Source organism: Herbaspirillum sp. GCM10030257, assembly GCF_042666555.1.
Lineage (GTDB): Bacteria > Pseudomonadota > Gammaproteobacteria > Burkholderiales > Burkholderiaceae_D > Noviherbaspirillum.
Genome location: NZ_JBHTDH010000033.1, coordinates 1 through 40,605, shown reverse-complemented (window position 1 = coordinate 40,605; position 40,605 = coordinate 1). Strand labels below are relative to the sequence as shown.

Annotated in this window: 35 protein-coding genes; 27 read left to right on the top strand and 8 right to left on the bottom strand. The window is 58.1% G+C overall.

The features are described 5' to 3' along the window. Positions 1-205 (top strand): hypothetical protein (locus tag ACFQUU_RS25850; RefSeq protein WP_382251012.1); only part of this gene is annotated, 205 nt, incomplete at its 5' end. A gap of 91 nt (positions 206-296) precedes the next feature. Here ACFQUU_RS25850 and ACFQUU_RS25845 read toward each other — a convergent pair. Continuing rightward, entirely contained in the window at positions 297-980 is a 684-nt protein-coding gene (locus tag ACFQUU_RS25845) for a glutathione S-transferase family protein (RefSeq protein WP_382251010.1), read from the bottom strand. Between the two features lie 865 nt (positions 981-1,845). Between ACFQUU_RS25845 and ACFQUU_RS25840 the strand changes: the two genes are divergently transcribed. Further along, entirely contained in the window at positions 1,846-4,506 is a 2,661-nt protein-coding gene (locus ACFQUU_RS25840; protein WP_382251008.1) for an EAL domain-containing protein, read from the top strand. Between the two features lie 463 nt (positions 4,507-4,969). Then, positions 4,970-6,205, top strand: coding sequence for a branched-chain amino acid ABC transporter substrate-binding protein (locus tag ACFQUU_RS25835; protein WP_382251006.1), 1,236 nt, complete (start codon positions 4,970-4,972; stop codon positions 6,203-6,205). Positions 6,206-6,218: 13 nt separating this feature from the next. Here ACFQUU_RS25835 and ACFQUU_RS25830 read toward each other — a convergent pair whose 3' ends face one another. Beyond that, positions 6,219-6,380, bottom strand: coding sequence for a hypothetical protein (locus tag ACFQUU_RS25830; protein ID WP_382251005.1), 162 nt, complete (start codon positions 6,378-6,380; stop codon positions 6,219-6,221). A 42-nt stretch (positions 6,381-6,422) separates the two neighbouring features. Here ACFQUU_RS25830 and ACFQUU_RS25825 point away from each other — a divergent pair, with 42 nt between their 5' ends. Next, positions 6,423-7,571, top strand: coding sequence for an acyl-CoA dehydrogenase family protein (locus ACFQUU_RS25825; RefSeq protein WP_382251004.1), 1,149 nt, complete (start codon positions 6,423-6,425; stop codon positions 7,569-7,571). 118 nt (positions 7,572-7,689) lie between these two features. Here the strand turns inward: ACFQUU_RS25825 and ACFQUU_RS25820 are convergent, their stop codons facing one another. Further along, a complete protein-coding gene (locus ACFQUU_RS25820) occupies positions 7,690-10,413 on the bottom strand; it encodes a LuxR C-terminal-related transcriptional regulator (protein WP_382251003.1) in 2,724 nt (907 codons plus the stop codon). Between the two features lie 506 nt (positions 10,414-10,919). Here ACFQUU_RS25820 and fadB point away from each other — a divergent pair. From fadB to ACFQUU_RS25800, 4 genes are read left to right on the top strand one after another with little or no spacing between them, the layout of a single operon-like run. Continuing rightward, the gene (gene fadB / locus ACFQUU_RS25815; RefSeq protein WP_382251002.1) at positions 10,920-13,082 is read left to right on the top strand and encodes a fatty acid oxidation complex subunit alpha FadB; all 2,163 of its coding nucleotides are present in this window, start codon (positions 10,920-10,922) and stop codon (positions 13,080-13,082) included. Between the two features lie 28 nt (positions 13,083-13,110). Continuing rightward, positions 13,111-13,893, top strand: a complete 783-nt coding sequence (locus tag ACFQUU_RS25810) for an SDR family NAD(P)-dependent oxidoreductase (protein ID WP_382251001.1) — start codon at positions 13,111-13,113, stop codon at positions 13,891-13,893. Positions 13,894-13,902: 9 nt separating this feature from the next. Beyond that, positions 13,903-14,697: an enoyl-CoA hydratase-related protein gene (locus ACFQUU_RS25805; protein ID WP_382250999.1), complete on the top strand. Its 795-nt coding sequence runs from the start codon at positions 13,903-13,905 to the stop codon at positions 14,695-14,697. Positions 14,698-14,741: 44 nt separating this feature from the next. Next, positions 14,742-15,797: a phosphotransferase family protein gene (locus ACFQUU_RS25800; RefSeq protein ID WP_382250998.1), complete on the top strand. Its 1,056-nt coding sequence runs from the start codon at positions 14,742-14,744 to the stop codon at positions 15,795-15,797. 13 nt (positions 15,798-15,810) lie between these two features. Here the strand turns inward: ACFQUU_RS25800 and ACFQUU_RS25795 are convergent, their stop codons facing one another. Next, positions 15,811-15,978 carry a hypothetical protein gene (locus ACFQUU_RS25795; protein WP_382250997.1) on the bottom strand — a complete coding sequence of 56 codons (168 nt, stop codon included), beginning with the start codon at positions 15,976-15,978 and terminating at the stop codon, positions 15,811-15,813. A gap of 22 nt (positions 15,979-16,000) precedes the next feature. On the opposite strand from ACFQUU_RS25795, the gene ACFQUU_RS25790 reads away from it, so the two are divergent. The 14 genes from ACFQUU_RS25790 (at position 16,001) to ACFQUU_RS25725 (ending at position 30,022) form a co-directional block, all read left to right on the top strand. Then, complete coding sequence (locus tag ACFQUU_RS25790) at positions 16,001-17,146, top strand: CaiB/BaiF CoA transferase family protein (RefSeq protein WP_382250996.1); 1,146 nt, start codon at positions 16,001-16,003, stop codon at positions 17,144-17,146. 127 nt (positions 17,147-17,273) lie between these two features. Then, the gene (locus ACFQUU_RS25785) at positions 17,274-18,455 is read left to right on the top strand and encodes an acetyl-CoA C-acetyltransferase (protein WP_382250995.1); all 1,182 of its coding nucleotides are present in this window, start codon (positions 17,274-17,276) and stop codon (positions 18,453-18,455) included. A gap of 232 nt (positions 18,456-18,687) precedes the next feature. Beyond that, positions 18,688-20,325, top strand: coding sequence for a 3-(methylthio)propionyl-CoA ligase (locus tag ACFQUU_RS25780; RefSeq protein WP_382250994.1), 1,638 nt, complete (start codon positions 18,688-18,690; stop codon positions 20,323-20,325). Between the two features lie 20 nt (positions 20,326-20,345). Next, positions 20,346-20,783 carry a MaoC family dehydratase N-terminal domain-containing protein gene (locus ACFQUU_RS25775; protein ID WP_382250993.1) on the top strand — a complete coding sequence of 146 codons (438 nt, stop codon included), beginning with the start codon at positions 20,346-20,348 and terminating at the stop codon, positions 20,781-20,783. Beyond that, on the top strand, positions 20,776-21,198 hold the full coding sequence (locus tag ACFQUU_RS25770; RefSeq protein WP_382250992.1) for a MaoC/PaaZ C-terminal domain-containing protein: 423 nt from the start codon (positions 20,776-20,778) through the stop codon (positions 21,196-21,198). Before ACFQUU_RS25775 ends, ACFQUU_RS25770 begins: the two co-directional genes overlap by 8 nt. 493 nt (positions 21,199-21,691) lie before the next feature. Further along, on the top strand, positions 21,692-23,029 hold the full coding sequence (locus ACFQUU_RS25765; RefSeq protein WP_382250991.1) for an ABC transporter substrate-binding protein: 1,338 nt from the start codon (positions 21,692-21,694) through the stop codon (positions 23,027-23,029). A gap of 97 nt (positions 23,030-23,126) precedes the next feature. Further along, positions 23,127-24,023, top strand: a complete 897-nt coding sequence (locus tag ACFQUU_RS25760; RefSeq protein ID WP_382250990.1) for a branched-chain amino acid ABC transporter permease — start codon at positions 23,127-23,129, stop codon at positions 24,021-24,023. 1 nt (position 24,024) lies between these two features. Then, positions 24,025-25,035 (top strand): branched-chain amino acid ABC transporter permease, encoded by a 1,011-nt coding sequence (locus tag ACFQUU_RS25755; RefSeq protein WP_382250989.1) that lies wholly within the window; start codon positions 24,025-24,027, stop codon positions 25,033-25,035. Continuing rightward, positions 25,032-25,781: an ABC transporter ATP-binding protein gene (locus ACFQUU_RS25750; protein ID WP_382250988.1), complete on the top strand. Its 750-nt coding sequence runs from the start codon at positions 25,032-25,034 to the stop codon at positions 25,779-25,781. The genes ACFQUU_RS25755 and ACFQUU_RS25750 overlap by 4 nt, the downstream gene beginning before the upstream one ends. Continuing rightward, positions 25,778-26,443, top strand: coding sequence for an ABC transporter ATP-binding protein (locus ACFQUU_RS25745; RefSeq protein ID WP_382250987.1), 666 nt, complete (start codon positions 25,778-25,780; stop codon positions 26,441-26,443). Before ACFQUU_RS25750 ends, ACFQUU_RS25745 begins: the two co-directional genes overlap by 4 nt. A gap of 30 nt (positions 26,444-26,473) precedes the next feature. Then, complete coding sequence (locus ACFQUU_RS25740; protein ID WP_382250986.1) at positions 26,474-26,614, top strand: hypothetical protein; 141 nt, start codon at positions 26,474-26,476, stop codon at positions 26,612-26,614. Next, positions 26,611-27,402, top strand: a complete 792-nt coding sequence (locus tag ACFQUU_RS25735) for an enoyl-CoA hydratase/isomerase family protein (RefSeq protein ID WP_382250985.1) — start codon at positions 26,611-26,613, stop codon at positions 27,400-27,402. Before ACFQUU_RS25740 ends, ACFQUU_RS25735 begins: the two co-directional genes overlap by 4 nt. A 71-nt stretch (positions 27,403-27,473) precedes the next feature. Further along, on the top strand, positions 27,474-29,084 hold the full coding sequence (locus ACFQUU_RS25730) for a class I adenylate-forming enzyme family protein (RefSeq protein WP_382250984.1): 1,611 nt from the start codon (positions 27,474-27,476) through the stop codon (positions 29,082-29,084). After that, a complete protein-coding gene (locus tag ACFQUU_RS25725; RefSeq protein WP_382250983.1) occupies positions 29,081-30,022 on the top strand; it encodes a DMT family transporter in 942 nt (313 codons plus the stop codon). The genes ACFQUU_RS25730 and ACFQUU_RS25725 overlap by 4 nt, the downstream gene beginning before the upstream one ends. A gap of 78 nt (positions 30,023-30,100) precedes the next feature. Here the strand turns inward: ACFQUU_RS25725 and ACFQUU_RS25720 are convergent, their stop codons facing one another. Next, positions 30,101-31,219: a PepSY-associated TM helix domain-containing protein gene (locus ACFQUU_RS25720; RefSeq protein WP_382250982.1), complete on the bottom strand. Its 1,119-nt coding sequence runs from the start codon at positions 31,217-31,219 to the stop codon at positions 30,101-30,103. Positions 31,220-31,345: 126 nt separating this feature from the next. Between ACFQUU_RS25720 and ACFQUU_RS25715 the strand changes: the two genes are divergently transcribed. From ACFQUU_RS25715 to ACFQUU_RS25695, 5 genes are read left to right on the top strand one after another with little or no spacing between them, the layout of a single operon-like run. After that, positions 31,346-33,439: a TonB-dependent siderophore receptor gene (locus tag ACFQUU_RS25715; RefSeq protein WP_382250981.1), complete on the top strand. Its 2,094-nt coding sequence runs from the start codon at positions 31,346-31,348 to the stop codon at positions 33,437-33,439. A gap of 24 nt (positions 33,440-33,463) precedes the next feature. Beyond that, complete coding sequence (locus ACFQUU_RS25710; RefSeq protein WP_382250979.1) at positions 33,464-34,627, top strand: imelysin family protein; 1,164 nt, start codon at positions 33,464-33,466, stop codon at positions 34,625-34,627. A gap of 53 nt (positions 34,628-34,680) precedes the next feature. Beyond that, positions 34,681-36,060, top strand: coding sequence for a di-heme oxidoredictase family protein (locus ACFQUU_RS25705; RefSeq protein ID WP_382251013.1), 1,380 nt, complete (start codon positions 34,681-34,683; stop codon positions 36,058-36,060). Continuing rightward, positions 36,057-37,139 (top strand): imelysin family protein, encoded by a 1,083-nt coding sequence (locus tag ACFQUU_RS25700; RefSeq protein ID WP_382250977.1) that lies wholly within the window; start codon positions 36,057-36,059, stop codon positions 37,137-37,139. The genes ACFQUU_RS25705 and ACFQUU_RS25700 overlap by 4 nt, the downstream gene beginning before the upstream one ends. Beyond that, a complete protein-coding gene (locus ACFQUU_RS25695) occupies positions 37,129-38,214 on the top strand; it encodes a DUF1513 domain-containing protein (RefSeq protein ID WP_382250976.1) in 1,086 nt (361 codons plus the stop codon). Before ACFQUU_RS25700 ends, ACFQUU_RS25695 begins: the two co-directional genes overlap by 11 nt. A 221-nt stretch (positions 38,215-38,435) precedes the next feature. Here the strand turns inward: ACFQUU_RS25695 and rnk are convergent, their stop codons facing one another. The 3 genes from rnk to grpE all read right to left on the bottom strand — a co-directional run bounded on the left by rnk (position 38,436) and on the right by grpE (position 40,513). After that, positions 38,436-38,843 (bottom strand): nucleoside diphosphate kinase regulator, encoded by a 408-nt coding sequence (rnk, locus tag ACFQUU_RS25690; RefSeq protein ID WP_382250975.1) that lies wholly within the window; start codon positions 38,841-38,843, stop codon positions 38,436-38,438. Positions 38,844-38,957: 114 nt separating this feature from the next. Beyond that, positions 38,958-39,881, bottom strand: coding sequence for a universal stress protein (locus tag ACFQUU_RS25685; protein WP_382250974.1), 924 nt, complete (start codon positions 39,879-39,881; stop codon positions 38,958-38,960). A 53-nt stretch (positions 39,882-39,934) separates the two neighbouring features. Then, entirely contained in the window at positions 39,935-40,513 is a 579-nt protein-coding gene (gene grpE / locus ACFQUU_RS25680) for a nucleotide exchange factor GrpE (RefSeq protein WP_382250973.1), read from the bottom strand. Between the last annotated feature and the right edge of the window lie 92 nt (positions 40,514-40,605).

The window sequence follows — 40,605 nt, the reverse complement described above, 5'->3', positions numbered from 1 at the left end:
GAACAGGACCGTGAAACGACTTCGCGCCGATGATAGTGCTGCAACCAGTGTGAAAGTAGGTAATCGTCAGGCTTGTGTTACCCAAAGCCCCAGCTCCAACGAGCTGGGGCTTTTTGCATTGCGCTTCGGCTTTTGCACTGCACCTTCGCAACTAGCATCCCTTTATTGCTTCCCCAGCTTTTTTAATAGCATGCGTGCGGTGTGAACCGCATTGATAGCATCGAAGGGTTTAACGTATGGATTGGCCTGCGTCGCAAAACGATGCCGGCATAATTCAACTGTTAGAACACTCCACCCTACCGTCCGGACGACTTCCCAGTGAAAACCGCAAGCTGAGCGTCGAAAGCACGCTTAAAGGCCGGCCGTGCTTCGCCGCGAGCGACATAGGCAGACAGGTTTTGATAATCCGTGAGCAAACTCGAGCCATTTAGCCTTCGAAGCACCTGCACCATCAGAAGGTCACCGGCGCTGAACGCATCGCCATCGAGCCAGTCAGCGCCTCCAAGCCGATTCGACAGCTCGTCCAGTCGGGTACGGATGCGGTCCTCAACGATAGGTAGGCGTTGCTCATACCAGGTCTTGTCGTGCTCCAAGTATGTCGCGACTTCAAGCTGAACGATCGGCGGCTCCACTGTGCTGAGAGCGGCAAACATCCACATGATTGCGCGTGCCCTCGCATTTCCATCATGTGGCAGGAGGCCAACATGGCGCTCGGCGATATGGAACACGATCGCCCCTGACTCGAACAAGGCGAGATCGCCTTCTTCATAAGTCGGTATTTGTCCGAAAGGATGAAGCGCACGATGCGCCGCCTCCTTCATCGCCATGAATGAAACAAGACGAACGTCATAAGACTGGCCTACTTCCTCCAATGCCCAGCGCACAGGCATGTCACGCGCCAGTCCCTGGCCGCGATCCGGCGACTGTTCAAAGGCCGTTATGACTGGAAGCGGTCGAAGGACTTTTTCCTCACAAGACATATATATCTCTCCACATTGAGGTAAGTTGATATCCATAAGTCGGAAAAAGAAGCCTGAACTCGACACTGTGAGCAGAGGCCTCATAGATCTCGCATCCAAATGACGAACAGGACTCTCAAAAATCGACATTTATCGGAAAAAAGTTTTCTCGGCAGCCGACTCCCGCATCGGGGAGGGTTGCCGGGTCTGTAGGCGGTGCTGATCGTTCTGCCTAATACGAGTTTGAGAGCCGGCGGGGTTTTTAGTGCGATCCCCTTCAAACTGGTGCCGCTTCCCTCAAACCAAGGGTTAGTGCCGTTCAAAACCGCAAACCGTTCAGCCGCGACGGTGTAACTTCCATACGAGGCGAGACGATCTGTGAAGACGCCATTCGATCCGGTGGAGCAAGGGGATTTGTACTTGCCGAAGAGGAACCAATCTCAGCGGTAAGCATACCGGTATTGAATACTGCCCAAGACATCCTGAGATGTGCTTCCTTATTGAGTGTGGGCCATCTAAAGAGTTGACTGACATCCGTTTCTTTATCGTGGGCAATGCAATCCATCAAGGCCAAAGTTAAATGGGATTGATTAATCAAGGCGCATTTCGATGCTTCAGAAGGACGACGTCGCGTATGAATTGAGCCGGATATAACTGGCCAGATAACATGACCACGTTTGATTTTGTGGACAACCGGACAGGTAGTACGCTACTCGCCTTCAACAGAACCGCTTACCTGGGTAGACGGCTATCACCAAACGCGTCCGGCTAGAAGTTGCAGGTAAATACGGGACGTAGCCACGATGGTGATTGTGCTAATTTGGTGCTACGCTTTGTCATAGGCCGAACATATATGGGTTGAGGCCTTGACTGCTTGGGAAGTGTATTGACTGCACCAAGGGCATTCAGCCTAGAAGTTAACTCTGTCGGCTTTACATTAGAAATGCTTACCTCAAATCAAGAAATTGAACAGCAAGTTCTGGCGTTAAAGCAGGAGCTTGCGGAAAAAAATAAGGCACTCCTGGCTGCTCAACGAGAATTATCAGTTAGGAAAGCGTCAGAGGAATGTACTCAACTAAAACTCAACGATGCAATAGCCATGCATCGTGCCACCTTTGACCTTGCCGCAATCGGTATTGCCCACCTTACTCCAGAAGGAAACTGGATCCGGATCAACCCTTTTCTCTGTGAAATGCTTGGCTACAGCGTCGAGGAATTGCAAACCAAGACGTTCCAGGATGTAACTTACCCCGATGATTTGCCAACTGACCTATCGCTCGTCCAAGCCTTGATCGACGGGAAGATACCGTCCTATGGAATGGAAAAGCGCTACATCCGAAAAGACGGAAGCGTGGTATGGGGCCACTTGAGCGTTTCTCTTGTGCGCGACGAAGTAGGAAATCCAAAATATTTCATTTCCATTGTTAAGAATATCGATAGACGAGTACGTGCACACGTTGAGATAGAGCGTGGACGTGCGCGGTTCAAGGCTATCCTTGATAGCCTGAGCGAAGGAGTGATCGTGTTTTCGCCGAAAGGCGAAGTACTGGAAGCCAATCCAGCGGCAATGAAGCTGTTCGGATACCGTAACAGGGACGAAATTAATTCCGACTATTCCGCCTTGGATTCAACGTTCGAGGTATTTCAACTGGATGGTTCGCCAGTATTTTCCGAACAGTGGCCAGTATCGAAGTTGCTACGCGGCGAAACTGTCTCAGGAGAAGAATTAATTGTTCATAAGAAGGGCACCACCAAAACCTGGATCGCAAACCTTACGGGTTCTGTGGTGCGAGACGTTTACGAAGATTCTTCACTCGCCGTTTTGACCGTACACGACGTCACGCAGCGGCGCATGGCAGAGACCGCATTACGCGTTAGCGAAGAGCGACTACGGCTTGCCTTTGACAATATACCGGACATGATTGTGATCTACGATTCGAACCTGCGGATACAGTACGCGAATCTAGCCACATTACAAAACACGCGAATGACCGCGGCAGATTTGATTGGTCGCACGGATGTGGAGATAAGACCACAGACCGTGACAGCATTGTGGCGACCGCTTCTTAACGCCGCACTGTGGTCAGCAACCATCCAGTCCGATGATGTGGATTTTGCCGAAAGCACAGGTTTGCGGAATTTTGCTGTGACGTGCGTACCTATCTGCGAAGCCGGCGAAAAGGTACGGGAAGTCATGGCGATATGCCATGACTACACTGAGCGCCGTCAATCGCAAGAACGCATACGGCTGGCAGCTTTACACGATTCACTAACGGGCCTTCCCAATCGAGCCCTGCTCTTTGAGTATGCGCCGCATATCATTGCTGCTGCCAAGCGTACGCACAATGAAGTATGCGTCCTGTTCCTGGATCTCGACCGCTTCAAGCCCATTAATGATCTCTACGGACATGAGACCGGCGACGCAGTGCTTCGCGAGGTCGCACATCGTTTAAGACAAAGCATGCGAGGCGACGACACAATATTTCGGCTGGGAGGTGATGAGTTTCTTATTCTTCTGCAAAACTGCGTCGATAAATCGGCGTCAGAACATGTTGCGCGGCATCTTCTCGAAACACTCAGCAGGCCATACTCAGTCGGTTCGCTTGAGTTATTTTTGTCCTGCTCAATAGGGCTAAGCCGGTATCCGGTTGACGGCGCAAACATTGACACCCTGATCAACTGTGCCGATGCTGCGATGTACCTTGCAAAAGAAACGGGAAGGAACAGCTTCCAGTTCTACACTGCAGCGATCTCCGAACGGGTACTTACGCAATCCGTCCTCGAACAGGAAATTAAAGAAGCACTCGTCCATGGCGAATTTTGCCTTCATTATCAGCCTCTCATTGACATGCAAACGAATCAGGTTGTCAGTGTGGAAGCGTTATTGCGCTGGCCAAGGAATGGGATCGGACCGGAACGCTTTGTTCAGATTGCCGAAGCAACCGGCTTGATTGGACGCCTTGGGGAATGGGTTATGACAGAAGCCTGTCGGCAGCATACTGATTGGAAAAATTGCGGTTTACCCTCAATCCCGATTGCGGTGAATGTTTCATCGATCCAGTTCCAGAAGAAGGATTTTGAAGTCTATCTGGACGATGCTATTCAACGGCATCAGATCGATCCTACGGCGATCCAGATAGAACTGACGGAAACCGCCGTGATGGAAGACATCAACCATGCGATTAATGTCCTGGGGTATTTCCGAAAGAAAGGCATGAAGGTCTCCCTGGATGACTTTGGAACGGGATATTCAAGTCTGAACTATTTGAGCCGCCTGCCGCTGGATAAAATTAAAATAGACAAGTCGTTTGTTCATCGTCTTGAAGACGATAATGCCAGTCGGGCGATTACGGAAGCGATCATCGCATTAGGTCGCACACTGGATCTTGAGATCGTGGCAGAAGGGATAGAATCGCATAGTGTGCTCGGCTACCTGCGTGAACATGGATGCCATCAAGCGCAAGGTTACTATGTCTGCAAACCTCTCGTGGGAGCGGATTTTGTTACCTGGTACCGTAACTTTTCAGACGCGACAATCCATCACTGAATAGGTCAGCAGCCAGCGGTTCTTTGCGTTCCTTCAAAAAGACTCCGCGAGCGGTCATCGACTGCGGCGTCGTGATGCAGTAACACTACTGCAGCCATCCCTGATTCACTCCACTTCGCAAGGCAGGTAACGCTTGTTTCGTTCCGGTCGGAATAGATAAGCACGTGCGCGGCCCCGCATTTGGGCAAAAGTAATGTTTCGAGACGGCGGTTCTGTCACTGTCCTAATTTGTTTCTTTAATGAAACAATTCATGAGGTAGTGAGGCTATCTTGGCCATGGGACTTCTACAATGCGTATCAGCTTCGTATTTCAGATGCTAACCCCATTGTCCTAAAAATCGTCGCTTCCGACGACGTTTCAGGTATCTCGACCGCACACAATAGGTAAAAGAGCATGCGTTTCCACTTTTGGGAAGCAATGCCTGCCCTACGGTGATGCGCCGGATTACTCAAGGAGACCATTATGTTAAAAAGCCTCGCATTTAGTCTTTGTGCCAGTGTTGCGTTCGCCATCCCGGCAAGTGCAAGTGCGCAGATCAAGATCGCCTATATCGACCCCTTGTCAGGCGCATTTGCCAGCATCGGCGATTTTGGCCTGAAAAGTTTCATCGCGATCGCCGACGATATCAATGCAAAGGGCGGGGTGCTCGGGGGGCAGAAACTGGAAATTGTCCCGATGGACAACAAAGCCAGTCCGGAAGAATCACTGACCTTGCTGAAGAAAGTGACCGATAGCGGTATCCGGTACATCGTGCAAGGCCAAGGCTCCGGCGCGGCAGGCGCGCTGATCAATGCGATCGACAAATGGAATGACCGCAATCCTGACAAGACAGTACTCTTCCTGAATTATGCATCCAACGATCCGGAGCTGACCAACTCCAAATGCAGTTTCTGGTATTACAGTTTCGACGCGCATAACCTCATGAAGGTGGAAGCGCTGACCAACTATATGGCCACGGATAAAAGCATCAAGAAGGTGTTCATCATTGGACAGGACTATGCCCATGGACAGCAGATGGCAAAGGCCGTTGTCGCATCACTGCCAAAGAAGCGCCCTGATATCGAAATTGTCGGCAATGAGTTGCACCCTTTCGGCAAGGTCAAGGATTTTGCGCCTTATGTTGCCAAGATCAAGGCATCGGGTGCCGACACGGTGATCACTGGCAACTGGGGTAATGATCTTTCGCTGCTGTTGCGTGCGTCCAAGGAATCCGGGCTAAAAACCAAGTTCTTTACCTACTTCGCCGCAGTACGCGGTACGCCGACCGCACTGGGCGAGATGCCGGAAGATACGGTCTACCAGATCAGCGAATGGCATCGCAACATCCAGCCCAACAAACTGGAAAAATTTGCCGACGATTATGCGAAGCGTTTCCCTGGGCTGGAATTTTCCTATGTACGCATCAACACAACAATTCAAATGCTGGCCCAAGCCATGGAAAAGGCCAAGTCTGCGGACCCGTTGAAAGTGTCGACCGCCATGGAAGGGATGGAATTTGATGCCGGCAATGGCAAGGTCGTGATGCGCAAGGACGATCACCAGCTGATCCAGCCGCTCGTACTGTCAGCCTACAGCAAGAAGAACGGCACGACGGTCAAGTATGACACCGAAGGGACCGGATATGGTTTCCGTACCGTGGCAATGATTCCACCCAAGGACACCGAGGTTCCGACTACCTGTGCCATGAAGCGCATGTAAGCAAAAGCTGGTTTCACTTGGAAGGCGGGAATCGGGCCTCTTCCGCCGGCCCGGTTCCGGCGCCGGACAACGCCCGTACATCACGGACACCGTCGTAGAATGCGATGTTGGCTGCAAGCTGGGAGTACATACTTAACGGCATCAGCTGCGACATGCCCGGTAATGTGCCGGGCATGTGGTATTCCTTACGTCACCTATTTTCCGGAGACAGCAAAGCATGACAATTCACTTCCACCGTTCCTGGATGAACGAGGAATTAGCAATGTGGCGGGAGACGGCGGTCCGCTTTATCGAACATGAAATGGTGCCGGGCGACGAAGAGGCGCGCAAGCGTGGGCATGTCGGCCACGCGCTCTGGCGCAAGGCTGGCGAACTTGGCCTGCTGTGCTCCGACATTCCCGAGGAATATGGCGGCGGTGGCGGCGATTTTCGCCACGAGGCAGTGTTCTATGAGGAGATGGCGCGGCGCGGCCTGACCGGCATGAATTCGTCGGTGCACAGTATCGTCGCGCACTACTTACTCAACCATGGAACCGAAGAGCAGAAGCAGCGCTACCTGCCACGCATGGCACGCGGTGAAATCGTCGGTGCAATCGCCATGACAGAACCGGGTGCGGGTTCCGACCTACAGGGAGTGCGCACGCGCGCCGAGCGTCAGGACGATCACTACGTCATCAACGGCTCCAAGACTTTCATTACCAATGGCTATCTTGCCGGCCTGGTACTGGTCGTTGCCAAGACCGACCCGACCCAGAGGGCGAAAGGCACATCCATCCTGATCGTTGAAACCGAGAATCAGCCCGGTTACCAGGTCGGCCGGGTGCTGGACAAGATCGGTCTGAAGGCGCAGGACACGTCGGAACTCTTTTTTGATAATGTGAAGGTGCCTGTGGATTGCCTGCTCGGCGGAGAGGAAGGCAAAGGGTTTTACCAGCTGATGGGGGACCTGCCGTATGAGCGCACCATTATCGGTGTGACAGCGGCTGCGGCAATGGAAGGTGCGTATGAAGCCACCCTGCAGTACACCCGCGAACGCGAGGCCTTCGGCCAGCCGATCGCGCAATTTCAGAACACCAAGTTCAAGCTTGCTGAAATAGCCGCCAATGTCACGGCCGCACGCGCCTATGTCGACCGCTGCATCGAGGATCTTGTCGCCGGTCGCCTCGATACAGTCGGGGCCTCGATGGTCAAGATGTGGTCCAGCGATTTGCAGAACAAGGTGATCGACGAATGCCTGCAGCTGTTCGGCGGCTACGGCTACATGAACGAATACCTGATTGGACGCATGTATGTCGATGCCCGCATTCAGCGCATCTACGGCGGCACTAACGAAATCATGAAGGAAGTTATTTCACGGGCGATGTAAAACTGCGAAGGCCCAGGGCAGACTGGCATCGTCCGAGGAGCAGTGCACTTAGAGCGGCTTTCATATTAATGTACTGTCGCCTCGGCCCGCTCCTCCGTACATCAATATGAAAGCCGCTCTAACGAATCATCCCGAGGCGGCGCGCCACCGCCACCGCCTGCGTACGATTTTGCGCATTGAGTTTGCCGTTGATATTTCTGAGGTGGGTGCGCACCGTGCTGTCCGATACGAAGAGTTTTTCCGCCAGCGCGCTGTTGGAATAGCCTTCCGCCAAAAGACCGAGAATGCGGACTTCCTTGTTGGTCAGGGGCTCGACCATGCTGATCGCTTCAGTTGTCGTGGAAGCCTCAGGTTCCGCCATGGCGGCAGGTCCAAAGGCCTGGAGCAATTTCTGCAGGTAGACGCTGAAGATCGGATCGCCGGAGCTGTTCTCGTTGCGCAATTCTTCTTCCACCCGTCGGACCAGCGCACCGGCACGGTCTGATTCATCCACCAGCAAGCGTATGAAACCTTCACTGCCTGCGATTTTCAACACGTCCTTCATGGTGGCCAGCGCAGCACGTTCTTCGCCCATCTGCTTCTGCGCAATGCTGTAGAGTACGCGCAGCTTGAGCGCGCGCCGGTAACGCCGTTCGCTTCGGGCAGCATTGATGGCTGCTTGCAATGACGTCAGAGCATGCGTAGCATCGCCGGAAAAAACCTGCCAGCGCAGTTCGGCCAACGCATGGTATTCGACATCGTGGGCAGGCAGGCGCAGGCGGGATACCTCATGCCAAACCTCCTGGTTGTTGGATCGATCCAGTTCCTCGCGCGCCGCCTGAAAATTAGACTGGATCGTCAGCATGCGGGCCCGCTCCAGTTTGGCACTGCTGACGACCCTTGGTAATTGCCGGTGATGGCCCAGGTATTCCAGTTCGGTCAGGCAATGAAATGCCTGGTCCACATCGCCGCGATGAAAGGCAAGGCGCGACAGCATGGTGTATCCGATAATCATATGGTCGGCCAGGCCGACATCCTTTGCCAGCGGCACATACACATGCAGCAGGTGTTCCGCCTGATCGAGGTCATTCATTTCATACAGGCTGGAGGCGTACAGCACGCCGGCCCAGGCGTTGCCGCCGGTATGTCGGTATGACACGCTATGCGTCGCGCTGACCGCGATGCGAAAGCGTGCCGTCGCCTGTCGCAATTGCCCTTCTTCGAGGTCGATCAGCCCTTCCACTGACTCGGAATACATCTTGTTGAAAAAACTGGTATCGCTATCCTGGCGATGCCGCGCCGCGTCGAGCAGCTTGTGCGATTCCTGGTAATCACCCATGACGGCGCAGATATAGGCCATCTCGTTGGACAGCACACTGCCGGTGAACGCGTCGGATACCGGCAACTGCAGCAGTGCTTCGCGGCCGACCGCGTAGGCCTCCTCGGTACGGTCCATGATTGCAAGCATCATCGGTCGAAGCGCCAGCACATGGGCCAGGATTTTTGAATCGGCCGACGTCGAGCACCCGGAACGTTCAAGCAGAGCCATCGCCTCACGCGGGCCACGCGTAAAACACAGTGCCCAGACGTGGATCACTTGCAGCAGTTCCGATGCGCGGGTTTGGTCTTCGGGCATCGCGGCGAACCAGCGAGATAGCAGGCGCATGCGGCCGCTTTCGAGGAGGCTCTCGGCATGCTCATTGAGCAACTCGGCGGCATGCGCATAATTGCCGCCTTCAATGGCGTGATCAATGGCGGGTACCGGACGGCCTTGTACTTCATACCACTGCGAAGCGGCGCGATGCAGGCGTAGCAATTCATCCGGCATTTCTCGCCCAAGCTGCGCGCGTAAAAAACCGGCGAAGAGACTGTGATAACGGTAGGTGCGCTCCTGTCCTTCAATCGGTGTGAGGAACAGGTTGGCCTGTTCGAGCTGAAGCAGAACCGCAGCACTGTCGGTACCTGGCAAGAGAGCATTGCACAGCGATGCGTTGAGATGGCGCAGGATGCTTGTCTTGAGCAGGAACTCCCGGATAGGGGGCGACTGGTGCGCCAGCACATCCTCGGCCAGATAACCTGCTACTGCCTCGTTGGAGCCGGAAAAGCGGGAAATGAAAGCGGAGCGCTCCTCACGGCGCTCCAGTGCAACGGAGGCCAGCCATAAGGCGGCAATCCACCCTTCAGTCTTGCGCTGCAACTGCGACAGGTCGTCTTCCGGCAGGACAAGCTGACGCCGCTGTGTAAGAAATTCGGTGGTTTCCGACAGGGAGAACCGTAGCTGGACCGCGTCGATTTCCAGCAACTGGCCGCGTGCCCGCAGGCGGCCAAGGCCAAGATCGGGAAGTCCTCGCGAGCCAATCACCAGTTGGCCGCGATGCGGCAGGTTGTCAAGAATTTCGCGGACCAGGCGCAGCACGGTCGGTTCCTGCACCGCTTCAAAGTCGTCGAGAAAGAGCGCGAAGGGAGCTGGATGGCCAGCGAGCCGAGCCATGATTTCCAATGCGACATCCCCAGGTGCGCGGCTGCTGTCGGCAATGATGTCGCTGTTGGCGCCACCACGTTCGGCGGTCATGCCGGCGACCGCCGCCGCCAGGCAGGCCAGGAAGCGGGAGGCATCGTTGTCGGCGCTGTCGAGCGTCATCCAGGCAGTATCGACCTGATGCTGTTCCAGCAGGTCCCGGCATTGCACCATTGCCGTCGTTTTGCCAAAGCCGGCAGGCGCTCGTACCAAAATCAGCTTTACCGCCCTAGATGTGCGGACCAGCTCGCAGATGGCATTGCGCAGTACCTGCGTTGCCGTCGTGCTGGGTGGATTCAGCTTCGTGGACAGGAAAGGGCGGGCAAGACTTGCAGACTCGATCATCGGTAAAGGACCTGGAGCAGCGTAAGCAAAAAAACCTTGCGGGGCCGCAGAGGCGGCAACGTGGAGCGTAAATTCTAACGTAGAAGCCAAAAACGAACCCGGCAGGGGTTTGAGAAAAATCAACAGGCCTCTTTCCCTGAAAGAACGCATGGGCGGTAGTACTACTGCGCCATAGTCCATCGTTGTCAGGCTCCTTCCCCCTTGCAGGGGGAAGGTTGGGATGGGGGTAGTGCGCTCGAGGCATCGTCTCGGTAACTCGAGCGCACTACCCCCTCCCTAACCCTTCCCCTACACCGGGCGCCCCTGCAAAGGGGAGGGAACCCTACAGCGATGGTTTTATGACGCAGTAGTAGCAAGATGACACGATAGTCCAAGCCTCTCCGTTGCAATTCGTCGGTTCCGACGATGTTGATGACAGAGGGCGTCTCTACACTGCAAGCAACGTGGGCGACGAATGACGATGACAATGACGCCGCCTTGCCAGCCCGACAGGAAAGGAAATCAGCTTGTTCCAAGGTGAAACGATTCGATTAAGTGATCTCGGTGAGGGCTTCGTCGAACTGTGCTTCGATCGCACAACGGCATCGATCAACAAGATGGATCGGCGGATGACGCAGGAACTTGCTGAAGCCACCGCACTGCTTGCCGCAAGGCCAGATCTGCGCGGGGTTTTGATGAGCAGCGCGAAGGATGTTTTTATTGTCGGCGCGGACATCAACGAGTTCGGTGCGATGTTCATGCTGCCGGCGGCGGAGATGATGGCATCCAATGATGTCAGCAACGCGCCGCTCGACGCCTTCGAAGACTTGGACGTGCCGACGGTGGCCGCCATCAATGGCTATGCGCTCGGTGGGGGGCTGGAGATCGCGCTAACGGCGGTCTATCGCGTCATGTCGGCTACCGCCCAGATAGGTGTACCGGAAGTCAAGCTGGGTCTGTATCCGGGCGGGGGCGGTACGGTTCGACTGCCGCGCGTAGCTAGTCCTGCAGTAGCCATCGACTGGATATCGACTGGCCGTCCACGCAAGGCAGCCGAGGCGCTGGAGTCAGGCGTGGTCGACGCGATCGCCGTGCCGGACAGTCTGCGCGAACAGGCGATTGCCTTATTGCGCAAGGCTGCCGACGGAGGTACGGACGGCAAGGACTGGCGCACTCATCGGGACCGCAAACGTGTTCGGGTGCCAATGGAAGATGCGCAACTGGACGGGCTTTTTGCATCGGCAAAAGCAACAGTGCGCGCAAGCAGCCCCAGGCATCAGCCCGCCGCACTGGTTGCCATAGAAATGATGGAGCAGGCCGTGCGCATGGATCGCGCAGGGGCCCGCGCGCTGGAATGCGAAGCCTTTGTAAGGCTCGCCAAGACCCAGGCGGCTGACTCGCTGGTACAAGCCTTTCATAACGAGCAGTTGCTCAAGAAACTGTATCGGCGTCATGCACAGAACGGCCGCCCCGTAAGGCAGGGTGCAGTGCTGGGCGCCGGCATCATGGGCGGAGGCATTGCGTACACCAGCGCGCTCAGAGGAACGCCGGTAATCATGAAGGATATTGCCGAATCACAGCTCGCAATCGGGACCGGTGAAGCGGCTAAACAACTCGCCAGGCAAGTCAAGGCTGGCAGGCTGAAGCAGGAAAAGGCTGACGAGGTGCTTGTCCGCATTCATGCGCAACTCGATTACAAGGGATTCGACGCGGTCGACATTGTCATCGAGGCGGTAGTCGAAAATATTTCAGTCAAGCACACTGTGTTGTCCGGGCTGGAAGGCGTGATCCGCAGGGATACCATCATCGCGTCCAATACCTCCAGCCTGCGCATCGATGACATCGCAACGCCGCTGAGCCGCCCGGAAAATTTCGTCGGCATGCACTTTTTCAACCCGGTACCGGTCATGGCACTGGTGGAAGTCATCCAGGGCAACCGCACCAGCGAACGGGCTGTCTCTACCGCTGTGAACTACGCACTGGCAATGGGCAAAACGCCTATCGTGGTCAAGGACTGTCCGGGTTTCCTGGTTAACCGCATCCTCACGTCCTACATCCGGGCTTTCCTGGAACTGGTCGCCGACGGCGCGGATTTCGAACAGGTCGACCGCGTCATGGAAAATTTCGGATGGCCGATGGGCCCGGCCTATCTGGAAGATGTCGTCGGCATGGATACTGGCAGCCATGTCAGCGACGTGATTTCGGCCGGTTACCCCGAGCGCATGCCGCCACTGCGACACGATGCGCTGCGGTTGATGGTGCAACACGGCCGCTATGGCCAGAAAAACGGAATCGGCTTTTATCGCTATGAAACCGATCCGAATGGCAAGCCGAAGAAATCGGTGGCACAGGACACACAGAACCTGCTGAGTGCAGTCCAGCCCAAGGGCAGGAAAGACTTCAGTGACCAGGAAATCGTCGAGCGCATGATGCTTGCCCTCATGATTGAAGCGGCGCACGCGCTTGAAGATGGTGTAGTCGCCACCCCCGCCGAACTGGACATGGCGCTGCTCCTGGGTATCGGTTTTCCGCAATACCTCGGCGGGGCACTCAAGTACGCTGACTGGCTGGGACTCGACGAGGTAGTACGACTCAGCGACAAGTATCACTATCTGGGAATGCAATACCAGGCAACACCGCGGATGCGCGACATGGCCGCCGCAGGCAAGCGCTATTACGCTCAACAGTAATCCACTGAATTACGCACCAAGGAAAATCATGAAACTCGACAATACCATTTCCGCCGTTATTACCGGTGGTGCCTCTGGCCTCGGCGAGGCGACCGCACGCCGTCTTGCCGCTCGCGGCGTCAAGGTCGCGATTTTCGATTTCAATCCGGAGAAAGGAGAGGCGCTGGCAGAAGAGCTGGGCGGCGTCTTCTGCAAGGTAGATGTGACGTCGGAAGAACAGGTTGACGCAGGCTTTGCGCGCGCACGCTCGGTGATCGGCCAGGAACGCGTGCTGGTGAACTGCGCCGGAACCGGCAATGCGATCAAGACCGCCAGCCGGGACAAAACCACAGGAGAAATCAAGCATTACCCGACACATGCGTTCGACAAGATCATCCAGATCAATCTGGTCGGCAATTTCCGCTGCATGGCCAAATCGGCTGCGGGCATGCTGTCGCTGGATTTGTTGCCGAACGGTGAGCGCGGCGCGATCGTCAATACGGCATCCGTCGCTGCCGAGGATGGACAGATGGGCCAGGCTGCCTATTCCGCATCGAAGGCCGGCATAGTCGGCATGACACTGCCGGTTGCGCGCGACCTGATGAATGAGGGGATCCGCGTCAACACCATCATGCCTGGCATCTTTAACACCTCGTTACTCCAGTCGCTGCCTGATAACGTAAAGAGTGCGCTGGCTGCTTCGGTGCCCTTCCCGAAACGGCTTGGCGAGCCGGACGAATACGCGGCACTGGCCGAATTCATGATCCTGACCGAGTACTTCAACGGCGAAAGCGTACGCCTTGACGGTGCGATCCGGATGGCGCCACGATAGGACCACATCATGCAATTCGACACGATCCTCCTTGAACAGGCCGATGAGTTCGCAGTGCTTACGTTCAATCAGCCCGCCAGCCGCAACGGTCTGACGGGACAGCTGCAGTCCGAAGTGCTCGCCGCACTCGATCATGTCGCCCGGCACAGCGACGCGCGGGCATTGATCTTGACTGGCGCAGGCCATGCTTTTTGTTCCGGCGCGGATCTTGGGCGACTTGATGCCGAGGGTGGCGCCTCGCTTGGCAATACGGTCGCAAAGATGATGGAGGAATCGTCCAATCCGCTGATCATGGCCTTGCAGACCTTGCCGGTACCGGTAGTTGCCGCAGTCAATGGCGCAGCGGCCGGCGCCGGCGTGGGTATTGCGCTGGCAGCGGATATCGTGATCTGCGCGCGTTCGGCTTTCTTCCTTTCGCCCTTCCTGCCTCGCCTGGGTATTGTGCCGGACATGGGAACGACTTATTTTCTGCCGCAACGCGTCGGCCGGGCGCGCGCCATGGGGCTGATGCTACTGGGCGACCGGCTTCCTGCCGACAAGGCGGCAGAATGGGGATTGGTCTGGTCGTGCGTGGAAGATGGCGAACTCATGAACGAAGCCCGGCGCATCGCGACTCGCCTTGCCAATGCACCTTCGCATGCAGTGATCGAAGCACGGCGTGCACTGGACAAGGCTGCCAGCCAGGACCTACCCGCTCAGCTCGAGTATGAGAAGGAACGGCAGCGCGAGTTGCTCGACTTGCCATCATTCCAGGAAGGCGTACAAGCCTTCTTTGAAAAGCGGGATCCGGTATTTCGCCGATAGTTTTAATGATTTCAAAAATTGATATGTAACCTGCGAGGCTGCGCTTGACCGATTCAACCACCACCACTGATGTCCCAGGCGCAATTTCCGAATTCGACCCTGAGCGGCTGCGGACCTATCTCATGGCGCAGATACCCGGACTGCAAGGCAAAATGCGCCTGGAACGCATAGGAGGAGGACAGTCCAATCCCACTTTCTTTGTCAGCTTCGACAACAGGGACATGGTGCTGCGCAAGCGTCCGGCCGGCGGCAACCTGCTGCCTTCCGCGCACGCCGTCGATCGCGAATACCGCATCCTCAATGCGCTTGCCACTACCGACGTGCCGGTGCCCTCCACTGTGCTCTTCTGCGAGGATGAATTGGTGGTCGGCACGCAGTTCTACCTGATGGATCGTTTGCAGGGCCGCATCTTCGAGACTTACCTGCTGGAAGGAGTGCCAGTGCATGAGCGGCGCGCCATGTATCGCTCGATGGCGGACACGCTGGCCAGGCTGCATCGGGTTGACTGGAAGGCAGTTGGCCTGGCCGACTATGGCAAGCCCGGGAATTATTTCGAACGGCAGATCGCGCGCTGGACAAAACAATGGGCCATGTCGAAGACAGCCGACAATCCGGACATTGACTTCCTGATACGCTGGCTACCGGAACACATTCCAGCCAATGACGATACCACGATCAACCACGGTGACTTTCGCTTCGGCAATCTGATGTTCCATCCCACCGAACCGCGCGTGATCGCGGTGCTGGATTGGGAACTCTCGACTCTTGGGCATCCGTTGGCCGACCTTGCCTACAACTGCATTGCCTGGCATACCGCGCCCGACGAGTTCAAGGGTATCCGTGGAGTCGACCTGACGTCGATGGGTATTCCAACGCAACAGGAATACCTCGACGATTACCGGAAATTCAGCGGCAGGCAAGACAGCATTACCGGATTCCACCTGGCGTTTTCCATGTTCCGTTTTGCGGTCATTCTGGAAGGTATTGCTTCCCGCGCACAGGCAGGCAGCGCTGCTGGCGAGGATGCATTCGAGGTGGGACGCCAATCCGGCGCGCTCGCGCGGCGAGCTGTCGAGGCCGCACGGAGCGGTCTGACTTGACCGCACTTAACCGCTACCAGCGTTGGCTTAAAAGCGCATCCCGATCGGCATGGCCGATTGCCATGCCGGTAAACAATAATTGCTCGGGCGGGATGCTTAAATAGCTTGCGTGTAGTTCGTCGGATTCGACGATGCCTTGCGGCGTGGCGGCGGGAATAATGGGACGTAGTGGTTTCAACATGCATTGAATCAGGAGAAACGCGATGGCAGGTCCGCTCGAAGGATTGAAGATCGTGGAAATGGTCGGTCTCGGCCCCGCGCCGTTCTGCGCGATGATGTTTGCCGACATGGGCGCGGAAGTCATCCGCATCGACAGGCCGGGCAATGCCTCCATCGTTGCGCCGGAGGATTCCCGTTTCGACATTACGGCCCGCGGCAGGCGCTCGATTGCCATCGATCTCAAGAAGCCGGAGGGTCGGCAAACCGTGTTGCGCCTGCTCGACAACGCCGATGCAGTAGTGGAAGGTTTCCGTCCCGGTGTCATGGAAAGACTCGGTCTCGGCCCGGATATCTGTCTCGAACGCAACCCGAAGCTGGTCTACGGGCGCATGACCGGATGGGGCCAGCATGGTCCGCTCGCACACGCTGCAGGACATGACATTAATTACATCGCGCTGTCTGGCGCGCTGCATGCGATCGGCCGGCCCGGCGAACCGCCGGTCGTTCCGCTGAACTACATCGGCGACTTTGGCGGCGGCGGCATGCTGCTCGCCTTCGGCGTTGTCTGCGCGTTGTTTGAGGCACGCCGCAGCGGCAAGGGTCAGGTGGTCGACGCTGCCATGACCGATGGCGCAGCCTTGCTATCGGCGATGATGTATGGATTCCGGGCCGATGGATCCCTGAACAATCAGCGCGGCGAGAACCTGCTCGATGGCGGTGCGCACTTCTACAACACTTACGCCTGTGCCGACGGCAAGTACGTTTCCGTCGGTTCCATCGAACCGCAGTTCTATGCCTTGCTGATCCAGTTGTGCGGCATTGACGATCCTGCCTTTAAGGCGCAACGGGACCCGCATGGATGGCCAATTTTGAAGTACCGCCTGGCCGATGTGTTCAGGACCAAAACCCGGGAGGAATGGTGCGCGCTGATGGAAGGCACGGACGTATGCTTCGCCCCCGTTCTGGATTGGGACGAGGCACCGGAGCATCCGCACAACCGCAGCCGCGAGACCTTTATCAAGGTCGACGGGGTTACACAGCCAGCGCCTGCACCGCGCTTCAGTCGTACGCAGCCAGACCGGCCCTCCGCCCCGACAACACCGGGAAGCGATGGCGATGCTATCCTTCACGACTGGGGTTTCGAGCGATTGGCGATCGATGAACTCAAGGAAAAAGGCGTGTTCGGCTGATGTTTCATGTTTGATGCTCAGCCTGACCAGATGCAAATCGTCGTTTACGACGACGCAGCAAGGGGCCGATCGGCCAAGAATGCCAATCTGAAAACCCATTTCCTTCATTACTTGAAAAGGACGAAACATGGCTGAAGCATATATCGTTGCCGCCGTACGCACCGCCGGCGGACGCCGCGGAGGAAAGCTTGCTGGCTGGCATCCCGTTGATCTCGCGGCTCAAGTGCTCGACGCGCTGGTCGACCGAAGCGGCATCGACCCGGCACTGGTGGAAGATGTCATCATGGGTTGCGTGAGCCAGGTCGGTGAACAATCTACCAATGTGGCGCGCAATGCCGTCATGGCATCGAAACTGCCCGAATCCGTACCCGGCACGTCGCTCGACCGCCAGTGCGGCTCATCCCAGCAGGCGCTGCATTTCGCAGCGCAGGCCGTCATGTCGGGCACGATGGACGTGGTCATTGCAGCCGGTGTGGAAAGCATGACGCGCGTACCGATGTTTACACCAAGCGCCTTGCCGCAGAAGAACGGCATGGGCTATTACATGAGCCCGCAAATTCGTGAACGCTATGCCGATGTGGCGGATTTCAGCCAGTTCATTGGCGCCGAGATGATGGCCAAAAAATACGACCTGACCAAGGACGAACTCGACCAGTACGCATTGAAAAGTCACCAGCAGGCGATCACTGCGACCCGGGAAGGATTGTTCGAGGAGGAAATTCTTCCGCTCGAAGTGCGCCTCGCGGATGGCACGAAAACCGGCGAGATGCATGCGGCTGACGAGGGCATTCGCTTTGACGCGACCCTGGAAGGGATTCAGAGTGTCAAGCTGCTGAAGGAGGGCGGCGTGATCACCGCGGCTAACGCGAGTCAGATCTGTGACGGCGCGACCGGCGTGATGGTCGTCAGCGAAAAAGCGCTCAAGACCATGGGTGTAAAACCGCTGGCGCGCATTCATCATCTGTCGGTGATTGGTCACGATCCGGTCATCATGCTGGAAGCACCGATTCCTGCGACGATGAACGCGCTGAAGAAGGCCGGTATGAAGATCGACGACATCGACCTGTTCGAGGTCAACGAAGCTTTCGCCTCGGTGCCGCTGGCGTGGCTGAAGGCCGCTGGTGCCGACCCCGCCAGACTGAACGTGCAAGGCGGCGCCATCGCACTTGGACATCCGCTCGGCGCCTCCGGTACCAAGCTCATGACCACGCTGGTGCATGCGCTGAAGCGAAGCAACAAGCGTTACGGCTTGCAGACCATGTGCGAAGGCGGCGGAATGGCAAACGTGACCATCGTCGAGCGCCTGTAATTCAAGTATCTGTAGTCGGTCGCCTGCAACGCAAGTGAATGTGGACGTGCAGGCGACCTCGATGAATGAAGTGCGCATCAACGAAAGGAACTGGAGGCGCCAGGTACCAGGTGAACCGCTGATCCTCAAGGACATCGCCGCAAAATAAAGATATCAACGGATGGTCGCAGTCACGACATGTCCGCAATGAAAGCAGAGAGACCAAGAGACCAGGAAACTAAAGGAAGACGCCATGCTAGGACTGATGCAGGACCGGCCGCTGTTGATTTCATCGCTCATCGAGCATGCGGCCACGTATCACCCGGAGAGGGAAATCGTCGCACGGACCGTGGAAGGCACACTCCATCGGACCAACTATGCGGAGGTCCATCGTCGCGCAAAACGCGTTGCCAATGCACTCAAGGCACTGGACATCGAGTTTTCGGACCGTGTCGGCACGCTCGCCTGGAATACTCATCGTCATCTGGAGCTTTACTTCGGCGTGTCGGGATCGGGCGCTGTCCTCCATACGGTCAATCCGCGCCTTTTTCCCGAGCAGATCGAATACATCATCAACCATGCGGAAGACAAGGTGTTGTTCTTCGATACCACATTCGCTCCGCTGATTGAGAAACTCGCGCCAAAGCTGAAGAGTGTGCGCCACTTCATTGCCATGACCGACCGGGCACACATGCCGGTTCTGGATATCCCTAATCTGCTTTGCTACGAGGACCTGCTCGCCGCGCAAAGCGAAGAGTACGTATGGCCGGAATTCGACGAGCGTTCCGCCTCGTCACTGTGCTATACGTCCGGCACCACAGGTAACCCCAAAGGAGTGCTGTACTCGCATCGTTCGACGGTATTGCACTCGCTGATGGAGTGTTCACCGGACACGTTTGGCGTGTGCTCGTCGATGTGCATCCTGCTTGCCGTGCCCATGTTCCACGCAAACGCCTGGGGCATGCCGTATGCCACCGCGATGGTGGGTGCCAAGGTGGTCATGCCCGGCCCGCACCTCGATGGCCAAAGCCTGTATGAACTGATGCGGGACGAGGGGGTTACCTTTTCGCAAGCCGTGCCGACCGTCTGGCTAATGCTGTTCCAGTATCTCGACCAGCATCCGGAAATCGACATGAAGAAACTCGGCCTGAAGACCATCGGCGTGGGTGGCGCGGCAACTCCGCGCACGATGATCGAACGTTTCGAGCGCGACTTCGGCGCCGACTACGTGCAGGGGTGGGGCATGACTGAGACCAGTCCGATCGGCGTGATCGGCCGCCTGCTGCCCAAGCATGCGGGTATGACCAGGGAAGAGCAGACCAGGGTGAAGATGAAGGCTGGCCGGGCAGTGTGGGGCGTGGGCCTGAAAATCGTCGGCGACGATGGCAAGGAATTACCCCATGACGGTGTTGCCTACGGCCATCTGCATGTGCGCGGCCCCTGGATCGCAGGCGGCTACTTCAAGGATGAGGGTGGCAAGGTCCTTGACAAGGACGGCTGGTTCCCGACAGGCGACATTGCCACCATCGATGCCGATGGTTACGTACAGCTGGTCGATCGTGCAAAGGACGTGATCAAATCCGGTGGGGAATGGATTTCATCGATCGATCTGGAGAATACCGCTATCGGCCATCCTGCCGTACAGGAAGCGGCGATTATCGCCGCACCACACCCGAAATGGCAGGAACGTCCATTGCTGCTGGCTGTCAAGCGCCCGGGCAAGGACCTGACGCGCGAAGAGCTGCTCGAGTATCTCGGCGAGCGGGTCGCGAAATGGTGGGTTCCGGATGATGTGGTCTTCGTCAGCGAATTGCCGCATACCGCTACCGGCAAGCTGCTCAAGACCAAGCTGCGGGAACAGTTCCGCGATTACCGGTTGCCAACGGTCTGATTTACGCGGAATTCTCAAGCATGATCGACAGACAGCTTATCGGTCGCATCGTATCTCGTCATCAGGCTGAGGCGGAGCGCGGGCGCTTGCGCCTGTTTGCCAAAGCAATCGGGGAGACGGGCGATTGCTGGTCGGAGGAGGAGCGGCTGCGGGTGCCGCTTACCTTTTTGTTTTGCCTGGACATGGAGCGCCCCGATCCTTACGATTGGTATGCCGGGGCCGGCCTGGAACTGCCGAAGGTATTGCATGGCGAGCAGTCGTTCACGTACATCAGGCCCTGTTTTTCCGGCGATGTGCTGAGCTTTGAAACGCGCATCGAAGATATTTATGACAAGAAGGAAGGCAAGCTGGAATTTCTCGTCAAAGCCACGAGAGTGACCCGAGTGACCGGTATGAGCGGCCTGCAAGGCGAGCATGTGGCGGACCTGCGGACCGTGATTGTCCAGCGCCATGGGTAAATCGCCTTTTAGCTGTTCCGGGCCCGATGCCATCCAGCTTGGCCAGCAATTGCCGCCGCTCGAGGTTCCGGCCATTACCCGTACCGCCCTGGCGGTTTATGCGGGTGCTTCGGGCGACCACAATCCCAACCATATCGATATCGATGCCGCAAGGGCGGCAGGGCATGAAGATGTCTTTGCACACGGAATGCTGGTGATGGCCTACCTTGGACGCTTGCTGACGAACTGGGTACCGCAGGAGCGGATCATGCAGTTTGACGTCCGCTTCATGAACATCACGCATGTTCGGGACCGCCTTGTCTGTACCGGCGAGGTCGTGGAGAAACGCAGCGGAAATATAGTCGTCGTGGATGTGCAGGCACGAGATCAGGACGGTGACCTCAAGGTCTTCGGTAAGGCATGGATTGCCGTGTAAGCGCGAATTGCCCCATGGATGAGCTACGGTAAACCAGCCATCCACACGGATTTCTTTGCAGCGCAAGCCTGCGATTGATCCATCTCAAGCGGCATGGCTCGGGTCGCGACACAGCTCTGGCCAGGTTCCATACTGAAAGCGATTTGTCACCAATGGCGCGCAACGCGCGTCGTCCTTATCGATGACCCTGGCGAGGATGGACATGGCTAGCAGCCTTCGTCGCTTCAAGGAAATCGTCCTTTTCGACGATGCCGCCATTACCGGCCATTGTTACGCTGTCCCGATCCGAACACCAAACGCACGGCAAGAATTTCAAAAAAGAAACGCCGGCATCGAACGACGAGCGACTGGAGGAGAACCATGTCCGCGACCGCCCCGCCTGAACTGGTAACCCGCACCCCGCGCTTTACCGGAAGATGATTTTTGCAGAACAGCTTTGTTTGTCCCAACCGTCCGGAGTCGCCTCCGGTCCCAACAACAAGAGGAGATCAGTATGAAACTGCAGTCCGGTACACATGGAGTGACGACAAAGCGAATCACAAAGCTGAGGCTGTGGATGGCTGCGGCAGGTATCGGTGCAAGCCTTGCCTTGCCAGTCCAGGCGCAGGAAACTTTCAAACTGGGGATCGTGACCTTCCTGTCTGGTCCGGCGGCGGAAAGTTTCGGTGTGCCGGCGGGTAACGCGGCCAAGATCCTCATCGAGCAGTTCAACAAGGGTAGCGCGCCCGCGCCTTATAACAAGAAGGGATTCGGCGGCCTGACGGTGGAAACCGTGGTGGTCGACGAGGCAGGCGGCGCGACCAAGCAGGTGCAGGAACTGCGCAACCTGTACCAGCGCGAAAATGTCGATGCGGTCATCGGCTATGTCGGATCGGGCGATTGCCTTGCGGTAGCGCCGGCAGCCGAGGAAATGAAGAAGTTCCTGGTGCTGTTCGACTGCGGATCGCCCCGCATTTTCGAGGAAGGCAATTACAAGTATGTATTTCGCACGGCCGCACACGGCGCGATGGACAACGTGGCGCTGGCGCGCTACCTGAAGTCGCGCAACATCAAGGTCGAGACCATGAACCTGATCAATCAGGATTATGCTTGGGGCCAGGACTCGCGCACCGACTTCGTGGCCGCCATGGGGCAGCTTTATCCCAATGCCAAAGCCGCCGGTGATCTGCTGCCCAAATTCGGCGCGGGTCAGTACGGCACCGAGATTTCGGCACTGGCACGCCAGCCGGCTGACATCGTCTACTCCAGCCTGTGGGGTGGCGACCTGCAAGCCTTTGTATTGCAGGCCGCGCCGCGCGGCTTGTTCAAGCGCAGCCAGCTGGTGCTGAGCGCCGGCGATCATGTGCTGCCTTCGCTTGGCGACAAGATGCCGGACGGCACGGTTCTTGGCGCACGCGGCGCTTACGGCATCCTGGCAGCGAAGAGCCCGCTCAACGACTGGTTCTGGAAGACGTATCAGGATGTCCACGGACCGGCGGCTGTCGTGCAGGCCAGCTACCGGATGGCCCAATCGCTGATGGGTGTCAAACTGGCAGTGGAAAAAGCCATGGCAAAGAATGGCGGCAAAAAGCCTACGCCCGAAGAACTGGCGGAGGCGCTGCGCGGTTCGGAGTGGGATTCGCCGGGCGGACACATCAAGATGGCGCTGGCAAACGGGCAACAGGCGATCCAGCCTATTGCGATCGGGCGGACCAAATATGACCCTGCGAAAAAGATGGTGGTCGCCACCGACATTCAGCACTTCAAGGCGGAATGCGTGAACCCGCCGGCCAACATGAAGAGCCTGGACTGGATCAAGGCAGGCTTCCCGGGCGCGAAATGCGACCAGTAACACAAGGCAGATCGCGAGCGAAAACGACGAAAGAGTCAGGCGCACGGCAACGCGCGCCTGACACCGATTTCGGCACCAAATCCCAGGAGGAAGCAAAATGGATCTCGTTCTGACCATCGGTGTCGATGCCCTGGTCTATGCGTCGTGGCTGTTCATTGTGTCTCTTGGGCTGACGCTGGTGTTCGGTGTGCTCAAGATCCTCAATATGGCGCACGGCAGTATCTATGCGCTGGGCGCCTATTCGGCGGCCAGTGTCGTTGCGCTATTCACCGCCTGGGGGATGTCGCCCGCATGGTCGCTGGTGGCCATGCTGCTGGCGGCAGCTGGTGTGGCGGCGCTCATCGGACCGCTGCTGGAGCGCGGCCTGCTTGCACGCTTTTATGGGCGTGACGAAGTGTTGCTGTTGCTGGTGACATATGCGCTCTTCCTGATGCTGGAGGATGGCACCAAGCTGCTGTGGGGTGTGAACCCTTATTACGTATCGGAGCCGTACAGCTTGTTCGGCAACGTGGAGATCGGGTCGCTTTCCTTCGTCGGTTATGACCTCGCGCTGATCGTGCTTGCCGTGGTGTGCGGCCTGCTGGTCTGGCTGGGGCTGAATCGGACGGTGGCGGGCAAGATTGTGCTGGCGGTCATCCATAACCCGGAGATGAGCGCCAGCATGGGCGTCAACGTGAACTTCGTCTACAGCGCCGCCTTCACCGTCGGCGTGTTCCTTGCCGCACTCGGCGGCGCGTTCACCGCGCCGATGATCTCGGTGCAGCCGGGGGTCAGTGTGAGCGTCATCATCGTCAGTTTCGCGGTGGTCATCATCGGCGGGCTCGGCAGCATCGAGGGCGCGGCCATTGGTGCCGTGGTGGTGGGTCTGGCGAGGGCGGTTGCGGTGCACGTGATGCCGGATGTCGAATTGTTCAGCGTCTACCTGGTGATGGCTGCGGTATTGGTGTTCCGTCCCGAAGGCTTGTTCCAGAGCGTGAAAGCGAGGGTGATCTGACATGACGGCCACAAAAACCCTGCTCATTGCCTTTGGCGTGACGCTTGCCCTGCTTGCGGTGGGGCTCGTTGCCCCAAAGTGGCTACTGTTCCTCGTCACGATGGCTGCTTCACACGGACTTGCCATTCTCGGGGTGGTGGTACTTTCACGTGGCGGCGGCGCCACCTTCGGCCAGGGGTTGTTCTTTGCCATCGGCGCCTACGTGGCGGCCTTGGTCTCGCTGCGCCTTGGCATCAACGACGCCATCCTGCGGGCGCTGCTCGGCGCGCTGGCCGGCGCGGTGGTCGCCGGTTTGGTTGCACCGCTGCTGGCACGCTATCGTGGCATCTTCTTTGCGATGCTCACACTGGCCTTATCCATGGTTGCCTACGGCATTCTCAGCAAATGGACTGCACTCGGCGGGACCGATGGCTTCAACCTGCCGCGCCCGACGTTGCTGGGCATGCAGCTCGCCACGGAGCATGCGGATTACGTACTGTACGCGCTGACGGTCGTGTTTTCGATGATCGCCAGCCTCTGCATTGCGGTGTACTTCCGTTCCTCTTCGGGGCTCATATCGCTTGCGGTGCGCAGCAACGACTTGCGCGTGGAATACCTTGGCGCGTCCTCACGTGCCTCGCTGGCAATCGACTTTACGCTGGCAGGCGCGCTCGGTGGTCTCGGCGGTGCCCTGACCGGCCTGGCGCTCGGACATGTGGATCCGCAATTTGCCTATTGGACCACCTCAGGCGAATTCGTGTTCGCTGCGATTCTTGCTGGTTACCAGAGCGTGGCCGCGGTATTCGTCGCCTCCCTGGTGCTGGAAGTAGTGCGGTCGTTTTCCAACCTTTACTTTCCAACCACATGGCAGCTGGCGCTGGGCATATTCCTGCTGGTGGTCGTGCTGTTCCGCCCGGCCGGCATCGGGTCTTTCTGGATACGGCAGCGGCGTGCTCCGCAATCCTCCGTGCCGGATGAAACTGCGCCTGCGGTCGAGGTAAAACCTGTCAGTCACCAGGGAGCGGCAACATGACGCCATTGCTTGCGGCAAAAGGATTGAACAAGCGATTCGGTGCGGTAGTCGCGGCCGAGAACATTGACATCGAAGTCCCGGCCGGGCAAAAGATGAGCCTGATCGGCAGCAACGGTGCGGGCAAGACTACGTTCGTCAATATGGTGACCGGATACCTCAAGCCGGATACCGGCAGCATTTCGCTGGAGGGCGCCAATATCACCGCGCTCGCGCCACGTCATATTGCCCGTCTCGGTATCTGCCGCTCGTTCCAGATTCCACAGTTATATCTGGACCTGAGCGTCTTCGACAACCTGCTGGTTGCCGTGGCGGCCGCGCATTCCACCGGGCTCTCGATGTGGAAGCGTGCCGACTCGCCTGACCGGTTCGAACGGGCCGAACAATTGATACGCCGTTTCGGCCTGGGCCCGTATGCGTATCGCCGGGTCACCGAACTGCCCGGCGGCGTGCGCAAGCTGCTCGATATCGCCATGGCAATGGCCCGGCAGCCCAAGCTGCTGCTTTTGGATGAGCCAACGTCGGGCGTCAGCGCGGACGAAAAATTTGACGCGATGGAGCGCGTGATGGAAGCGCTGTCACAGGAAGAGGTCACCGTCATGTTTGTCGAGCATGACATGGATATCGTGGCCCGCTTTTCGGAACGAGTGATTGCATTCTACAGCGGTCGGATTATTGCGGATGCCGCGCCGACGGAAGTACTGAAGAACCCCGAAGTGCAGCGTTACGTCACCGGAGGACACGCATGAGCCAGCATGCCTTGCTTGACGTGCAATCGCTCGAAGTCAGCATTCAGTCGATGGCTGCGTTGCGCGGCTTTTCGATGACCGTGCAGCCCGGCGAAATGGTCGGACTGATCGGCCGCAACGGCGCGGGCAAAACCACTTTCATGCGCACCGTCATGGGTCATCTCCAGCCGTCTGGCGGTACGCTGGCCTTCGGGGCCAAAGACCTGGTCAAGGCCAGTCGCAACAGCCGCGCCGCCGACGGGATCGGCTATATGCCGGAAGACCGGGGACTGGTACCGCAATTGACGGTGGAGGAAAACATCCTGCTACCGGTCTGGGTGTCGAAGACGCTCAAGGCCAGGGATCGCCTGGACTTTGTTTACGGATTGATGCCGGAGGTGGCCGACATGCGCGACCGCAAGGCGCTGCTGCTCAGTGGTGGTCAGCAAAAGCTGGTGGCGCTGGGCCGCGCGCTGGCGGTCGGCACCCGCATGCTGTTGCTCGACGAACCGTTTGAAGGCGTGGCCCCGGCTCTGTCCCAGCGGCTGTCTGAAGTGATCTTTGCGCTCAGGGGCAAGGACCTTGCCGTCGTGATCTCGCAGTCCGACCTCAATCATTCGCGCAAGCTTTTCGATCGGGAATACGTGATTGAACGCGGCGCCAACGTGGCAATAGCGCCATGACACTTTTTATAATGAACACAGGACATATCCATGGATTTTCAGTACTCGGAACCATCGCTGGTCACGCACGAGACGCTGCGTAACGTTTTGGCATGCGATGAACCAGGCAAGGCCAAGGCAAACCGTGGCGCTACGCTGCCTTATTACCTTGCCCACAAGGAGGAAGCATGACGACCGATGACACCAATCTTCGGCTGCGCTACTGGCGCGATGGTGCAATTGCCCATATTCGCTTCAATCGACCGTCAGTCCTGAATGCGATCGATGTACCCACTGCGGACGCATTCTTCGCCGCCTGTCAGGAGGCCTCCGCGGATAAGGAGGTGCGGGTGGTGGTGATCAGCGGTGAAGGGCGTGCCTTTGTTGCCGGCGGCGATCTGGCGGCGATGAAGCGCGACCCGGTCAACACCGCGCAGGCACTTATCAAACCATTGCATGGCGGGATCATGCTGCTGGCATCGATGAACGCCCCCGTGCTCGCCAGCCTGCACGGCGCGGTGGCCGGCGCTGGCCTGGGCGTGGCACTTGCCTGTGACCTTGCCATTGCCGCAGAGGGAACTCGCTTCAACCTTGCTTACGTCAACATCGGCGCCAGCTCGGATTGCTCTACGTCCTGGGGTTTGCCACGCGTGGTAGGGATGCGCAAGGCCATGGAAATTGCCTTGCTGGGTGACACTTTCGATGCCACGGAAGCGCTGCGCCTCAATCTGGTCAACCGTGTGGTGCCCGCTAAGCAACTGCAGGAAGAAACCGACAAGCTGGCAAGGCGGTTGGCGGACGGCCCGCCGCTTGCACTGGGTCGGCTCAAGCGACTGATCCGCGACTCGCTGGAGCGAGATCTTCAGGGTCAACTCGACGCGGAAGCCGAAGGCTTCGCCGCCTGCGCGGCAACGCGTGATTTTGCGGAAGGTGTTGCAGCGTTTTTTGAAAAGCGCCCCGCGAGTTATACGGGTCAATAGCCAGCACTGATGATCAGCACTGATATTCAACGCTGATCATCAGGACCGAGCATCATGCAAGGAGGATGAGGATGTGGGAAATCCAGCAACCGGCAACCCGAATGGAGTCGCACTTTGGCGACCGTGTGGTGCCGTGCTTTGCCGAACGGCCGCATAGTGTCTACGCCATGTTCCGGCAGGCGGTTGAATCCAATCCGGATGGCGAGGCGGTAATCTGCGGCGAACGGCGATTGAGCTGGCACACCCTGCATGCTCAGGCCATGTCGGTTGCGGGCGGCCTGGCCCAGCGGGGTGTCGTGAAAGGCGAGCGCATCGCGCTTTTACTTGGTAATGATATCGAATTTGTTGTGACGACCCTTGCCGCTGCGGCTCTGGGAGCGATCGTCGTGCCGCTCAGTATTCGCGAACAGAAGCCCGGCATAACGTATATCCTGAATCAATGCGCGGCGGCAGTCATCGTCTATGATGCCGCCTTGTCCGATCGGCTTCCCGCAGCAGTCGACGTCGCGCATCTCAGGTTGAGGGTCTGTGTCGGTGACGATACCGGCGCAAACGCGTTTGGCGCACTGCTTGCCACGCCAGCAATGGCAGAGGCCGCCGAGATTTATGAAGAGGACGTAGCCGCGATTCTTTATACCTCGGGTACGACCGGCCGCCCCAAGGGCGCAATGCTTACCCATGTCAACATCGTGCATTCGACCATGCATTATGAAAGCACGATGGCACTTACCAGTGCGGACCGTGGCGCGGCAGTGGTGCCGCTGTCGCATGTGACCGGACTGGTCGGCCTTCTCATGGTGATGGTACGCACGGCGGGCACGCTTCTCGTGGTGCCTGCTTTCAAAGCGGCCGACTTCCTGCCCTTCGCCGAGCGCGAACGCATGAGCTTCACCATCATGGTGCCCGCCATGTACAACCTGTGCCTGTTGCAGGATGACTTCGACCGGCGCGACCTTTCCGCGTGGCGTGTCGGTGCCTACGGCGGCGCACCGATGCCAACCGCCACCATCGATGCATTAGCCCGTCAGCTTCCGGGACTGGTGTTGATGAACGCCTACGGTGCCACCGAAACGACCTCGCCTTCGACGCTCATGCCGCCCGGCCAGACAGACGGGCACCGCGACAGTGTAGGCCGCACGGTACAGTGCGGACACATCCTCATTATGGACGAAGCCGGGCGTGAAGTGCCGCGCGGCGAAACCGGAGAAATCTGGATAGGCGGCCCGATGATCGTGAAGGGTTATTGGGACAATCCTTCGGCAACCGCAGAAAATTTCACTGCCGGATACTGGCACAGCGGCGACATCGGCAGCATGGACGCAGACGGCTATCTCCATGTCTTTGATCGGCGCAAGGACATGCTTAATCGCGGCGGTTACAAAATCTACAGTGTCGAAGTGGAGAACGTGCTGTGTCAGCATCCTGCCATTCTGGAAGCGGCGGTGGTCGGGAAGCCTTGCCCGGTGCTCGGCGAGCGCGTGCATGTATTCGTCGCGCTGAAGGAAGGGCAGGGCGTTGCGCAGTCAGAATTGATCGCATTTTGCGCCGAACGCCTGGCCGACTACAAGGTGCCGGAGAGCGTCACACTGCGAACCGAGCCATTGCCGCGTAATGCCAACGGCAAGTTACTCAAACGCGACTTGCGGGAGCAATTGCTTGCGGAGCTGAAGGCAACGGCGTGAAGCCCGCGTCGTTGCAGCCCGGGCGGCTAGGCGGAATCGGATGTCTGTTGCTTGCAGCCTTTCTTTGGGGTTGCAGCTTTCCGGTAGGTAAGGCAGCCATGCTGGCTGTGGACGCCTATTTTCTGACATCGATCCGTTATGGCGTGGCGGCTGTGATCCTGGTGCTTGCACTCCTACTCTCTGAAGGCGTGCAGTCGCTTCGCTTTGACGGCCGAATGATCCTCGTCGGCGTGCTGGGCATCGTTGGCATCGGCGGTGGCGTTCTCATGATGTTTGTCGGACTGCACCGTACACATGCCGAACATGCGGCGGTAATCGTCGCCACCCAGCCGCTCGTCGCGGCGCTGGTCACCTGGATGGTCCGAGGCCAGCGGCCGGATTCCCGCACGCTGCTGGCAGTCGGTCTTGCTTTCACCGGAGTCGCCCTGGTCGTGACGCGTGGTGCTCCGCTGAGTCTGGCAGGCTCCGAATCGGTGACTGGAGACCTTCTCGTACTTGGTGCCGCCCTTTGCTGGGTGACATATACGCTGAGCGCTGCGGCGTTTCCGACTTGGTCTGCCTTGCGATTTACGGCCCTGACGGCAGGCGCAGGAACCGTATTTGTGGTTGCCGTGACGTTAGTGACGGCACTGCTCGGCGCTGCAACGCTTCCGACCACGGGCCAGCTTGTCTCGGTCGGCTGGCAGATAGCTTTCGTTACCTTTGGTGCCGCATTGCTCGGCACCCTGTGCTGGAACATCGGCATTCAGCGCATTGGCCCCAATGGTGTTCTGTTCATTAATTTCGTGCCGATTACTGCCTTCATCATTGGTGTCGCCAGGGGATACGCCTTCAATTGGGCCGAAGTGCTTGGTGCGCTCCTGGTCATCGTTGCTCTTGTCTCAAGCCGACTTGAGGGGGCAAGCAAGAATCCCTCTGCCGCCATCACATCGCGATGATATATACCGCGGTTTATCGCAGTAGTCATGACGACCGCACGGACACTTGAGCGAGCTGGTTCTAACGCCAATCCTGCTTCAGCCGGCAACCGTTTCGCCTGTCCGGGCGCGGCGCGTGTTCGCGATGGTTTTCGCACGGGCCTTCTTGATCCAGAGCCACGCGCCGGAGAACGACAGCAATGCGAGGCTAAGGCCCACCAGCACCTGTAGCCATTGCGTGGCCGGACCGCCGTACACCCCCGTATGAAGCGGAAACAGCCAGCTCTGAATCTTCACTGCCCGATTCGCTTCCAGGGCGTTGTCGACCCGAAGCACACGCCCGTCATAACGGCTGAACCAGACAAAGGATCGGCCGAATTGATGAATTTCGCCGTTGAGCCGCATGCGAACCGCAACCACACTGCTATCTTTTACGGGCAATGTCAGCCTGGTGATTTGCCCGTCCGGAAACATCGACTGGGCTTCCCGCAGCATGCGATCAATCGATGCCGACTCAACCGATGTCGGGAGAGCTTTGGGCGCAGGCTGCCGAGTCCCGCTACCGGTCGTCGCGATGAGTAGGGGTTCGGTAATCAGGTCATACAGCGCAAGAGCGGACCCTGTCAGCGCAGTCAGCAAAATCAACACCGCCGCGATGGCGCCGCTAACCCGGTGCGCGTCAAACCAAACCCGAAACGCTCCCGCACCCCATTTGATTGAAAAAGCCTGTTTCCACTTTCCGCCTTTGGGCCACCAGAGAAAGATGCCAACCAGCGTAAGCAGTATTGCGCTAAGGCCGATCCAGCCTTGAATCTGCTTGCCAGTCTTGCCAGCCAGGAGGTGCACGTGGAAATCAATCAGCAGTCCGGTGACCGAATCATTGGGATGGCGGACGCCGAGAATCTGGCCGGAGTAGGGATCCGCGTGGGCCCGCAAGCCACTCGGTTGAAACACAACCTGCGCTGGCTCCGTAGGGGCCAGGGGCATATAGACAAAGGCGGGTGTTTCCGCAGGCAGTGCCTCTTTCGCATTCCGCAGGAGCGCATCGACTTGCAGCGGGGCATTGACCGTAGGAGAGATTGTCAATAACTCCGGGTTGAGATAGGCGTCGATTGCTTTGCTAAAGACAATTGCGCTGCCGGTCAGCCCGCTGCCTATCAGGAAAAGCCCCACGGCAAGGCCGAGATAGCGGTGGAGAAATACAAGGGTCTTTCGCATAGTCGCAGGCACGAGACAGGGGAAACGTACCGAAATGGTCAAAAATTGCCGCTCAAGATAGCGAGTATAGTATCATCTGTGAATGCGAATTAGTCGCATTTGCGTTAATTTTCCTGAAAGGACCTTATGCAGCCCCGTCTGACCGTGCTTGCCAGCGCGCTTTCCCTGGCTTTTTCCGCATTCCCTGTGCTTGCCCAGACATCGCCCGCCCAGGCAGAAAAAGAACTTGGCACCGTCACGGTATCTGCAGAAAGGATGGGCAGCTACAAGAGCAACAGTGTCCAGGTGGGAACCTTCCGGGATGTCGCCCCGCTCGATGTACCCCAGACCAGCAATGTCGTCACGCGCGAGGTTCTTGATGCGCAGGCAGCGTCAACCTTGTACGGCGCGCTGCGCAACACCGCCGGTGTCACCCGCTCGCAGCTCAATGGGTCGACCTACGACAACATCGCCATTCGCGGCATTCTGGTAGAAAATCGCGGCAATTACCGCCTCAACGGCAGTCTTCCGATCATCAATCTGGTCGATATCCCGCTTGAGAACAAAGAGCGGGTGGAAGTGTTGAAGGGCGCATCGTCCCTGTACTATGGTTTCGTGCCGCCGTCCGGCATCGTCAACCTCGTCACCAAGCGGGCAACCAAGGAACCGGTCACCAGTTTTGCAGTGACGGCCAACCAGCATGGCGGGGCGTCGGCTCACGCCGACATAGGCCGTCGCTTCGGAGAACAGGAACAATTCGGCGCCCGCATCAACCTGGTCACCGGGCGCGAGGACATCGGGGTCGAACGCTTCTCGGGTGACCGACAGCTTGCGTCGGCAGCGCTGGACTGGAAAGCGACCAGGGACCTGTCGTTCAAGCTCGATCTTGAACATTACCGCAAGGACGTGTCCGAACAGGCCGCCATCGCGCTGTTACCTGCTTCAGGCGGCAGAATCGCGTTGCCGAACGTTCCCGACAACAAGCGCAACCTGGCTGGCGAATGGCAGAACTACGACGCCCAGGCGACCAACGTGCTGTTCCGCACCGACTATCGTCTGAGTGACAACTGGAGTGTGCTGGTGGAAGGCGGGCACGCGAAGACCGAGCGCGATCGCAACTTTTCCCAGTTTCAAAACTACAGTCTGACGACAGGTGCCGGCACCCTGCGCACCTTCTTCAATCGCGGGCAGGAATGGGAGAACACAAATTATCGAACCGAGCTGATGGGCGTCCTGCCAGGAGCCTGGATGTCGCATGAGCTCACCCTCGGTTTCACACGAAATGACCGCGACGCGGTGTCCATCTCTAATGGAACATTCGACACGCCACAGAACCTGTATAACCCGATTGATATTGCCGAGCGCTCTCCGACCGGAGCTCCGGTACGTGCACCTTCGGCCATCAAGGACCGCGGGTGGTATGCTCAGGATCGCATCTCGTTCGGCGAACAATGGCAGTTGACCGCTGGCGTGCGCTCGAGCCGCTATGAAAGTACGACTTCGACCACGCGCTACAGCACCGATGAGTTGAATCCTGCGGTCGGGTTGATGTACAAGCCGGTTTCCAACGTTTCCGTCTATGCCAGCTATATCGAGGGCGTGGAGGAAAGCGGTCAGGCTCCGGCGAACCGCGCGAATGCAGGCGAACTGCTGGCTCCCGCTGTCGCCAAACAGAAGGAAATTGGCGTCAAGGCCGAGGTCGCCCAGGGAGTGCTGCTGCAGGCTGCCTATTTTGACATCGACCGTCCCTCGACCGACATCGATGCGGCAAACCGTTTCGTGCTCAACGGACTGGCTGAATACAAGGGAATAGAACTCGCCGCCTCCGGCGAGATCACGAAGCAGCTGTCGCTGATCGGATCTGCTCTGTTCATGGATGCCGAGCAGAAAAATATCGCGAATGCCGGCACCTATGGCAAGACACCGGAAAACACGCCGCGTCGCACAGGCAGCCTGTTCGCCGAGTACCGGCTTGCGCAGGTGCCCGGCCTGGCACTGAGCGGCGGGGTGTTTTACGTTGGCGAACGCCCCGTGAATAACGCGAATCAGGCCTCCATAGGCGGCTACACCACCTATTCTCTTGGCGCACGCTACATGACAAAACTGGCTGGGAAGCGTACTACCTTCCAGGCCGTGCTGGACAATGTCACCGACAAGAATTACTGGAGCACCGCCGGTAACGGTTTCATCGGCGTGGGTAGCCCGAGGACATTGAAGGTCGCTGCAAAGGTCGACTTCTAAGTTATCAGAATAAAGAACACTGAGATGAAAAAATCATTTGCCGCTGTAAGCTTGGGCGTATGCCTGTCTCTGTCGAGCCCATTCTCGGTTGCTCAAGCCTCTCTACCCGTCCAGCATGTCGTTGCGCACTACGCCAAGCTAGTACATGCAAGCTATTCGGATGCGCTTTCTGCTGCCCAACGGATGGACCAGGCCATCAATGGATTCCTGACTGCTCCTTCCGATGACTCCCTTGCGAAGGCACGCAAAGCCTGGCTCGACGCCCGCGAAGTGTATGGACAGACCGAGGCATACCGCTTCTACGGTGGGCCTATTGATGACAGTAAAGGACCCGAAGGTCGGCTCAATGCATGGCCGATGGACGAGTCGTATGTGGACTTCGTCGAGGGCAATGACAAGGCAGGCATCATCAATAATCGCAAACAGCCGATCACGAAGAAGGCCCTCACTGTCTTGAACGAACGGGACGGCGAAGAAAACATCGCTTCTGGCTGGCATGCAATCGAATTTATGCTTTGGGGACAGGATCTCTCGGAGACCGGCCCCGGCAACAGGTCGTACGAGGATTTCATTGACGGCAAGAAGCCTAATGCAGATCGCCGCCGCCAGTATCTGAAGGTGACAAGCGCATTGCTCCTCGACGATCTGCAGTCGCTGGTAAAGGCATGGTCTCCCGGGCCGGCGTCCAACTACCGTGCACGCTTCGAAAAGGGCGGCCAGGAATCCCTGCGCAAGATCTTTGTGGGATTAGGTTCCTTGTCGCGCGGCGAACTCGCCGGCGAGCGTCTGGAAGTGGCGCTGGCGAGTCAGGACCAGGAAGACGAGCACAGCTGTTTCTCTGACAACACGCATCGTGACGCGGTCGCCAATGCGAGGGGGATAGAAAACGTCTGGCTCGGCGAATACAAGCGACCGGACGGTGAAGTGTTGAAAGGCCCGGGACTGCAGGCGCTAGTCGCAGCGCGGGATGGCGGACTGGCCGAAAAGACGACGCGCCAGATCCGCGCCTCCGTGGAGGCAGCGGAAGGGATACAGGCGCCGTTTGACCGTGAAATCGTTGGCGGCAAGGATGCGCCGGGCAGGAAGCGCGTGCAGAAAACGATCGACAGCCTGGTCGAGCAATCGCGCAACCTGGTGGATGCCGCGAACGCCGTCGGGATCAAGCGCCTGACATTGGTACAGCCGTGATCAAATTTGCCCCCTTGCTTGTCGGAGCCGTACTTGCCGCGGCAGGCGCAGCTATGCTCCACGCAGCCGTGCCGTTCGACGGCAACGACCTGCAAGGCGAATTGACCGGCGGAGCGACGACCGTGCATGCGGATGGGCGCAATGCATTCTCGTTCCCGGCGGCAAACCTCGATGACGATGAGCGCACCCGGTTTGTGATCGGCAATTCTTTCTTTCGCCGTAACTGGGTGCAGGCCCCCGCGTCCACCACTGCGCGCGACGGACTGGGTCCGCATTTCATCGCCCGCTCTTGCGGTGGCTGTCATGTGCAGGATGGCCGTGCGGCGCCGCCAGCGTTCCGCAAAGGTCTGAGCGATGAGCAGCCCGTCGGCTTACTGTTGCGGCTGTCCGTTCCTGGCAAGGGCGATTTCGGTGCGCCGAAACCCGAACCCACCTACGGCGATCAATTCGCCAATCTTGCCGTCCAGGGTGTTAAGCCGGAAGGGCAGATAGTGATGCGCTGGAAAGCAATCGATGGACGTTTTGCCGACGGCACCACCTATACGTTGCAAAAGCCGCTGTACGGCTTTCGCAAGCTCGCCTACGGCCCGATGGCGAAGGAAGTCATGGTCAGCCCACGCATTGCGCCGCAGTTGATCGGTGTTGGATTGCTTGAAGCCATACCCGAGCAAGAGATTCTGCATAACGCGGCGATGCAGGCGGCTTCACCCGGGCCCATCAAAGGTGTTCCCAACCGGGTCTACGATGCTTTCGCCGAGCGCGAAATGATCGGCCGCTTCGGCTGGAAAGCCAACGCCGCCACTCTGGCGCACCAGACTGCATCCGCATTCCTGGGTGATATCGGTATCACCTCGTCCAAGTTTTGGCGCGAGGCCTGTACCGAGAAACAGAAAGATTGCCTCGCCGCCAAAAACGGCAGCAAGCCGGATACCCGGGGCGAAATCGATGATGAGACCTTGGCCAACGTGATCTTTTACCAGGCCAGCCTCGCACCGCCGGCACGTCGCCTCAAGGACGAGGTCCGCATCGAGCAGGGCCGGCAGCTGTTCATGCAGGCGCAATGCGCGGTCTGCCATCGGCCAAGCTATACGACGACCGAAGGTCCCTTTCCGCATCTGACGAGCAAGGCCTTGCAGGGACAGAAAATCTGGCCTTATACCGATCTTCTGTTGCATGACATGGGCGACGACCTGGCTGACGGACGTCCGGATTTTGCCGCCAGCGGCAAACAGTGGCGCACACCGCCGCTGTGGGGTATCGGCCTGCTCAAGGACGTCAACGGCCATACCCGTCTGCTACATGACGGCCGTGCTGACGGCGTGCTGGAAGCCATCCTCTGGCACGGCGGCGAAGCCGAGGCCAGCAAGCAGCAGGTGCTGAAGATGAATCAGGCCGAACGGTCGGCACTCGTGAAATTCGTGGAGTCCCTATGACCAACCCGGTTTGCAGACGCATCGTTCTAAAACTTGCTGCTGTTGCGCTGTTCACCCCGCTAGCGACCAACTTGGCGGCACAATCTTCCAGGCCAGACGTTGCGGCGCCGTTTTACAAGCCGGAAGATGTGGTCACCGGACTTTACCAGCACTGGGCGCAACCGCGTGCAGTGGCATTCGCGGATGCGGCAAAGCAAATGCACCTGGCATTAACTACATTCTGCGCCAATGCGCCCGGTAGCTCGGCGATCAATATCCGCGAGGTGAGTAGTGCATGGAAAGCCGCCGTGGCCGGCTGGGAGCAGCTATCCGCTGTCCCATTCGGGCCACTGATCGAGCGCCGTTCGGTGCGTGCCATCGACTTCACGCCGACCCGTCCGTCACTCATTGAGCGAGCCATCAAGCAAGCGCCACGCGGCGCGGCGGCCATGGAGCGCATTGGTTCTCCCGCAAAAGGCTTTCCTGCTCTGGAGTGGCTGTTATGGGAAAAGCCTATCGACAGAGGCACGCACGCCTGTGCATATGCCGTCGAGGTAGCGGCCGACATAACGCGGGAAGCTGATGCCCTGAAAGCTGCCTTTGCCAATGCCAACCCGGGCGACTGGGACCCCGAGCGGGCCGCGAACGCATTCACGGAGTTCGTGAATCAGTGGGTCGGTTCAGTGGAACGACTGCGTTGGCAAGAAATCGAACGGCCCGTACGTGAGGCGAAGTCCACCTCTCGCAGCGCCGTGCGTTTTCCGCGTCAGCTCAGCGGTGCCACATCGGCCAGCTGGGCTAGCCATTGGGCGTCGTTACGCGAGCTGGCGGTATCCGGGGATCAGGAAGCGCCGCAACCTGGTCGCGATCTCATTCCCATGGACTGGTATCTGCGTGGCCGCGGTCATGCAGCTCTTGTCCAGCGGTGGCAGCAGGCATTCGAGCAAGCCGGCGCTGCCATGCAAGGACTTTCTCCAAACTCGCAGGGGCGACTACTTCCGGCAGCAAAGCGGCTGGCAACGATCAAGCGCATGGCCGAGGATGAGATTGCACCGGCGCTCAACATCAGCATTGGCTTTTCCGACGCAGATGGCGACTGACGAGAACACCACGCAGTTGCCAGGGCGCCGACGCATACTCCTCGCCTCGCTGCTTGGTTGCGTCACGCCTGCGTGGGGTGCGTCGGCCTCCGCATCGAAGCTACGCATCGCTGCGGCATGGAACGATAAAAATGGTCACCACATCGGGGTCCTGGCAAGGCGTGCCGAGGGAATGCTGCCCGTTGCCAGCGTTGAAGTGCCGACGCGCGCCCACGGGGTGCTCATGGAAGCCGATGGCAGTCTGCTGGCGGTCGCGCGACGGCCCGGTGACTGGATGCTGCGGTGGTATCCCGGACGGAGCGCACCGCACTGGGTCTGGGCCGAACCGGGCCGGGCTTTCAATGGACATCTCGTTGTTGCCGGTGGCGGCAAACGACTGTTTTCGACCGAGACCAACCTGGAGACGGGGCAGGGACTGATCGGCGTGTGGGATGCACAGTCGCTGGAAAAGCTCGATGAGTGGGACACACATGGTATTGATGCCCACATGATGCTGATGGACGGCGAAACGCTATTGGTGGCGAACGGAGGTGTTCCGACCCAGCCGGAAACCGGCCGGATCAAGCGCAACCTCAATACGATGGCCTCATCATTGGTCCGTCTCGATGCACGGAGCGGCGCGCTGTTGGGACAATGGAAGCTTCCTGACCGCCGTTTGAGCATGCGCCATATGGCGCGTAACGGCTCGCGCGTCGGCATCGCCATGCAGGCCGAGCACGACCTCCGGGCAGAGCGCGACGCAGCGCCGGTTCTGGCCCTCTTCGACGGTGACACGCTGACTCTCCCGGACCCGGTACGCGTGCCGGGGCTGGCAGGATACGCCGGCGACATAGCTGCCTGGGACAACGGTTTTGCGATAGGCGCACCGCGTGCTAACGCAGTATTACGCTGGCGGCCCGATGAGGGGTGGCTGACGCCACTAGCCTTGCAGGATGGCTGCGCTATTGTCTCGGCCGGAGGTCCTGACTTCTGGGCGAGCGGAAGTGCAAAGGTGCTCGGCGTTGAATCAGATTCAGGCATCATGCTCAACCTGCCGGCAAGCCTCAAAATAGATAATCACTGGGTTCTCGCCTAATGTGGAAACCAGGCTGCGAGGCCGGAGCACCTGTAGTATTCACGCAGCAATGTGGCATGGACCAAGATTCCGATATCGATCTCGGCGGCCCCAGGCAATGCTGCAAGCGGCAATGCTCTTACTCGTCGTACACACTAAAGACCGGAATGTGACGGTCTGGCTGTCAGGTGCGGCCCGTCACCCGGCGATGTAGGCAATCCGGGAGCTCCGATCCCATCCGGTTAAGGTTGCAATACGCTAGCCTGGCGCGGTTGGGAGATCACTTTAAGGATACGGACATTCACGGACTGACCGTCAGGCCTGGGCCATTCGATCTGGCTACCCTCGGCAAGACCCAATAGTGCTGTCCCAATGGGCGTAAGGACCGATATCTGGTTTGTTCCGTTGCCAATATCCGAGGGGTAAACCAGTGTCATGCAAAATTCTTCTTTTGGTGACGTGATCTCAAACTGCACTGTTGAGTTCATGGTTACTACCGTGGCCGGCATCTGATCAGGCTCAACAATATTTGCGCGCCCCAGTTCATCGAGCAGCGCATTCTTGCTCTCTATCGCGGATGCCGGAAGAAGATCGGCAATCGCCTCAAGGCGTTCGGCATCAATAGCTGAAACAATAATGTCAGGTTTCATTCGTAATACTCCGTTAAGTGTGATGTGAAGCACCGTCGGTGCCCCATATTAAATGTACGTTGGCGCGCTTATGCATGATCAGAGCGCGCATTCCTCCCGTCATCGGCGATTTTTCTAAGCGGCCGGCCTGTCATCCCAACCACCAGGAGGCGCAGTTGAGGCGACAAGGAGGTCACAGGTTGTGCGGTCCATTAGACGTTGCGCGGTGCTTCCCAGCAGGCGTTCCTCGAAGCACGATTTACCGCGTCTGCCAATGGCGATCAGGTCAGCGCGCATGCGCTTGGCGTAATCGCACAGTACAGGGACGGTATGCCCATAATGAATGGCCCGAGTGATCAATTGCTTCCTTGGTCCTAGCTGGGCAATGAACAGATTGAGTTCTCCGCGTGCCTTTTCGCACATAGCCATCCGACTGGCGTTCATCGCTTCGGTATTGAGGCCGGACTCTCGCATGATTCCTTCGTCCGGGATAAGGCAGGCGTGAAGAAACGTGAAGTGAGCTGATGGCGCCATGGCTAACGCATAGCGCGCGGCTTCCTTTGATTCTTCTGAAAAATCTACCGCAACCAGCACTTTTGTGTACGCGCGCGCCGGTTCGGTATGTACCAGAAGCACCGGCCGATTACAAAGACGGACGAGTTCGTCGTTAGCATCCCGTGTGAAGAAATCGGATACAAATGTTTTCGAGCGCGCCGCAACAATCGTCAGGTCCGCATCCAGTTCGTCGGCTCGCCGGGCAATTGCAGAAGCCGGTTTTCCCACGGCCAACGAACGTATGCACTGCAATGCTTCAACGCTCTGGATTAACGAAACCGGGAGTCGGTTCTCGACGAGGACGTTATCTACCGCAGTGATATCGAGTTCCGTGCTTTGGGAAGCGGTGGCAGGTGTATTTAACCCCATCCTTGTTTCCTGTACGGCCAGAATCTCGAGCGTGCCGATTTTCAATTCGACACTGAGCATTACAGCGCGCGTTTCAGCACGCCTTGCCTGTTCTGAATAGTCGGTGGCGACTAATATAGTCTCAATACGATGCATACCATTCCCCTCAATACGTAATACGGCGCTGAACAAGCAAATCCTTCTGGCAGCTAATTCGATGGTGCGACGGTGACCGCCACCGGACGGATCAGCCGTCCATTGATTGCATAACCTTTTTGTTCTACGCTGGCTACGATGGGTGTCGAACTGATATCGCTGGATTTCGACAGCAATCGATGCTTGTCCGGATCAAACCGGTCTCCCGGACTCGCCTGCAACTCCACCAATCCCTGCTTTTCCAGCGCCGCCTGGAAAAGCTTGAGCGTGAGCGCCAGTCCGGAACGTAATGCATGCACATCCGTGGTCTTGATCATCAGCGCAGCTTCCAGCGAGTCCTTAAATGACAGTAGTGACTTTGCAAATTCTTCGATCGCGAACCGGTGCGCATGCGCTAGGTCCGCCTCCGCTCTGCGGCGTGCATACTCGACGTCCGCGATGGCGGCGCGCACCGAGTTCTGCAATGTCGCAATATGCTCGTCAACAGCCTGCAGTCGCTGGGCAATACGCATCTGGTGCGTAGCCTTCGACGCACTATCCTGATCTTTAGCAGCGTTATCCGGCTTCATGGCCGAGGAATCAAATTGCTGGTACTTTTCATCGTTGTTGCAATGGTTGTTTGCGTCTCGCATGACTGGCTCCTTCATCGTTATGCCGGGCTGGCACACATGACGGATGCCGCTTCATCTGACTTGCAGTGAAGCAATCCGTCTCCAACAGGCTT

What these genes read in the sequence shown, in the direction of transcription:
- ACFQUU_RS25845 (WP_382251010.1), bottom strand. Translation starts at nt 980, where the DNA reads ATGTCTTGTGAGGAAAAAGTCCTTCGACCGCTTCCAGTCATAACGGCC.
- ACFQUU_RS25835 (WP_382251006.1), top strand. Translation starts at nt 4,970, where the DNA reads ATGTTAAAAAGCCTCGCATTTAGTCTTTGTGCCAGTGTTGCGTTCGCC.
- ACFQUU_RS25830 (WP_382251005.1), bottom strand. Translation starts at nt 6,380, where the DNA reads ATGCCCGGCACATTACCGGGCATGTCGCAGCTGATGCCGTTAAGTATG.
- ACFQUU_RS25825 (WP_382251004.1), top strand. Translation starts at nt 6,423, where the DNA reads ATGACAATTCACTTCCACCGTTCCTGGATGAACGAGGAATTAGCAATG.
- ACFQUU_RS25820 (WP_382251003.1), bottom strand. Translation starts at nt 10,413, where the DNA reads ATGATCGAGTCTGCAAGTCTTGCCCGCCCTTTCCTGTCCACGAAGCTG.
- ACFQUU_RS25810 (WP_382251001.1), top strand. Translation starts at nt 13,111, where the DNA reads ATGAAACTCGACAATACCATTTCCGCCGTTATTACCGGTGGTGCCTCT.
- ACFQUU_RS25805 (WP_382250999.1), top strand. Translation starts at nt 13,903, where the DNA reads ATGCAATTCGACACGATCCTCCTTGAACAGGCCGATGAGTTCGCAGTG.
- ACFQUU_RS25795 (WP_382250997.1), bottom strand. Translation starts at nt 15,978, where the DNA reads ATGTTGAAACCACTACGTCCCATTATTCCCGCCGCCACGCCGCAAGGC.
- ACFQUU_RS25790 (WP_382250996.1), top strand. Translation starts at nt 16,001, where the DNA reads ATGGCAGGTCCGCTCGAAGGATTGAAGATCGTGGAAATGGTCGGTCTC.
- ACFQUU_RS25785 (WP_382250995.1), top strand. Translation starts at nt 17,274, where the DNA reads ATGGCTGAAGCATATATCGTTGCCGCCGTACGCACCGCCGGCGGACGC.
- ACFQUU_RS25780 (WP_382250994.1), top strand. Translation starts at nt 18,688, where the DNA reads ATGCTAGGACTGATGCAGGACCGGCCGCTGTTGATTTCATCGCTCATC.
- ACFQUU_RS25775 (WP_382250993.1), top strand. Translation starts at nt 20,346, where the DNA reads ATGATCGACAGACAGCTTATCGGTCGCATCGTATCTCGTCATCAGGCT.
- ACFQUU_RS25770 (WP_382250992.1), top strand. Translation starts at nt 20,776, where the DNA reads ATGGGTAAATCGCCTTTTAGCTGTTCCGGGCCCGATGCCATCCAGCTT.
- ACFQUU_RS25765 (WP_382250991.1), top strand. Translation starts at nt 21,692, where the DNA reads ATGAAACTGCAGTCCGGTACACATGGAGTGACGACAAAGCGAATCACA.
- ACFQUU_RS25760 (WP_382250990.1), top strand. Translation starts at nt 23,127, where the DNA reads ATGGATCTCGTTCTGACCATCGGTGTCGATGCCCTGGTCTATGCGTCG.
- ACFQUU_RS25755 (WP_382250989.1), top strand. Translation starts at nt 24,025, where the DNA reads ATGACGGCCACAAAAACCCTGCTCATTGCCTTTGGCGTGACGCTTGCC.
- ACFQUU_RS25750 (WP_382250988.1), top strand. Translation starts at nt 25,032, where the DNA reads ATGACGCCATTGCTTGCGGCAAAAGGATTGAACAAGCGATTCGGTGCG.
- ACFQUU_RS25745 (WP_382250987.1), top strand. Translation starts at nt 25,778, where the DNA reads ATGAGCCAGCATGCCTTGCTTGACGTGCAATCGCTCGAAGTCAGCATT.
- ACFQUU_RS25740 (WP_382250986.1), top strand. Translation starts at nt 26,474, where the DNA reads ATGGATTTTCAGTACTCGGAACCATCGCTGGTCACGCACGAGACGCTG.
- ACFQUU_RS25735 (WP_382250985.1), top strand. Translation starts at nt 26,611, where the DNA reads ATGACGACCGATGACACCAATCTTCGGCTGCGCTACTGGCGCGATGGT.
- ACFQUU_RS25730 (WP_382250984.1), top strand. Translation starts at nt 27,474, where the DNA reads ATGTGGGAAATCCAGCAACCGGCAACCCGAATGGAGTCGCACTTTGGC.
- ACFQUU_RS25720 (WP_382250982.1), bottom strand. Translation starts at nt 31,219, where the DNA reads ATGCGAAAGACCCTTGTATTTCTCCACCGCTATCTCGGCCTTGCCGTG.
- ACFQUU_RS25715 (WP_382250981.1), top strand. Translation starts at nt 31,346, where the DNA reads ATGCAGCCCCGTCTGACCGTGCTTGCCAGCGCGCTTTCCCTGGCTTTT.
- ACFQUU_RS25710 (WP_382250979.1), top strand. Translation starts at nt 33,464, where the DNA reads ATGAAAAAATCATTTGCCGCTGTAAGCTTGGGCGTATGCCTGTCTCTG.
- ACFQUU_RS25705 (WP_382251013.1), top strand. Translation starts at nt 34,681, where the DNA reads ATGCTCCACGCAGCCGTGCCGTTCGACGGCAACGACCTGCAAGGCGAA.
- ACFQUU_RS25700 (WP_382250977.1), top strand. Translation starts at nt 36,057, where the DNA reads ATGACCAACCCGGTTTGCAGACGCATCGTTCTAAAACTTGCTGCTGTT.
- ACFQUU_RS25695 (WP_382250976.1), top strand. Translation starts at nt 37,129, where the DNA reads ATGGCGACTGACGAGAACACCACGCAGTTGCCAGGGCGCCGACGCATA.
- rnk (WP_382250975.1), bottom strand. Translation starts at nt 38,843, where the DNA reads ATGAAACCTGACATTATTGTTTCAGCTATTGATGCCGAACGCCTTGAG.
- ACFQUU_RS25685 (WP_382250974.1), bottom strand. Translation starts at nt 39,881, where the DNA reads ATGCATCGTATTGAGACTATATTAGTCGCCACCGACTATTCAGAACAG.
- grpE (WP_382250973.1), bottom strand. Translation starts at nt 40,513, where the DNA reads ATGCGAGACGCAAACAACCATTGCAACAACGATGAAAAGTACCAGCAA.